A 57671-nucleotide genomic window follows, 5' to 3' on the forward strand; every position below is an offset into this window, starting at 1 on the left:
CGCGCGAAGGCGCCGGTGAGCGGCGTCACCGCGTGGACATAGATCACCAGCGACACGGCGACGCCAATTGGCACGGCGACGGCTCGCAGGATCTTCAACACCCGCGCCATCATACCCGATCGCGTCTCGATATCGGCGGCGACGAAGGCCGCCATCAGCACCAGCGCGGGAAACAGCGGCGCCGGCCAATTCGCCTGCACCCGGTTATGGAGGGAATGGAACAGCAGATAGGCGAAGAACGGCAGGCTGGTGAGAAGCGGCAGCGCCCAGCCGGCATCGCGCCGGCGCACCGTTCGCGCGACCGCGACGCCGATGCCGACAAGCGCGATGACCGCGATTGCCGGGTTGAGCAGCCCCAGTTCCGCGCCGATGAATTCGCCGATGAAGCGCGAGGTCCAGCCATGCGGCACGGCGCGGCCGAACTGCTTGACGAAGGAGGCCCATTCGTGGGCCGCGTTCCACTGGACGACCGGCACGGTGATGAGCAGCGCGAGGATGCCTCCGGCCCACAGTTGCCATGTCGCAAACGCCGCGCGCGCGCGCGGCATCGCGACGAGCCACACGATGATGCCCGCGCCCAGGAACAGCACCGAATATTTCGAGATCAGACCCAGACCGGCAAACAGCCCGACGGCGAGAAGCCAGTTGGCGCTGGCCGCCTTGCCGGGCTTCAGCCATTCGGCAAGCGCCCACAGCGTCAGCCCCCAGAACAGCACCGAGGGTGTGTCAGGGGTGGCAATCAGGCTGCCGATGCCGATGAGGATGGTGGCGTTGAAGAACAGGACGGCCCAGCCAGCGGCGCGGCGACCGTGCAGCAACAGGCATGTGCGCCACAGCGCCAGCGAGCCCAGCGCGGTGGCGAGGATCCCGACAAGCCGGACGGCGAGCGCGTTGTCGCCGACGAGCCATTGGCCTGCGGCGATCCACCAGCCGATCATCGGGGGATGGTCGTAATAGCCGGCGGCCGGGTGGAGGCCCCACAGCCGGTAATAGGCCTCGTCTTCCGACAGCCAGGCGTGACCGCCCGCCCACAGCCTTATCGCGGTAAGCACGACGACGAAGAGGATCAAAGCCGGCGGCCTCAGCCACCAACCAAGGCCCGCATCCGTTTCGCTTTCAGCCGTGACCGGGGCCGGCATCGCTCAGGTCTTCCGCCATGTCAGGACGGAGCTCGCGGCGTAGTTCCACACCGCGCCCATGGCGGCACCCGCCGTGCCCGCCAGCCACCAGGACGAATCCATGCCGTAGATCCAGTCCGCCACGCCGACATTGGCGATGACGCCCACGGAGCACACGATATAGAAGCTGATCAGTCCCTTCACCGCCGCAAAGCCCCTCAGCCGCCGGTCGCGATAGGTGAGGTGGTTGTTGAGGAAGAAGTTCCACGTCATGGCGACGAAGGTCGCGAGAAGCTGCGAATAGTCGAAAGGCATCGCGACGAGACCGGCGCGCAGGGAGGTTAGATGCACAACCACACCGGAGGCCCCGACAAGCCCGAACATCAGGAAGCGCACGGAAACGAGATCGCGGGTGAGCTTGGACACGAGCAGGCCGAGATATTCCATCGTCACCAGCGTATCGAGCTTGCTCTCGCCGTGAAGGCGCTCGCGGAAGACGAAGGGCAGCTCGCGCACCCGCAAGGCGCCTTTCGCGGAGGCCGCGATGTCGAGCATGATCTTGAAGCCCTGGCTGGAAAGCTTCGGCGCCACCTCGTCGACCTTTTCCCGGCGGATGGCGAAGAAGCCGCTCATCGGATCGGAAAGTTCCACGCCCAGAAGCGTGCGCGCCAGCCCGTTGGCGACGCCCGAGCCCCAGGCGCGGGTTGCCGAAAGCCCCTCGCCCACCGTGCCGCCTTCCACGAAACGGCTGGCGACGACGAGATCGGCCTCATCGGCGCGAAGCAGCCCCAGCATGCGCGGCAGCAGGCTCTCGTCGTGCTGGAGATCGGCGTCCATGACCGCGACGAAGGGCGCGGAGGAGGCCAGCATGCCTTCCACGCAGGCGCCTGACAGCCCGCGCCGGCCGACCCGCTTGATGCAGCGGACGCGCGGATCGCGCCGCGCGATTTCCTTGGCCACTTCCGCCGTGCCGTCGGGGGAGTTGTCGTCGACGAAGATCGCCTCCCAACGGATGCCGGCCAGAACGGCATCAAGCTTTTCCACGATCAGCGGAACGTTGGCGCTCTCGTTATAGGTCGGCAGCACGACGGTCAGCTCCGCCGGTTCGAAAGGACCCGGCTGGGTCTCGGCCTCGTTCAAGGCTGTCTCGGTCAATTGCATGAAACGTCCGTTGGTGACGGCGCGCGCCCGTTTGCGCGCCCCGACTTCGATACTGCTCGCCCAAGTCGCGCGGACCATAGCCAAACATCGGACATTTGCAAGGCGGGGAAGGCCGGACGGCCCCGCGCGCCCTCCCCCTGCCCCGCCCGGCGCCGGGACGCAACGTCGCACGCCGTAACGGCAGGTTTTCTGGCCAAGCCGGCCGCAAACGCCTATATGGGACGCAGAGGTCCCTGAACAGCGTTGCCGAAAGCCACCATGACGCAGCTCGACATCCGCCCCGCCGTATCGCGCGTTCCCGCGCATCCTTCCATCACCCGCGCGCAGATTTCCGAACTGGTCGATACCTTCTACGGCCGGGTGCAGGGCGATGAACGTCTCGGCCCGATCTTCGCCGGACGGATTGCGGACTGGGGTCCGCACCTTGCCAAGATGAAGCACTTCTGGGCCTCGGTGCTGCTCAAGACCGGCGAATACAAGGGCAAGCCGGTGCCGGCGCATTTCGTGATGAAGGAGGTGGAGGCGGAGGATTTCGGCATCTGGCTCGGCCATTTCCGCACCGTGGCGCACGAGATCTTCGAGCCTGAGGCCGCCCCTATCGTCATCGCCCAGGCGGAGCGCATCGCGACAAGCCTCTGGATGGCCATGTTCGCCACCCCCTTCGACAAGGCACCGGATTATTTGCGGAGCTGAGGGGAGCTTCGGACTGTGGCGGGAGATCCCGGGTCTGCGGAGCAGCGTTCCACGCTGCACTGCGCCCGGGATGACGCTAGAGAGTGTGGTGTGAGGTGGAAGTGTCATCCCGGACGCGATGCGGTACGAAGTGCCGCTTCGCAGATCCGGGATCCCCGCACGATGTCGATCGCACGCGCGCTCTTCCCGTACGATGCATGCAAACCCAAGCCTCTCCTTGCCCTTACCCCCGCTTTCGTCTAGGAAACCGCTGCCCGACACGCGCGCGGGCGTCCCCGATTTTGCCCGTGATTCAGAACGCGTTTTTCCGGAAAGTCCGCAGGCGATGGCCAAGACCAAGAAGCCCCAGAAACTCAAAGCCCGCCTGCCGCGCGGTTTCACCGACCGCTCACCCGCCGACATCCGCGCAACCGATGCGATGATGGCGCGGATCCGCGAGGTCTATGAGCGCTACGGGTTCGATCCGGTCGAAACGCCGATGTTCGAATACACCGATGCGCTGGGCAAGTTCCTGCCCGATCAGGACCGGCCGAACGAGGGCGTCTTCTCGCTGCAGGACGACGACGAGCAGTGGCTTAGCTTGCGCTACGACCTGACGGCGCCGCTGGCCCGTCACGTGGCCGAAAACATCAACGAGATCCAGCTTCCCTTCCGCAGCTATCGCGCGGGCTGGGTTTTTCGCAACGAAAAGCCGGGCCCGGGCCGCTTCCGCCAGTTCATGCAGTTCGACGCCGATACGGTCGGCGCGCCTTCCGTTCAGGCGGACGCGGAAATGTGCATGATGATGGCGGACGCGATGGAAGCCGTGGGCATCAAGCGCGGCGACTACGTCATCCGGGTCAACAACCGCAAGGTGCTGGATGGGGTGCTGGAGGCGATCGGGCTGGGTGGCGAGGAGAATGCAGGGCGTCGGCTCACCGTGCTGCGCGCTATGGATAAGCTCGATAAGTTTGGCCCGAAGGGCGTGCAAATGTTGTTGGGAAAAGGGCGCAAGGACGAAAGCGGGGACTTTACTCCCGGTGCAGGTTTAGACGACGAGAGCATCGGAAAAGTGCTTTTTTGTATCGATTTCAATCCTTTCCACTCTCCAAAACTGGCCGAAAAATTTGAAGAAGATGGATACTTTGAAAGAAAGGCACAGGCTGCTCTAGGGCCAGACTACGACCTCGAAATTTTCACACTTCTCGATCAATTTCGATCGGTGTTTGGTGATTTCGGCACTGCAGCATCTGGCTTCGAAGAACTAGCTGAAATAGCTATTCTTTGCGCAGCTGCCGGTTATGACGAAACCCGCATCAAGATCGACCCCTCGGTCGTCCGAGGCCTCGAATATTACACCGGCCCTGTCTACGAGGCCGAACTCCTCTTCGACGTGACCAACGAGAAGGGCGAGAAGGTGCAGTTCGGCTCGGTCGGCGGTGGTGGGCGCTATGACGGGCTCGTGAAGCGCTTCACGGGTCAGGACGTGCCGGCGACCGGCTTTTCCATCGGCGTCTCCCGTCTGATGACGGCACTGAAGAACCTCGGCAAGCTCGAGGCCGATACCGTGCTCGCCCCCGTGCTCGTCACCGTCATGGACGGCAACGATGCGGATGCGCAGGCGAAATACCAGAGTTTCGTCCAGCAGTTGCGTGATGCGAAGATCCGCGCCGAGCTCTATCAGGGCAACTGGAAGAAGTTCGGCAACCAGCTGAAATACGCCGACAAGCGCGGCTGTCCGCTCGCCATCATCCAGGGCTCGGAAGAGCGCGGCAACGGCGAGATACAGATCAAGGACCTGATCGAGGGCAAGCGCATGTCGCAGGAGATCTCGGACAACGCCGCCTGGCGCGAGGCGCGGCCCGCGCAGGTGACCGTGACGGAGGCCGATCTCGTCGCCACGGTGAAGAAGATGCTCGCCGACCAGAAGGCGGACCGCGAACGCGGCAACCCGTCCGGGCAAGACTAACGCGAATGAGGAAGATGATGGCCGATAACCGCTTCGACGCCCTGGCACCGCTGTTTCAGGCCGGCGGCTATCACCATATCGCTCCGCCGATCCTGCAGCCGGCGGACGTCTTCCTCGACCTCGCCGGCGAGGACATCCGCCGCCGGCTTTTTCTGACCTCCGGGCAGGACGGGCTCGATCTCTGCCTTCGTCCCGATTTCACCATTCCCGTGGCGCGCACCCACCTTTCAGGCGGCGCGGCGGCGCGGGCCGGGGCCTATTGCTATTCCGGCCTCGTCTTCCGCCAGCGTGCGGGCGAGCTTGGCGAAATCCCGCAAGTGGGCGCGGAGAACATCGGCCGCACCGACCGGCTGGCGGCGGATGCCGACATGCTGGCGCTGGCGGTGGAGGCGGTGGAGAAGCTCGGCGGCAAGGCACCCGCCATCCGCATCGGCGACGAGGCGCTGTTCACCGGCGTCGTCGAAGCCCTCGGCCTGCCCACCGCCTGGCGCCGCCGCTTACGCGATCTCTTCGGCGAGCGCGCCCGGCTCGATCAGGCGATCGCCCGCATGGCCGGCAGCCAGGGCGCGGAAAAGGATGCGCGCATCGGCTTTCTCGCAGCCCTTGAAGGCGCCGACCCCGAAGCCGCACATGCGGTGGTGGAGGATCTTCTCTCCATCGCTGGCATCGAGGCGGTCGGCGGGCGCACGGCGGGCGAGATCGCAGAACGCTTTCTGGAACAGGCGGCGCTCGCCTCTGGTGCCGGTATCGGCCCGGAAACGGCGGCGACGCTGACCCGCTTTCTCGACATTTCCGGCAACCCCGACGAGGCCGGCGATGCGCTGACGCTCTTCGCGCACGAGGCGGGGCTCGACCTTTCCCAGCCGATCGCCGATTTCCGCGAGCGCGCGCGGCTGATTTCCGAACGCGGCCTGCCGGCGGACGCCATTACCTTTGCCGCCGATTTCGGCCGTCGCCTCGACTACTACACCGGCTTCGTGTTCGAGCTGCACGAAACGCCGGGCGTTCGCGGCCGCCCGCCCATCGCCGGCGGCGGGCGCTACGACAAGCTGCTGGCGCTGCTGGGCGCGGGCGAGGACGTTCCCGCCGTCGGCTTTTCCATCTGGCTTGAACGCATCGCCGATCCTGAAGGCGCTTCAAAAGGAGCCGGCCAATGAGCGACACTCTCATCATCGCCATTCCCTCCAAGGGCCGGCTTCAGGAAAACACCCACGCCTTCTTCGCGCGTGCCGGCCTCACCATCCAGCGCCCGGGCGGCGACCGCAATTATCGCGGCCGCATCAAGGGGCTGGACGATGTCGAGATCGCGTTCCTGTCGGCGTCCGAAATCGCGCGCGAGATCGCGGCCGGCACCGTTCACATGGGCATCACCGGGCTAGACCTGGTGCACGAGAGCATCGACCGGCCGGCGGAGCTCACCCATCTCGTCGCCTCGCTCGGCTTTGGTGCGGCCGATGTGGTCGTCGCCGTGCCCAAGGCCTGGATCGACGTGGCCACCATGGCGGATCTCTCCGACGTCGCCTCCGATTTCCGGGGCCGGCATGGCCGCCGGCTGCGCATCGCGACCAAGTACGTGAACCTGACGCGCAGCTTCTTCGCAGCCCACGGCATCGTCGATTACCGCATCGTGGAATCTGCCGGCGCCACCGAGGGCGCGCCGGCTGCGGGCGCGGCGGAGTTCATCGTCGATATCACCACCACCGGATCAACGCTTGCCGCCAACGACCTGAAGATCCTCGATGACGGCGTCATCCTGAAGAGCACCGCGCACCTCGTCGCCTCCATGACGGCGCACTGGTCGGGCGAGGCGCTTGCCGCCGCCCGTGCCATTCTCGACCGCGTCGCGGCTGAGGAAAAGGCGCGCTCGATCAAGGAAATCCGCGCGCTCGTCGCCGATCCGGAAGAGGTTGCGGGCGTGGCCGCCGACAGCTACGGCGCAACCGCGCCCTTCGGCACGGCGGACGGCCAGCCGCTGGTGCTGCATTGCCCGGTCGCGGAAATCGCCGCATGTGCGGGCTACCTGCGCGATTCGGGCGCCGCCTCGGTCAGCGTCTCCACGCTCGATTACGTGTTCGAGACCACGAACCCGCTCTTTGACCCGCTTGCCGCCCGCATCGAAGGATAGTCGTCAATGGACATCGCCGCGCTCGGCGCACGGGACCTTTCCGCCCTCATTCATTCCCGGGAGATTTCCTGCGCCGAGGTGATGGAGGCGACGCTGTCGCGCATCGCGCGGCTCAATCCGGCGATCAACGCCATCGTCAGCCTGCGCGACGGCGATGCGCTGATGGCGGAAGCGCGGACATGCGACGAGGAACTCGCAGCCGGGCGCTCGCGCGGCTGGCTGCACGGCATCCCGCAGGCGGTGAAGGACCTCGCCGCCACAAAGGGCCTCACGACCACGCAGGGCTCGCCGATCTTCCGCGATTTCGTGCCGCTCGAAGACGCGATCCATGTGGCGCGCGTGCGCGCGGCCGGCGCGATCATCATCGGCAAGACCAACACACCCGAATTCGGTCTCGGCTCGCACAGCTACAACCCGGTCTTCGGCGTGACGCGCAATCCGTGGGACACCAGCCGGACGGCCGGCGGCTCGTCGGGCGGGGCGGGCGCGGCGCTCGCCATGCGGCTCGTCAGCGTTGCCGACGGGTCCGACATGATGGGCTCGCTGCGCAACCCGGCCGCCTTCAACAACATCGTTTCGCTGCGTCCGAGTTTCGGCGTCGTGCCGGCGGGCCCTGCCCCCAACGTCTTCACGCCCGGCCTTTCCACAGAAGGTCCGATGGGCCGTTCTATCGCCGATATCGCCGCTCTTCTGGCGACGCAGGCCGGCTACGATCCGCGCTGCCCGCAGTCGCTTCCCGGCGACGGCTCGCAATTCGCCGAGATCGCGCCGGCCGATCCCACCGGCATCCGCATCGGCTGGATGGGCGATCTCGGCGGCTATCTGCCGTTTGAGGCGGATATTCTCGATATCTGCCGCGATGCGCTCACGGTCTTTGACGACATGGGATGCGTCGTGGAGGATGCCGCGCCGGGTTTTGCCATGGAGCGCGTCTGGCACGCCTGGACCACGCAGCGCCACGCGGTCGTCGCCTCCAATCTCAAGGCGCTCTACGACGATCCGAAGAAGCGCGACCTGCTGAAGCCGGAGGCGATCTGGGAGATCGAGAACGGGCTGAAGCTGTCGGCGACCGATTTCTTCGCGGCGTCTGCCGAGCGCAGCGCCTGGCACCGGGCCGCGATGCGGCTGTTCGAGACGTACGATTATCTCGTGCTGCCGAGCGCGCAGGTCTTCCCCTTCCCGGCCGAATGGACCTGGCCGAAGGAGATCGCCGGCCAGGCGATGGACACCTATCACCGCTGGATGGAGGTGGTGGTGCCTGCCGGCCTTCTCGGCCTGCCCGTTCTGGCGCTTCCCGCAGGCTTCGGGCGCGAGGGCCTCCCCATGGGCTTCCAGCTCATCGGCCGCCCGCGTTCCGACCGCGAGCTCCTGGCTTTCGGCGCACTCTACGAAGAGGCGACAGGCTGGCTCGGGATGGCACCGGAAGTGGCGGAATAGGGCAAGGGCTGCTGCCTTCGCCGCGGTTTTTGCGAGGGGCACCCTTCAAAAAATGCGCTGACATTCGCCCCCGCACGCCCCTCGCCTAGCGCCGGGCCAGCGGCCGCGTCAGGTATCCCAGCGCGACCATCGGGATCGCCGCCAGCGCGATCAGGCTCCAGTCGAGAAGCGTCAGGGGCACGGTGGAGAACCAGTCGTTGAAGAGCGGCACGTGAACCACCGCGACCTGCAGCGACAAGGCCAGCGCGATTGCCACCAGCAGCCACGGGTTGCGCTTCAGGCCCGAAAACGGACCGTCATCGAGATGGCGGAAGTTGAAGGCGTTGGCCTTTTCCAGCACCACGAAGGCGGTAAAGGCGAGCGTCTGGGCGTGGAGCTCGCTGGCGCCGGTGGCAAGTGCCTCCCGGAACAGCGCCATCGCCATCAGCGCGATGTAGCCGCCGAGGATCGTCACCCGGAACCAGTCACCGCGCCCCAGCAGCCGGCTGCCTGGCTTTCTGGGCGGGCGCCGCATCACCGCCTCTTCCGCCGGCTCCGCTCCCAGTGCCAGCGCGGTCGGCCCGTCGGTGACGAGGTTCATCCAGATGATGTGGATCGGCAGCAGCAACAGCGGCCAGCCGAACAGCACCGCAAGGAAGATACCGATCACCTCGCCCGCGTTCGACGACAGCAGGTAGCCGACGAACTTGCGGATGTTGTCGTATTGCCGCCGCCCCTCCTCCACCGCGCCGATGATGGAGGCGAAATTGTCGTCGGTCAGCACCATGTCGGAGGCGCCGCGCGCAACGTCCGTCCCGCGAATACCCATCGCGATGCCGACATCGGCCTGTCTGAGCGCCGGCGCATCGTTGACCCCGTCGCCCGTCATCGCCGCCACATGACCGGAGCGCTGCAACGCCTCGACGATACGGATCTTGTCGGTCGGCTTTGCGCGGGCGAATACCGCGCCTTGCGCCAGTGCGTCCGCCAGCGCGGCGTCGTCCATCGTGTCGATCTCGCTGCCGGTCACCGTGCGCTCGGCCGCAAGCCCGATGGATCGCGCGATCGCGGCCGCCGTCGGTGCGGCGTCGCCGGTGATCATCACCACCGAAATTCGAGCCTCCGACGCAAGCCGCATCGCGTCACGCACCTCGGCGCGCGGCGGATCGATGATGCCGACGAGACCCAGAAGCGTCAGATCCGTCTCCACGCTTTCATCCAGCTTTGCCGGCACGCCATGCTCCAGCGTGCGCCGCGCCACCGCGAGAACCCGCATGCCGCCTTCGGCAAGCGCCGTGAACCGCGCCGTTATCGCCACGTGATCGTCATCGCCGATGGGACGCGCTCCACCCGCCTCCAGAGTGCTCGAACAAAGCCCCAGCACGATTTCCGGCGCGCCCTTCACATGGAGAGTGACGGACCCGTCCGCCTCGCGCACCAGCACGCTCATGCGTTTTCGGGCCGAGGTGAAGGAAACCTCGCCGCAGATGCGCGACCGATCGACAGCGAGCCCCGCCTTGCCGCCGGCCACCAGAAAGGCCGCCTCCGTCGCCTCGCCCAGCGGGCGCGGGCCGTTTTCACCCTCGATCATCTGGGTGGCGTTGCACCACAGCCCCGTTTCCAGAAGCGCGATCAGACGCGGCTCGTCGGCCGGGTCGAACGGCGAGCCATTCTTGAGGAACCGGCCTTTCGGCAGGTAGCCCGAACCCTCCACCTCCACCGAAAGCCCCGGCAACTCGATGCGCGTGATCGTCATCTCGTTGCGCGTCAGCGTACCGGTCTTGTCGGTGCAGATGACATTTGCCGCCCCCAGTGTTTCCGCCGCCACGAGCCGGCGCATCAGGGCGCGTTTGCGCGCCATGGCGGCCACGCCGATGGCCAGCGTCACAGTCACGACGGCCGGCAGGCCTTCCGGTACTGCGGCCACCGCCAGCGACACGCCGAACAGCAGCATTTCCTCAAACGGATAGCCGCGCAGCAGGCCCATGACGGCGACGAGCGCGGCGATGGCCAGCGCCAGTGCGCCAAGCGTGCGGCCCAACGTGCCCAGTTCACGCTGAAGCGGCGTCTCCTCGCGGTCGATCGATTGCGCAAGCGCGGCGATGCGGCCGAATTCGGTCCGCATGCCGGTGGCGACGACCAACCCGGTCGCATGGCCGTTTGTCACCACCGTTCCCATGAAGGCGCCGCAATTGCGCTCGGCGAGGATCGTTTCAGCCGGCACGGCCTCCGTACCCTTGGCAACAGCGGCGGATTCGCCGGTGAGCGCGGATTCATCGACCGACAGATCGACCGAAGAAACGAGCCGCAAGTCGGCGGGCACCGTATCGCCCGCGCCCAGCAACACCAGATCGCCCGGCACCAGTTCTTCCGCTGAAATCCGCAGCGCACGCCCCGCGCGCATCACGTGGGCCTTGGGCGCCAGCATGCGCGTCAGCGCTTCCAGCGCACGCTCCGCGCGCGCCTCCTGCAGGAAGCCCAGCGCGCCGTTGATGACGACGATGGCGAGGATCACCACCATGTCCGTCGTCTCGCCAACCACGGCCGACAACACGGCGGCGGCGACCAGCACGGCGATCAGTGCGGACTTGAACTGGCGCGCCAGCAACACCCAGTTGGAGGCGCGGCCGACCTCGGCCAACCTGTTGGGGCCGGCCTGCTCCAGCCGTCTCGACGCCTCCTCGTCGGAAAGCCCCGCGGTGGACGAGGTTTCAAGCCGTCTTGCCGCTTCGGCGCTTGAGAGCGCATGCCAGTCGTCAGCTTTCGGGGAAACGGTCTCGATCATGATACTCCCGGTGGATACAGCCGGATGCGCGTGAAACGGAGCTCGCCTCGCGTCATGACCCAGCCCACCTTGACGCTCGCAACGACACGCGCCGTTGCACCTGCCACCGTTCGCGGCTTCCACCCGGCGGCCATCCTATTCCAAAACTCCGATACGACCGCTTCATAAATGGTCGCGCCACGGTGCGACACACAAATGACCTCTCACGCGGCCTTCATCACCTTGTTATTTGACCCAAGGGAATTTCCGGTCAGATTGAACATGTCGGACGACAGGGACAAGTCCGAAACGTCGATATCGGGCGATTTGCCGCCGTTCAGGCATTCGCGCCCCCCGGGGTAAAGGCCACGCAATCCGACGCAAAGACCTTGTGGCGCTTTTGACAAGGCAGGAGAACACCATGACCGCCGCTCAGGCCCACGCGGGCGCGCGCGCCCTGTTTCCACCGCTTGTCGTTTCCACGCTGATAACCGCGATCATCGCCGGCATCGCCGCGGATATCGCGTGGGAGATCTGGGCACGCTTCCTCACGCCGTTCTGGGTGGGCGGCCCGCTGGAGCCGGCGGCGCTGGTTCAGGGCGTGTTCGGCCTTTCCAGCCGGTTTGCGGCGGAGCTGATCCATCTCGTCGTGGGCGTCGTGTTCTATCCGCTGGGATATATGTTCATCGCACGACCGCTCGCACGCGTGGCGACGCCGTTCCTGCCGTGGTGGATCGTCGGCCTCGGTTTCGGCGTCGGGCTTTGGGTCTTCGCGCTCTACATCATGGCGCATTTCTTCGCCGGCCAGCCGCCGTTCCTGGGCTTCATTCCACTCACCTGGGCCTCGCTCGTCGGCCACCTGATCTTCGGGCTGGTGTGCGCTGCGACAGTGCGGTGGCGGGAGAGGATGTAGGGACGGCTTGCGGAAAATGATTGCGGCGGGGTACGGATGGTTCTGTGCCTTCGGCCCATCAATTCCACTCCAGAACGAGGTCCTCACCACCTCGTCAGTGCCGGCTCCGATCCGAGATGCGGCATTGTCCGTGTCGGTCACCGGTCGGGATCACCCTGTTTTGTGCTGTTCTTGAAAACCCTTCCAGCGTCATCCCGGACGCGATGCGGCGCGAAGCGCCGCTTCGCAGAACCGGGACCTATCCTCGGTGTCTGCCACTCAAGGTCCCGGTTCTGCGCGGCAACGTTTCACGTTGCATCGCGTCCGGGATGACGCTGGTGAGACTGAATATCGGACCTGAAATCCAAACTGGACAGCAGTCCTCGGAGCCGGCATTGACGAGAATGTGGTGCCCGCTCCGCTCACTCCCGCCGGTCGGCATACCTCTGCTCTTCCTCGTAATAGGCATCGAAGCCGACGTGCCGCCGCAAGTCGGCAAACGGCAGCAGCATGTCATCCGGATGGCGGCCGGCCTTCATCGCCGTCAGCGCCTCGCTCATCGCGCGGGTCGCGGCGGAAAGCAGCGTCAGCGGATAGGCGACGATGCGGTAGCCGATCGCTTCCAGTTCCGCCGGCGGCAGGGCCGGTGTCTCGCCGCCTTCCACGATGTTGGCCATGTGCCAGCCCGGCACCTCGCGGCAGATCCGCTCCATCTCCTCGCGCGATTTCGGCGCCTCAACGAACAGGATGTCCGCACCTGCCGCCTTGAACGCGGCGGCCCGTTCCAGCGCCTCGTCGAGACCGTGCCCATGGCGGGCGTCGGTGCGCGCCATGATCAGGATATCGGCGCCTTCCTCGCGCGCGTCGGCAGCGGCGCGGATGCGCTCTACAGCCTGCGCACGATCCACCACCAGCTTGCCCTTGGTATGGCCGCAGCGCTTGGGCGCGACCTGATCCTCGATCATTACCGCCGCGAGCCCGGCTTGCGCGTACCCCTTGACCGTGCGCTTGACGTTGAGCGCGTTGCCGTAGCCGGTATCGCCGTCGCCGATCACCGGAACGGAGGTGGCGGCGGCGATGTTGCGGGCGCTATCGACCATCTCGCCATAGGAGATGAGGCCGGTGTCGGGCGCGCCGATGCGCGCGGCGGCGACGGCGAAGCCGGACATGAAGGTGAGATCGAAACCGGCCTCACCGATCAATCTCGCCGACAACCCGTCGAAACAGCACGGCATGACACGGATCTTCGGTTCGGCCAGCAGGGTACGCAGGCGCTGGGCGGGAGAAACTTGCATGTACGAATGACCTTTCGGACGGATGGCAGTTGATGGCACCGGGACACGCACGGCGCCTACATCTTGAACGGGATCCACAAGGCGATGTCGGGCCAGAGGAAGATGGCCAGCACGCTCACCAGCATCAATGCCAGGAACGGCAGGACGCCGAGCGAGATTTCGCCGAGGCCCGCCTTGCCGACCGCCTGGATGACATAAAGATTCAGGCCCACGGGCGGGGTGATCAGCGCGCATTCCACCATGATCACGAAGAACACGCCGAACCAGATCGGGTCGATGCCGAGAACGGCGAGCGAGCCCGCCAGCACCGGCACCATGATCAGCATCATGGAAAGCGTCTCCATGACGAGGCCCATCAGCAGCAACACGCCGGCGACAAGCAGCACGAAGACACCTTGCGAATCCACCGAGGAAGCAATCGTCATTGAGATCTCCTGCGGGATCCGGTAGAGCGTGATCGCCTTGCCGAAGACCTTGGCGCCGGCGACGATCAGCAGGATGGCAACCGATGTGGTCATCGCCTCCACGATCGCTTCCCACAGTTTCTTCCAGGTCAGCGTGCGCAGCACGATCGCGGTGACGATGAGCGCGCCGATAAGCCCGATGGCGGACGCCTCGGTCGGGGTGAAGGAACCGTCGTAGATGCCGGAGATGATGTAGAAGGCGAGAAATGCCGTGGGCAGCGCGCGCAGCGCTGTCCAGCCGCGCGTCGGCCAGTCGGCCTTCGGGCTCGGCCGGTAATCGGCGGAAAAGCGCGCATAGAGCATGGCGAAGGCGATGAAGAGGCCCATCAACAGAAGGCCCGGACCGACACCGGCCAGGAACAGGTTGATGACTGACTCTTCCGTTATCACACCGTAGACGATCATCGGGATCGAGGGCGGTATGAGGATGCCGAGCGTGCCGCCGGCCGCCAGCAGGCCCAACACGAACTTGCGCGGATAGCCGCGCGCGGTCATTTCCGGGATTGCGACCGTGCCGATGGTGGCGGCTGTTGCGACCGAGGAACCGGAGATGGCGGCGAAGATCCCGCACGAGACGATTGTCGCGACCGCGAGCCCGCCCGGCCAATGGCCGACCCAGGCCTGCACGGCGGCAAAGAGATCGCGCCCGACCCCGCCCTTCAGCAGCACGTTCGACATCAGGATGAACAGCGGCACGGCGATCAGCACGAAACTGTCGACCGACGAAAGCAGCCCCTGTGGCACCATCAGCGGCGAGAAACCGCCGGCGATCAGCAGCAGCAGGCCGAGCCCGCCAAGCGCGAAGGCGACGGGAACGCCGGCCAATAGCAGCGTGAAGAGGCAGACGAGGATGAGAACCGTGGTCACTGGATGCCCTCCGCCTCAGGCCCCGCGTGGCCAGGAACGGAAGGCCCGTGAAGCGCGGTGCGCAGCGCTTCGGCCAGCGCCTGAAGGCCCAGCAGCGCGCAGCCGAACGGCACCGCCAATTCCGACCAGACGATCGGGATGTCGAGCATCGAGCCGGTGGTGCGCCCGCGCGACCAGCTGTCATAGGCAAGCGGCGCGCCATACCACACGACGGCGGCGGCGAAGGCTGCGATGAGCAGCAGGACGACGACTTCCTGAAGCCGGCGCAAGGGCGGCGGCAGGTGGTCGGTCAGAAGGGTGATGCGGATGTGCTGGCGCCGGTGCAGCAGCCACGCCGCAGCGAGCCAGGTTCCCCACACCAGGCAGAGCTGCGACAGCTCCGCCGCCCAGATGGTGGGCGCGATGAAGACGTAGCGCATGAAGACTTCGTAGGCGAGCATCAGGCCGGTCGCGAAATAGGCCAGTGCCGCCACCCGGCCTAGGCCTGCCGAAAGTCGGTCGATCATGGAAAGCATGGGGATCCTGACAGTCGCCAAGAGTGGAGCGGGAACGCGGCAGACGGCGGGCTTTTCATGAGGAGCGGGAGCGGGCTTGGGAGCGGGGCCCAGCCTTCGAGACGGACCTTGCGGGCCTCCTCGGAATGACGTCGTGCAAGTGATATTTTCTTTGAGAGAACAGCACGATAACGTCATACTGAGGAGCCGTTGCAGACGGCGTCTCGAAGGATGGGCACCCGCACCGGGAAGCGATCCAGTCCCCGGCCGGAGGCCGTCGGCCGGTTTACTGGTGCAGCGCCAGCGCGGCGTCGTAGACCTGCTTGCCGAGATCGCCGGAGCCGGCGAGATAGTCATCGAACACCGGCTGCGCGGCGGCCTTCCAGGCCTCCAGGTCTTCCGGCGTCGGATTGTAGACGGTCATGCCGTTCCTGGTCGCCTCGGCGAAGGCTGCCCGCTCGATTTCGGACATGGCATCGCGCACGTCCTTTTCGGCAAAGAGCGCCGCCTGGCGGATCCATTCGCGGTGCTGTTCGGGCAGTCCCTGCCAGAACTTCTCGTTGATCACCACGATGAATTCGATATCGGCATTGTTGGTCGCGGTGATGGTGTCCATCACCTCCCAGAGCCGGCGCGACTTGACGCCGGAGATGCCGGTCATGCCGATATCGACCGTGCCGCGCTGGTAGGCAAGATATTGTTCCGAACCGGAAATCAGCGTCGGCGCACCACCGGCAGCCTTGATCCAGCGCCCCAGCGTCTTGCCGAAGACGCGGACCTTCTTGTCCTTCAGGTCGGCCGGGGTCGCGATCGGCGCGCCCTTCGACAGCAGCACGCAGCCGCCATAGGCCTGCCACCACAGGACGCGCGAGCCGGTCTTGAGAATCGCGTCGTCGAGCGGTTGGCGCACGGGGCTTCCCGGGGCGGTGGCTTTATGCACCAACTCCTCGGAATTGAAGGTGAAGGGCGTGTAGAAGATATCCACGGCCGGCACGTCGCCGACATAGCGGGTGAGCGAGGCCACGCCCATTTCGATGGCGCCCGAGCCGACGGCCTGGGGAACCTCGTTGTCCTTGTAGAGCTGGGCAGAATCGTAGATCTCGACGGCGATATCCCCGCCGGAGATCTTCTCCACCTCGTCCTTGAACACCAGCAGGTTCTGGCCGAGATGGGCCTTGAGCGGAAGCTGCAGGGTAACGCGCAGCGTGGTTTTCTGCGCAAATGCGCTCGTGGCGACGAGCGGCAGCGAGAGCGCAAGCGCGGTGGCGCCGGCAAGCGCCAGGCGTGCAAAGGTCATCGATTTCTCCTCCCAAGGATACCCGAGCCGTTTTCCGGCCCTGTCGCGACAGCCGCCCTCCCAAGGCGGTGCGCGCGTGTCCCCAGTAAAACCTCAGGTTAAGTGATTTGACAATCATTTATCCCCGAAGCGCTGCGAAACCGCCGTTTTCGCCGTCACGCAGGATATCCCCGCCGTATCACGCCGGCCGCGTGAAGGCGGCGCGCGCGGCCTCCACCTCTTCGCGGCAACAGCAGCCCTCCAGATGGTCGTTGACCAGCCCCATGGCCTGCATGAAGGCATAGACGGTGGTCGGGCCGACGAAGCTCCAACCGCGTTTCTTCAAGTCCTTTGAAAGCCTTACGGAAACCGGCGTGGTCGGATTGGCGACGAGCGCGGCCTTGGTCACACGCTCGGGGCGCATCGCGGCGTCGGGCTCGAACGACCAGAAATAGGCGGCGAGCGAACCGAATTCCTCCACCATTTCAAGGGCGCGGGCGGCATTGTTGATGGTGGAGACGATCTTGCCGCGATGGCGGATGATACCGGCGTCCCTGACCAGCCGCTCCACGTCATCGTCGGTGAAACGGGCTACCTCTGCGAACTCGAAGTTATTGAAACCCTTGCGGAAATTTTCGCGCTTGCGCAGGATCGTCAGCCACGACAGGCCGGCCTGAAACCCCTCCAGGCAGATCTTTTCGAAAAGCCGGCGATCATCGGCGACGGGTCGCCCCCATTCAGCATCGTGATAGGCCTGATAGTCGGGCAGACCGTCGTGCCACCAGCAACGGCGGCGCCCGTCCGTGCCTTCCATCAGCCCTTCGGCAAGCGTTCCGTTATCCCCGCGCGGCTCGGTCATCGCGTTATCCCCGTACGCATGAAAATGTTTCTGTTTTGTTCCTAGCAGTTTCGCAGCGCACTGGCCAGAGGAAGAGAGGAAAGGAGCCCAAAAATGGCGGATATGCGCGGAAACCGACCGACTTCCGGCAGGTCTGCCGCGGCTCGCGCGAGCGCGGACCGCACGTTTTGAGACGTGTTAATCGATTCATCGAAGATCGTTCGAATTTCATCGAATCCGCCTCGTATTTCTCGAAAATGCGAAAAGAGGCGGCGCCGGGCACCCGCAGACGGGGACAAGTCAGGATACGGCCGAGCGCACACGGGCACGGGCGGGGATAAGTTGCCGCGTGGACGGCGCCATGCTCACGCCCTCGTGCCGCGCGGATGAAACACGGGACGGATTGCCGGTCGGAGCCGGTAACGACGAAGAAACAGAGGACGTATCCAGGCTCCGGATGATCGCTGATGCCGCCGGCGTCAAGGGGCAGTCATCCCGCCCCCACGACGCACCCATGCCACACCGCCGCCGGCGCGACGCGCCCGTTACGAGAAAAGCGCGTCGATATCGTCCTGGGAGGCGACGTCGTTGTCGATGTCGAGCGCCGGGCCGTTGAGGAGCGTGGCATCGCCCTCACGGACTTCGCGCTCCTCAACCTCGATATTCTTGAAGGTGTCCACTCCGCCCCAGATCTCCATCATCCGGATAATGCGCTCTTCGATGAAGGAGAGCGTGCGCACCACCTTGGTGATGCGCTGGCCGGTCAGATCCTGGAAGTTGCAGGCCTCGAAGATCGCGAGAACCCGCTCCTGAATCTCCTGGGCGTGGGTTTCGTCGTCGCCGGTCAGATGACGCGCCAGCGTGGAAGCCGTCTCGTCGATGAACTCGGCCGCCGACAGGATCTGTTCCGTCGCCCCTTCCGTACCGAGCACCACCGCGTCGAGCTCGTTGGTGACGCGCTTCATCTCCTCACCCTCGAAGCCGGAATGATGCAGCGTCGCGATCTCGTGCTTGGTGCGGTTGATGGCTTCGTACATTTCGTCAAGCTCGTGCTTGAGCTTCAGCGCGGCGGCGTGTTCACGCTTGTACTCTTCCACAACGGTTTCGCTGACCTGCTGCGTCGGCTGGATCAGCACGCGTAGCGAAGCCAGTTGGTCGAGCAACTCCTTGTGACGCTCTTTCGCCATGAAGTCGTCGCGCACACCACTGCTCACGTCGTTGCTCTTGAAGGTGGTCTCGACGCGGAACGGCTTTCTCACTCTACTCATAAATCGATCCGGGCTGGTTTAACGTCACAATTGTCGGCAACTTACCGGTTGGCGATTAAGGAATTGTTCCTCAACTTGTCCAAAGCGAAACGAAAAAGAGATAAAATCCACAGCCTTGCCGCCCCTTGCGGGGTGAGGCTGGCGCCTCGGCGAACAGCGGGTCGGTAATTCATACAAGGGATGCGTCAGTGCCTATTCGAACCATCTGGGCTCATCTGTGCGGGACTTCGAAGCGCTCCGCAAAGCAACGGGAAAACGGGCGCAGGCGCGCCGGCGGACGCCCCCCGGCAATGCGCGTCTTGCACGCCGCGCTGCCGGCGGCGCTCTGGCTCGCGCTGGCCGCCCCCGCACTCGCGACCCCGGCCGCCGCTGCCTCCTCCACGAGCCGTTTCACCGATCGCGAACTGACGAACGGTTTTCTGTGGACCGTGTTCGGCCTCGAGTACCGCTCCTGGTCGTGGAAACCGTATCAGGTCAAGAAATACGAAGAACCGGTGCGCTTTTTCGTGATCAATCTCGGCCGGCGCGACCGCACGCGCGATGCGCGCCGCTTCATCGCCAGCTTGCCGGAAAACGTGCGTGGCCTGAATGTCCGTTTCGCCGCCGACGCGAAGAGCTCGAACTTTCAGGTCTACATCGTCGACCGTGCTCAATACGCGCAGACGGTGCGCGAACATGTCTATCGCAGCGCAAGGGCCGACGCACCGGGACGCTGCCTCGTGCGGGTTGAATCGGGTAGCGACGGCATCACGAATTCCACCGCCGTCATCGTGTCGGACGAGGGCGAACACCTGTTCAGGCGCTGTCTGGTGGAAGAGACGCTGCAAGGTCTCGGACCGATGAACGACGACGACCGGCTCGTTCATTCGGTCTTCAACGACAAGTCCGATCACGACACCTTCACGCCGTTCGACCGGATGATCATGAACATGCTCTACGATCCGCGCATCAAGCCTGGCATGAACGCGCGAAAGGTGGAACCGCTTCTGCCGATGGTGATCCACGACGCGCGACGCCGGATACGGTAGCCGGTGAACTTTCTCGCGCGCGGCACGTTTGTTGACGAACCGGCACGACCACGACACGGGACATGACCACCGCCCATGCAGCGCCTCAGCGATTTCGCCAAGACCATCCGGCAGGACCGGCAATCTCTTCTGGCGGTCGTGCTGGTCGCGGTTCTGGCTTTCTCCGGCTGGGTGTTCCTGAACATCGCCGACGAGATGAGCGAGGGCGAGCTCGACCACATCGATCACGTGCTGTTCCTGTCTTTAAGGGAACCCGGCAACCCGCAGCAGCTTCTCGGCCCGCCCTGGCTGGAAGAGACGGCTGTGGAAATCACCGCGCTCGGCGGATTTCCGGTCATCATCCTGCTGACCGTGATGGTGTCCGGCGGGCTGCTGGCGGCCCGGATGCCGGGAACCTCCGCCTTCGTGGTGCTGTCGATCGCCAGCGGGGCGGCGCTTTCGACCGGGCTGAAGATGCTCTACGAGCGCCCCAGACCCGACATCGTCAAGCATCTCGACGTCATCCACACAGCGAGCTTTCCCTCCGGCCACGCAACCATTTCCACCCTCACCTATCTGACACTTGCCGCGCTCATCGCGCGGGTCGTCACGCGCCGGCGCCTCAGGGTCTATCTCATGGCCTGCGCGCTTTCGCTCGCCGTCATCATCGGGCTCAGCCGGATCTATCTGGGCGTTCACTGGCCAAGCGACGTGGCGGCCGGCTGGGCGCTGGGCACGGCGTGGGCGGCGCTGTCGTTCATCGTGCTGACGGGCCTGCGCCTGGTGCGGCGGCGGCGCGAGGGGCGGTGGCCGCATGCCGGCTCCCCCCGCCCGGACGAGCCGGGCTGATGCGCACGCCCGATCCCTTGATGCTGCGTCATCTGGCCCGGCTGGGATACGCCGCACGCGGGCTCGTCTATGCGGTGATCGGCAGTTTCGCGCTGTTGGCGGCGACGGGATACGGACAGAGCAAGGACACCAACGGCGCGCTCGAGGCGATCCTGTCCGCTCCCTTCGGTGCGCTCGCGGCCATGGCGCTGATCGCGGGCTTCATCTGCTATGCGGGCTGGCGGGCGATCCAGGCGGTTTTCGATCCCGACGGCCACGGACTAACGCCCGCAGGCATTGCCATCCGCCTCGGCCTGCTCGCCAGCGGCGCGGGCTACGCCACACTGACGGTCTACACGTGGTCGGTCCTCGACGGTGTCGTCGAACAGGAAGAGCGCAAGGGAAGTGCCGCGCAATGGCTTGCCGGCGTCATCGGCAGCCAGTGGGCGGCAAGCCTTGTCGCGGCGGTCTTCATCGGCGTCGGCATCGCGCATGCCTGGAAGGCGATCTCCATGCGTTATGACGATCACTTCATGGCTGGCGGAAAGGTGATGAGCATCGTTCATCCGGTGGCAATCACCGGGCTGCTCGCGCGCTGCGTGACCTTCTTCATCATCGCCGCGCTGCTGTTCTACCGCGGCCTCAACGCAGGCAAGGACGGGGGCAGTCCCGGCCTGAAGGAGGCGCTTGAGTTCATTCGCGAACTGCCTGCGGGCGGTTGGCTGCTAGGGGGCATGGGAGCGGGCCTGCTCGCCTTCGCGCTCTATTCGTTCACCGAAGCCGCCTTCCGGCGGATCAACGTGCGCGATGCATTTCAGGTCGAGGCCCCACAGAGCTTTCGTTAACCGGTTTCGCGAACCGGACGCTAACCAGTTTTTTCATTTTGCACTCCGCATTGCTGCGGATTCACCATTTCCCGAGGCATTTTCGGCAAGTTCGATGAAAATGATCCGCAAAGGACATCGGGACTGCCGTCCAGACTGATCCGCCGGAACACCGCGCGGGCAGACACGTCGCCGGTAACGGCGCGGGACGCGAGCTGTTGTCATCTGACGAAGGGCAGTGAGGAATGTCGACAAACCGTTTTCTCGTTCACATCGCGGCCACGGCGGGCCTGATCGCCGCGGCTATCGTTCCCGCAAGCGCGGGCTCCCGGGTGCCGCCGCCGCCGATCGCGACCAGCCCCGATCTACCCGACGGCTGGGGGTACAACAGCTTCCAGCGGTCTCGCGCGGTCGCGCAGACATCGAGCCGACAGCCGATCTGGCGTGATCGCGGACTGTTCTCCTCCTCCAGGGCGCAGCCCGAGGCAGATCCCTATCGACGCTGGGACCAGCCGGCGGCACCGCGCCGTTCGAGCGCGCACCCACCCTCGACACGCCGGGCCTATGCACCGCCCGCGCGGCAGCGCCAGAAGGCAAGCCGCGCGCGACGGGAGTTCGATCCCGCCTTCCTGCCGACCGTCGTCGACTATGACGGACCGGAGGCACCGGGAACCATCATCATCGATACGCCGTCGCGCTATCTCTATCTTGTCGAGGCGAACGGCACCGCGCGGCGCTACGGCGTGGGCGTCGGCCGGCCGGGCTTCGCGTGGGCGGGCGAACACAAGGTGACCCGCAAGGCGGAATGGCCGGAATGGCGTCCGCCCGCGGAAATGCGCCAGCGCCAGCCGGGTCTGCCGACTTTCATGCCGGGCGGACCGCGCAACCCGCTGGGCGCCCGCGCCCTCTATCTCGGTTCAACGCTCTACCGGATTCACGGGTCCAACGAACCCTGGACCATCGGGCACGCGGTCTCCTCGGGCTGCATCCGCATGCGTAACGAGGATGTGAAGGACCTCTATGCCCGAGTCGACGTGGGAACCAAGGTGGTTGTCAACTGAACCAATCCACACTCTAGGCATATGCTCGACGAGAGGAAGGTGCGGCGGACCCGCGCCTTCTTTTTTGTCTCTGTCGCCGGAAATGCCGCCTTTTGATGCACCCCGCAGCACGGCGGCGCTTGACGGTTTCATCGCGTCCCGTCAGCCTGTCCACAATCGTCGGCTTTACGCCCGAACCGATTGTCGCGCCATGGATTTGCGGCATCCGACTTTCGGTCTGACGGGGAAGGCCTTGGAAAGATTGACAAGGCATTCCAATCCTATTACCTCAATTTGTACGGCCAAGTGGATGTATTCGTATTGCGCAATGCAATCGCGTTCCGCAACCGCCGGAATTCCGACGGTTGCGAAGCGGCCGCTACCACGGTGCCAGGATGGCCCCGTTGGCTGGAGCGATTAAGCGATGACAGAACGTCGAGAAACCGGACCTGAACTCGACGAAGACACGATACGCTCCACCCTGGACAGAATCCTTTCATCGGAAACCTTTTCCCGTTCACCGAAAGTCAGCCGTCTGCTTGGATATCTGGTGGAACGCCGGCTGGCGGGCGATGAGGACGGGTTGAAGGAAGCCCGGATCGCGCAGGACGTGTTCGGACAACCTGACGAATTCAATCCCCGGTCCAATCCGATCGTGCGGGTGAACGCGTCGCGGCTGCGAAACCTACTGCGGCAATATTATGCGGGGGCCGGTGCGGATGACGACCGGCGCATCCTCCTGCCCGATGTGGGCTACAGGCCGGAATTCAGCGACCGCAAGGCGACACGTGGACGGACGCCGCGCGAAGAGCGGGCACAGCCGGCGCGCGCTGAGGCGGCCGAGCGCGATCGCCCGGCAAGCCGAAGCGCGCAGAAACGCGCCGCAAAGACCGGCGAGGACGCCGTCAGGCAGGACGTGCCGCAAGACAGCCCCGCCCAGGCGGCCGATGCCCCCCTTGAAGCCGATGCCGCCGGCCCGGCTTCAAAGGCACCTCCGGCCGGCATGCGAGAAGCGGCGCGGCGGCGTGTTTCCGCATTCGGCCGGTCGAGCGTGATGATGCTGGTGATCGCCAATCTGGTGCTGGCGAGCGCGTTCGCCATTCTGGCCGGGCACACCCGCGCCGACGACGTGCGCCATATTCTGGCGCTGCCCGCGCATGCCGCCGATGCCGCATACGATACCCACACGGCTCCGCTCTTCATGTTGTGCGACCGCCCCCGGCGGACCGATGCCACGCCCCTGAACGCCTATCCCGTCGCCATCGGTGCGGAGAAATTCGTGTGCTGGCCCGTTCAGTTGCGTCAGACCGATATCGACGCGGACCCCATCTGACGCCCGGCACCGCCCCTGTTCACACCCGGCGGGCGCCTTGCTTTCTCCCTTTCTTCCAGGCCTCTCCCGGCGCGTCTTCCACGATGTCGTGGATAACGGCACTTGACCTTCCAGTGACTGGAAGCGGGAAGAGAAAACGACTTCAGGCAAAAACGACCTGAAGACCGTCCGATTCTGGAAGACCATTCATGCGTGCAATCATCATCGCCGGGGCGGGCCTCGTGCTGGGCGGCGTCGCGGTGTGGAGCGCCCTTGGCGACAGGGGCGCACCGCAGGATGCGATCACCGATCCCGTGATCCCCCGGCTCACCGCCTACCAGAGTGCCGGCGAGACGCTGTTCAACGACAACTGCGCCGCCTGCCATGGCGAGAACGCCACCGGCACCGACCAGGGGCCGCCGTTCCTGAACCCGATCTACAAGCCCTCCCACCATGGCGACATGTCGTTCTACATGGCGGCGATGCGCGGGGTGCGGGCGCACCACTGGCCGTATGGCGACATGCCGGCCCAGACGCAGATAACACAGGAAGAGGTGCGGCCGATCATCGCCTATGTGCGCGCGCTGCAACGCGCCAACGGCATCGACTGAGGAACCGGGGATCAGCCGCGCGCGCGGGCGCGGACCTCATCGAGCCGCCCGGCGAGTTCCTCCGTCGCGGCCTGCGGATCGTTCGCCATGCAGATGGCGGAAACGACCGCGACCCCGTCCGCGCCCGCCGCGATCAGCTCGCCCACGTGTTCCGCCTTGATGCCGCCGATGGCGACCGCCGGCAGGGCGATCTTCTCGCGCACCGTCTTGAAGCCGGACAGGCCGATGGCGTTGCCCGCATCCTGCTTGGTGGCGGTGCCGCGATAGGGGCCGATGCCGACATAGTCGACGGGGCCGAGATCGGAGGCGGCCAGTTCCTCCAGCGAGCCGACGGAGAGGCCGAGGAACACGTCCGGCCCCAGCAGGGCGCGGGCATCGCCGGGCGCCATGTCCTTCTGCCCGATATGAACGCCTGGTGCGTTCGATGCGAGCGCCACGTCGATGCGGTCGTTGATGACGAGCGGCACGCAAAAGGGGTCGAGCGCCGCCTTCAGCGCGCGGGCGAGGTCCACCAGTTCGCGCGTCTTGGCATGGGGATCGCGAAGCTGAACGAGCGTCGCCCCGCCGCGCGCCGCCGCCGCCGCCGTTTCCACCACCCCGCGCGCCCCGCACTGGGTGGTGTCGGTGACGAGATAGAGCGAAAGATCGAAGGCGGGACGCGGCATGGCGGTTACCCTTTCGGCCGGAACGCGGAGACGGGAGGAAGCCGGGCGACGGCCCGGCCCCGCGAAACCCGCTTTGAAAAAACTCAGGCGAGGCGGATCGTGGCGTTGGAGCGCAGGCCCTCGGCATCCAGCCGATAGAGCGCGTTGCACAGCCGTGCCGGGATATCGCCCGGCCCGCCGGCCCCGCGCGCGGCGATGCTGCCGGCGGCGGCATAGACCGCGAGAGCCGCAACGGCGGCGGCGAAGGGATCTGGCGAGATCGCGGCATAGGCGGCGGTCAGCCCGCTCAGCGCACAGCCGACGCCGGTGGAAACCGGCATCAGTTCATCGCCCCCCTCGATGGCGGCAATGCGGGTGGCATCGACCACAAAATCGACCTCGCCGGTGATGGCGACGACCGCTCCCGTTTCCCGCGACAGCAACCGGGCGGGCCCGACCGCGGCATCAGCCGATGTCGCGCTGTCCACGCCCTTGGGTGCGGCCCCCGATGCGCCGGCGAGCGCGATGATCTCGGAGGCGTTGCCACGGATGATGGTGGGTTTCAGGGCGGCCAGCCGGCGCGCCGTCTCGGTGCGATAGGGGGTGGCGCCGCAGCCCACCGGATCGAGCACCCAGGGCTTGCCGGCCTTGCCCGCCGCCTCGGCCGCCATGACCATGGCCGAGACCCAGGAGGGCGACAGCGTGCCTATATTGACGACGAGGGCGGAGGCGATGGCCACGAAATCGGTCACCTCCTCCTCCGCGTGTACCATGGCGGGCGAGGCGCCGGCCGCCAGCAGCACGTTGGCCGACAGCGTCATGGCGACGTAGTTGGTGATGTTCTGGACGAGCGGGCCCTGGCTGCGCACCGCTTCGCGCAGGACACCGGCCTCATCGAGCGTGGGCAGAGCGGCGTCTGTCATCTCGTGTTACTCCAAAGACTTGTCTTTGCGGGTGGAGGAGCACGCGGCCGGACCCACGCCGCGTTTTCGCGTGGCCACGGCCTCAATCCCTCCGCCGGCATGATCCGGATCAGGTTCTACGGGTTGGCGAATGCCTCTCAGCCGTCCTTGAGCACCTTTTTCCGCCGTACAGACCGGAAATACGGCCCGTGAGCGGACAGGTTGTACGCGCCCGACGCCCCACGCATCCCCATCCCGCGCAACGCGGACCCGGAACACGGGCGCACAACCGGGACGAAAACGCATGCGGGACCAGGACGGCACCCCGTTGAGTCTTGCGGGAGTTTAGGCAAACGGCGGGCGAGAGCAAGGGGCATTCGCTCTGGCCTGAAGCCGGCGGCTGGCCTAAACAGACAGACAGAAGACGATTTCCGGTGACCGGACCAGCCACCGACCATGACCCCAGTCCCATGATGACCTCCGATCTTTCCCCGCTCTTCGACCGGCTTTCCCGCTCCGCCTTCCGCTCCCGCTTCACATTGAACGCGAAGGACCGTGCCTATGCGAAGGCCCGAGGCCGCGAGACAATCGCGCGCCACGCGGCCGATTTCGTCGAGGCGCGCCTTGCCCCGGCCGAGCCCGCCAACGACGGCAGGCAGACGCCGATGCGCGGACACCCGGTGTTCGTCGCCCAGCACGCCACGGCCACCTGCTGCCGGGGCTGCCTTCTCAAGTGGCACGGCATCGAGAAAGGCCGGGCGCTGACGCCGGCAGAGCAGACCTACGCGGCCAAGGTCGTGATGGCGTGGATCGTCAGGGATATGAACCGGGACATGAACGACACCACGAACAGGAAGACGAACCGTTGAGCACCGGCACCCCCGCGACCCAGATGCTGAAAAAGGCGAAGGTCGCCTTCCGCACGCACGAATACGATTTTGTGGCCGGTCAGCACCAGATCGGCCTGCACGCGGCCGAAGCCGTCGGCCTTCCGCCCGAGCGCGTTCTGAAGACGCTGATGATCGAGGTGGACGGCAAGCCTGCCTGCGCGGTCATCCCGTCGGATGCCAGCCTGTCGATGAAGCGGGTTGCGGCGGCGCTGGGCGGCAAGTCGGCCGCGATGATGGACACGGCCAAGGCGGAACGGCTGACCGGATACCACAAGGGCGGCATCAGCCCCTTCGGCCAGCGCAAACGGTGCCCGACGGTGATCGAACAGGCGGCACTGGCGCACGAGGAAGTCGTCATCAACGGCGGCAAACGCGGGCTGATGGTGATGCTGTCGCCGAAGGATGCGGTGGAGGTGATAGGGGCGACGGTGGCGGGGGTGTGCGCGGAGGAGTGAGGGGGGCTTTTAAGAGGTTTTAAGTCGCCATAGGATCTATCGAACTAACGTTTTCAGACCAGAAACCCACTGGTAGCAAAATAGCACAAAAACACTCAACACTAACTGTGCTCTTCATTAAACAGAACCATTTTATATTTTACAGTCATCGTTCCTTAGAAGACATATGCGTTCTAACTTAATTTTTGTGACTATAATAGCTAACGAATCATTCGCGAGCGCGCAATTATACTCCCCAGTTCGCCTGTCCCTTGCATTTCGGGCGCAAAACCATTGAGGAGCGCCACTGACTTTCCACTCTGACGCAGAGCGCGCGCGTAAGTTTCGGCAAGGGAGCCAATATAGGAAGGCCAGATAGCATCGTACGCTTGGTTATTTCGCGCGTTGTTCAGCTCTTCTACGACCATTGCAGAAAGATCGTTTCTTCCGGTTTCGACCATCAGGCGCCAACGTGCGTCGCGTAATTGAAACCGATCCGGTGCCATTCTAACCGCTTGATTCATATGATCCAGAGCGGAATCGAAATCACCGCTAAACTTCGCTTCCTCCGCATAGAGCTCAAATGGTGCGGCCCCCGCGCCGGTATGATCTTCGAGGTTGCAAAGCGCATCGCGATATAAGTCATCGATGTTTGTCGGGACCTCTCGTTTTGCCTTTGGCCCTAGATACTTCCACTCTAAATAAACCCGAGCGAGAGAGAACAAACTGAATACTGTTCGTTTGAGATCAACATAATCTTTTGCAATTCGCGCCGCCCGCTCAAAATCGGGATTATTGCTTTTCAAAATGCATCGGATTAATGGACGATAGATGAATTCTCGGCGACGATCCTTCCCTGAATTTAGCCTGAGGGCTTCCTCGTATTTCTGGATCGCTTCAGGAAACTGTCTCTTGTATTCAAGCAGATCAGCCCTTAGGAACGCTGCAATTGGCTTGTTCCGATAGTCAGAGCTCAGACGCTGGATGCAACTCTCCGCCAACAGGTACTTTCTCATCCGAGTAGCAGCTAGACAGAAGTAACGGTCAATTTCCATGCGCGATGCATCACGGAAGTGGTCGCGCTTCTCATGCGCCTTTTTCAGAAGCGAAAATGCAGGTTTGAATTTACGCGCGTGATATAGACGGATGCCCGCCTGAAACCAGTGTGCTGCGGAAACAAAACCATACGCAATATCAGGAAGGTCTACGCTTCCAGACAGGAGCCCTGCCTGAATCTTTGATTCCAGCCGAATGTACTCGTGCTCGCCGCGTTCATTCGATGAGATCGCTTCAAACGGCGTACTGGCAAAGCTTCGCTGGGCTTCCTCGACCCATTTTATGAGTTCAGGTCGGATGAGCGTTGTACTTAACCGACGAGCAAGAAGTGGTGTCAAACGATACAAATCATCAGTTTCACGTTCGACGAGACCTAAGCCGATCAAGCGGCTCAAAACCCGAAGCATGGACTCCGCCGGCTGTACAATGGCTTCCAGATCGGCTATGTGGCAAGGTGATACATCATTCAGGAAGATCAGTGTCTTCTGCTCTTCCGCATTCCCTTTCAATTGGCTGAACGCCCAGTCCAGATAGACGGTTATCGACTCAGCCATACGCTCGTCTTCTTGCGCCAGCATAACCTCAATGTCATCAAAGCTCTCGATCCGCGAAGCCGAGCGAACGAGAGAAACCAAAAACCCGACCGTTCCACCCGCAGCACGTACAATCCGCAGTACGTCGTCCTCCCGCCAACGATGTGGATTATTGTCAAAATGGCCGATTAGTTGATAACAAAATTCGACCATCTGGTTTTCATCAACAGTTGATACTCGGAACGGAACTACAAAGTCTCGGCACTTGACGAGGCGTTGGCCCATAAGAGGCAATTGGGATATTATGAACAACTTTGAGCGGGTTTCGGGCCGTAATTTGGCAGCGACATCATCGATCCACTCTGGCAACTCGACAGACTCCTGCACAAGCCGTGTGTGCCTCAAGATCAGGAAATTGCCATTTGCGGAAATTCGGTCAACCGCATCCGCAATGAGCTGAAGGTCATTATCGTCGGAGGCCTCGCTAAGATGCTTCAGCCGTGCGACGTCGGCGCCGAATGCTTCGCTTTCGATCCGTAGATAAAGTTGGCGCGGAAGCATTGCCTCGTTCACTTCGAGAACGAACCCCAGTCCATTCGGAAGCAGGTCACGGTTCATGCTACGCACGAGCGCCTCTCTACCAACACCGTTGAAACCGGAGACCCAGCATGTAGGAACTAATGAAAATCGATCCTTCTCAAGCACCTTACGTAGGGCTTTCACCATATCGTGGCGTGGCATTCGAGGGTGTTCAGATTCCAGCAAAGGCTCTGCAACTTGAGATATCAGAGCTTTTGCTTTTTCCACCGATACGTCCGGGTCGCTTGCCCGATAATCTGCGAGCGGTTTCAAAGCCTCAAAAACGGGCTTTTGGTCCTCGCAAATGCCATCTCGCCATGACAGTGGATAGTCATCAAGGCGGAGTATCAATGGAATATGAGATCCCAGCCGATAAAGCGACACTGCTTGCTTGATTTCACGAATACAACCAGTACTTTCTGGGAAATTTCTTGACCAAAATATTACCATGACCTTAGCATTTGGCAGTTCAGTAAGGGCTATCTCATCCCACATATGGACGCCGTGTCGGCCGGTCTTTGAATATAGGTACACCCAATCATCTGGAAATTTCTGCCAAGTCGCCTCGGCGAACTCAATATCTTTGCTAGAAACCGAGAAAAATATTGGGTACATTCTTTGCCTATTGAATTTCAATTGGGATGGTCGTGTAGCTTAAGGCTTTGTGACGATATTTCAAAGTACAAGAGCTTTAGCAGATTCGTCGAGGTTGAAAAGCTTGCTTCCTTGGCGTTTCTGCTGTTTGATTTCAATCTGTAGGATTCTGGCTTTCCGCCATTGCGGGCCTTCTTTCCAAACGCGACGAACGATTATTTTAAATATTTTCGAGACACGGCGTGTATCCATGTTGAGAAGCGCAAAGCCGACTTTATTTGTGTAACAAATCTCGCAGATCCTGCACCACAAGGTCTTTTGTAGTCGTTTTTTATCGCACAAAAACGTTGTGTCAGAAATTCATGTGTTTTTGTATCACAAGGCGCTTTGTGATGCACCGATGCGTCACATGCGGGTTTGTGGAACAGAAGCGCGAAATTTTGCACCACAAAATTAGGGGCCCTCATTTTGCCCCCTCACCCCACCGCCATCACCTCCCCCGTATCGTGCCGCTTGATGTAGTCCACCCGCGCGCCGTTCCAGTGATAGGAAAAATGCGCGCCTTGCACCGGGATCGGCACCACGTCCGGCCAGAAGAGGCCGATGCAGGCGCCGGTGGCATGGCGCACGCTTTGCCAGGTCAGGCCGTCGCTGCCCGCTTCGCGAAGTGCTGCCCCCTCGGACTGCGCGGCCGTATAGTCGGCCGGATCGAGCGCGCCGGGGACGGCGTTCACGTCGTGCAGGGCGCGGTCGATGGAACCGACCAGCGCGCGGAAATCGGAGGTCCAGCCGGGCTCCTCAGCCGTGGCGGCCATGAATTTTCCGTGGTGGTGGATGGTCTCGAAAAGCGCCGTCTCCTCGCTGTCGGCGGCATACCAGACGCCGTAGCTGCCATCGGAAAAGCGGCTGGGGCGGAGCTTGGAACAATGCACGAAGGGCGCCATGACGAGGCTCGCGCCGGGGCCTGAGACACGGCGCGCCGGCGGCACCTTGCCGAGATCGCCGATCTCGTTGCGCACGCGCGGGTTGGTCTTGGCCTCCACCGCGGCCAGCGCCTCCCAGTCGCGCGGGTCGGCGATGTCCTCGAAAAGGTCTATGGGCGGAAAGATGGAGCGGATGATGCGGTAGGTTTTCGGCCAGGCGACGCGGCGCAAGCGCGCCCCGCTCACCACGCGCCGCGCTCCGCATCCAGCCATTCGCGCATCAGCGCGAGATCCGAAATCTCGCCGCGCAGCATCACATCGAGCGCTGAGTGCCCGCCGAAGGCGGCGTTCGGCTTGCGGATCCAGGCATAGCCGCGCGCCGGCTCGCGGAAAAGATAGCGCAAGCCCTTGTGGATGCCCATCAAATGGGCCATGCGCATGCGCAGATCCCGGTCGATGCGGCCGATATCGCCTTCCTTCCACCTGGCCCAGGTGCGCGCCGCCATGTCACCCAGAAGCGTGCGCGCCTCGCCGTCGCTCAAGCCCCACGCGCGGAAGAGATTGACCACCGTACGCGCCAGAGCGCGCGCCTCCTCGTCCGAAATGCGCGGATTTTCCGTGTGGCCGGTGATGTCGACGGGCTGAAGCTGCATCGGCTTACTCCATTTGGCATGAATATATGATTTTTACGCCAAATGGCAAGCCTGGGATGGTGACCGGCGGCGGGCCGCCCCAACGATGGGAGCGTTTGTGCGCACAGGCGTTCGCGCCCCACCCCCTTCAAGAGGCGAGACGGGCGCACGTTGCGAACGTGTCGGCCGCCCTTCGGCCCGCCTTGAACCGCGCCTTCAGAAATCGGCGCCGGAGCGGATCAGGCGGAGCTTGAACTTGTTGTCGCGACTGTCGTCGTTGCCCGGATCGTCATAGGACATGATGACGACATCGAGCGAGCCGTCGCCGTCCACATCCGCCACGCCGAGGCCGGCGCCGTCGGAGCTGTTGGAATGGCCGTGGAACTTCTGGATCAGGCTCTCGCCGGAGGAGACGCCGCGGGTGTTGACGTCGATCAGCGTCAGCGACTTGAAGAGATCGGTGCCGCTGGCGTCATCCAGCATGGAGAACATGATCTCCGGCCGGCCGCCGCCGCCCTGGCGGAAGACGGCGACGCCCAGCCCGTCGCCCCGATGGCCGGTGCCGGGCTCGCGGAACGGCCCGTCCCAGCGCACGGTGCCGAGCCCGTCGCCCGACGTGCCGACGATGTACTTGATCGTGTTCTGGCCTTCGGCATCGTCATAGACGGCGATCACCACCTCATCGCCGGGATTGCCGTCGATATCGGCGACGGCGACGCCCAGCCCGTCGGCCCGCCTGCCGGTGGAAATCGTGGCGGCGCGGCTGTCGGAGCACTGGTTGATGCCGCGGATCGCGAAATCCCAGCACACGCGGTACTTGATCGTGTTGTCGGTGTCGTAGGCGACCAGGATCAGGTCGTCCACCGCGCGGTTCTGGCCGAGATCGCCGAGCGCGATGCCCGCCCCCTCGCCGCGATGGCCCAGGCCGTCGACGGTGAAATCGCCGGTGCAGTCGAGATCCGTGCCATCACGGCTGAACGCGCACTGGCGGACGCGGAATTTGTTCTGACCTTGCTCATCGTCATAGGCCATCAGCAGGGCATCCATCCGTCCGTCATTGTCGAGATCGGAGAGTGCCAGACCGGCGCCATCGCCCCGGCGCCCGACGCCCGGCCGCTCTATGACGTTGGGACAGAAATGCTGCAGGGCGGCGAGGTCGCCGGTGGAGAGGCCCGCCCGCTGGCCGATGGCCGCGCTGTCATCGAGCGGAATGACCGTCTCCATGCCCGGCCGCGCGAAACTGGTGCGCGCGTAGTGCATGATCGAGCCATAGTCGTAGGGGCCGATTTCGAGCGAATTCCCGCCCCGCTTTGCGAAATTGCCCTCCAGTCCGGGCAGGATCGCGGCACGATTGATGCGGACGAAGTCGTCCCGGTCGGCGCGGCTCTGCTCATGCGACAGGCCGACGGCATGGCCCATCTCGTGGATGAAGACACCGCTATCCAGTGCGGCGAGGCTGCCCGTCGGCAGCGTGTAGACGATTTGCTGCCTGCCGCCGCTGCGCCCCAGAGCCGAGCGGCCGCACCGGATCTCGTTGCCGTTCTCATCGGCGCAGAGCCCGGGCACGGCAACGAAATCGACCCAGTCGCGATCCGCCGGCGTCCTCTGCCGCCAGGTGAACGGGCCGGCGGCATTGAAGGCGGTGACCGCGGCATTGATGTTGGCGACCACGGCCGTCCGGTTCGCGCTCGCCTGCGTCGGGTTCGCCTCCCCCGGCACGGTCACGAGGCTTGGCATGTTGATGTTGAAGGGAACGACGCAATCGGGCCAGAACTTGCCCTTGTCTGCGACCGCGAGCGCAAACGCCACGCCTTCAGGCACGTCGGGAACCCTGCCGACAAGGATGTCGCCCTCCACGGTGGCGTAGCCGTTTTCAATCAAAGTCTCGTAGTCCTGCGGCGTGCGGTCGCCCATCAGGCTCATCCGCTGCTTGCGGCGCATCGGGTGGGCAAGGACCGACCGCAGAAAGCGGAAATCCGACTTGCCGCTCATCCGGCCGTCATCGAGAAAGCCGAGATTGAAGATGCCGGACACGCGGCGCGTGCCCTTCGGCACGGCGATCAGCGGGCCGGTGGCGAAGACGCGGCCGTTCCCCGTCCATCGCCCCCAGAAGACGAAGGCCGCCGTCGGGCGTTCGCCGCGCGCAAACCGGCTTTCGACGAAGAAGACGACGTTGTCGCCGACGGTGCGGACATAGTAGCGCCGGCCCAGCCGGTCCTCGAAGCCGCCATCGTGATCGGCGACCGATTGCGCGTGGAAGGCGGGCGAGCCTTGCATGGGAAGCTGGTTACGCACATCGGCCATCGCCACCGGCTCCATCCGGTTGAACGGGATGGCGGACGACGTCCCGACACGGCGCAGGACGCCGCCGGGATCGACATGAAAGCGGGCGCGGCCGGTCCTGGTGGAGGCGTATTTCGGCACGGAAATGAAGCGGCCGGAAATATCGGCGCCGTTGCGGGTGCCGCGAAAGACGTGGGAATAGCCGCGGCCGGGATGCTCGGCGAACCAGAACACCTTGTCGCCCTGCTGGCTGACATAGGCAATGCCGTCATCCGAGGTCCTGAACACGGGCGCCAGATCGCCGCTCGCGGGATTGGCGAGGCCACCGGCGGCGGAATTCTGCGCGTGGCCGAGGGGAACGGCCAGCAGCAGAAGCGACAAGGCAATCAAAAGGCGATCAATCAACATGACGACACCCCATTCATGGCAATGGGGGAAGGGTAGCATCGGTGCATTACGTTACGTAATCATTTATGTTGGTTTAAAGTGTGTGGATGAAATCGGGTGGATAAAGGCAGTTTTTGGGCTAGTCGGGAAGGTGGGTAACATGCGCTCAGGCGGCAGGAATTTGGCCGGGAGGGGACTGGCGGGTTTCAAGCAACATATCGCCGGAGCGGACATTTATGCAGATCCGGACGGTGGTAGGTTTCGGCCCCAAGCAGACAATTGTCCTATTCGCAGTTGCTGCGATATAGCGTACCGAAAAGAGATATTCGAAAAATACTTAAGTTATTTCCTCGCCCTAAGTGGCCACCCGCCATCTCAATCAGGTTTATTCTTGCTTGGAGACCTTCATATGCAAAACATTGTGTAGATCGCATCAATAGCCGAAATCACAGCTGCAGCCATTGCGAATACCGCAACCCATTCCATGCGCCGCTGAGCCGCGATGCTTTCTTTGGTACCCATAGCTGAAGAAAGTTGGTTTAGGAATTCACGGGTGTCCCGATCTTCTTCAAGAAGCTTTCGCGAGAGCCGACCAAGAAAAGATTTTAAGACTTCCTTGATTTCATGTGGCTTTTCTTCATCCCGATGACTTTGCTGGGTAAAACCAGTGGCGTTCCACCGGAAGGATGCATCGTTCTCGGAGAGTGCCAGAACCTCGCGCGCGATAGATGGCACGCCGACGGATCGTCTGAAGAACGCACTAATCTTCTCGACCTCACTTGTCGAACGACGCGCTTTCGAACGCACCGACAAGGACTGACGAGTTTCCTTTAGGCTCCGAAGTAACTCACGAAGATAGCTCGCAAGCGCATATCTGGCGATGATGCCTTCCAGCCGTTCACTGGCAAAATACGTCTGGCTACCCAAGGAGTCGTCGCCGTAGCACTTCAAATCCTCATCGCTTAATGTATCCCAGCGAAGTGCTACGGTCATATGATTGGGGGTCTTGTCGCGCCGCGCTGAATCAAAAGAAAACTTCAAAGACGGCACTGATGAACACGTCCAACTACCGAAGTCATGTTCGATATTGATGAAGCACGACCAATGTTCCCAATCTCGGTCTCTGGGAGCCTCTTTGTCGAATGGCGTAAATCCTTCCAAAGAAAGAAATTCTGCCGTTGGGAACTGGCTATTTTCGCAATACTCGCTGAAGAATCCCGGGAAATTCTTCGACAACCAGTCGATACCAATGTTTCGGTATTTCTGCCTTACGCGCCGGACACGATCTTCTTTCACGTGTTCTACGCCCATGATTGAGTACGCCCTAGAGCGCCGGATAGGAACACGGGTGGTCTTTGCAGGCTCGTTAATCGCATTTGCATATTCGAGCGCAGCCTCGTCAGTGAGAACAAATCCGACACTTAAGCAGGTAGTTGCAGGCGTTAACTGCGAAATAGTGACCAGAAGAGATGAGAACTGCTTCGGAAATTCCGCCGTGTATCGGACGCCGATATATCTCTTGGCTTCTTCCGGCCGGTGTATCCAGCCGAGCGGCATGCGACCTTCACTGCCGTAGAGGCGCTGCTTTTTGAGCCAATCGATATTTGAGTCATCGCGAACCGGCGTTATTGCTCTGTCCCAGCCGATCTTCTCAAGGCCGTCGTATAAAGTATCGATCTCATTCGGACCGAATATCTCACTGACCATGATACAGCCGAGCCGGAGCGACACTCCCTCATCGAGGGCTGACTTTGCGTTGGTTTCCGCATCAAGCTCGCGGTAGTAGGCCTTTTCTTCACCATAAGGGTTGGGGATGAAATTGGGGTAGCGGGCATGAAGCGGCCAAACCAGCTTGCGCGCCCTTTGTTTCCACTTAGGCACGCTTTTTTTCTCGGTGGCGGTCACGTCCTCCGCCTTACCGGGGTCAAGATTTTGCAGCTTCTCATCGTTCATCGTACATATATAGCAATTAGGCGCTGTGTTTGAACACTGCTCAGCTTAAATATCGAACAAGAATGCTGTAGTTTAATGCCCGCTTTCGATGGTTCGATCGCTTGTTTCATATCCTGCAGCGAAAGCTCGCTTTCCGCCGAGTCCGGACCGTGGCGCAGGGCCCAGCGAATTGCCGGTTATGGAAGCTGGGGGCACAATCGTGAATGACAGACATGGGGGCGCAAAGCAGCCCCCTGCTTGCCGGAGTCACCTGCCTCACCTCGTCGCCATCCCCTCCCGTATCGCACCGCCTGACTTTGCCCCCCTCGCCCCGTTCCCGTGACAGGAAAAATGCGCGCCGCGTCCGGGGCGTTTCTTGGGTTGGCGGAAGGGGATCGCGGGTGTTTCCGCTGCGGCCCATCCTTCGAGACGGCCCTTTCGGGCCTCCTCAGAGCCTGGCCCGAAATTAGTAGCTGGTTCTTCGCCTCGGGTTTTATGCGCCTTCATACCCCTCCATCGTCATCACCCGGCTCCACCGTCATCACCCGGCGAAGTCCGGGTGATCCAGCGCGCACCCCGAATGCTGCGGCTGGCGATGGATTGCCCGGACTTCGCCGGGCAATGACGACGGAGGGGCATGAGGGAGAATAGCCGAAAACGCATAACCCGATACCATTTACGGGCCAACCTCCTCAGAATGACGTTGAGTGTGTTGCTCATTCTGTGGAAGCATCAACAAACACAATGTCATCCTGCGCGGCTTGCTCCTGAGTGTCATCCCCGCGCAGGCGGGGATCCAGCACCCCGTGAGGGCCGCGGTTCAATTCCATAAGAAAATCTTGTGGTTACTGGATCCCCGCCTGCGCGGGGATGACAATCGTGCCTGTGGTTCTCTACAGAGATAAACCCCTGTATTGCAGAACTTGCGTATTATAATACCATTTTCGGGCCTCATCAGGATGGGCCGCAGCGAGGCTCGCTCCCCTGACGCTCGACCCTTGAAGCGCGGCCCGCCCCTCTTGCCCCCTCCCGCTCCCGGCACGGGCGGCACCTTCCCGCCGCCAATTGCCCTACCGCCCCTCCAGCGCCGCCGGTTTCGGGCCGCCGTGGGCCCAGTCCAGCAATTCGGCGGTGTGGACGACCGGGATGTCCGTGCCGCTGGCAAGCTGGGTCATGCAACCGATGTTGCCGGTGGCGATGAGGTCGGGCCGCAGCTTTTCGATGTTGGAAAGCTTGCGGTCGCGAAGACGGGTGGCGAGCTCCGGCTGGAGGATGTTGTAGGTGCCGGCCGACCCGCAGCACAGATGGCCTTCGGGCACGTCGCGCACCTGGAAGCCGGCCATGGCGAGCAGGGTCTTCGGCTCCTCGCGGATGCCCTGGCCGTGCTGCATCGAGCAGGCCGAATGATAGGCGACGACAAGCGGCGCGGCGGCGGGCTTGTGCGGGGCGGCGGCGGGCTTGTGGGGGGCGGAAGCTGGGGGCCCGAGTTCCAGTTTCATCACGTATTCGGTGATGTCGCGCGCGAGGCCGGAGACGGTTTCGGCCTTTTCCGCATAGGCCGGATCGCCCCGCAGCATGTGGCCGTAATCCTTGATCGTCGTGCCGCAGCCCGACGCGGTGACGAGGATGGCATCGAGCCCCTCGCCCCTGATCTCCGCCCACCAGGCATCGACATTGGCGCGCGCGGCGGCGAGCGCATCCGCCTCGCGGCCCATGTGGTGGACGAGCGCGCCGCAGCAGCCCTCGCCCGCCGGCAGCACCACCGTCACGCCCGCACGGTTCAGCAGACGGATGGTCGCCTCGTTGATGGAGGGCGCCAGCACCGATTGCGCGCAGCCGGAAAGAAGCGCCACGCGGCCCTTTCGCCCGGCGGGGGGCGAGGCTTCCTGCGGTGCGAAGCTCGCGGGGCCGGACATGCGGCCGCGCGGCGCGGCGCGGGCAGGCGCCAGCGACAGAAGCGCCGCCAGCCGGCGCCCGGTCGCCCCCAGATGCCGCAACACCGGCGCCAGCGGCTTTGCCCAGAAGGCGGCGGCCACGGCTGCGCGGAAGCGACCCGGATGGGGCAGCACGAAGGCCAGCACGCGCCGCAGCGCCCGGTCGGCCGCCGGGCGGCGGTAGGTTTCCTCGATATAGCCGCGGGCGTGATCGACCAGGTGCATGTAGTTCACGCCCGATGGGCACGTCGTCATGCAGGACAGGCACGAGAGGCAGCGGTCGATGTGCTTGACCGTGCGGGCATCGGCCGGACGGTCGTTTTCCAGCATGTCCTTGATCAGGTAGATGCGGCCGCGCGGGCTGTCCAGTTCGTCGCCCAGGAGCTGGAAGGTCGGGCACGTCGCCGTGCAGAAACCGCAATGGACGCACTTGCGCAGGATCTGTTCCGATTCCGCGATGCCCGCGTCGGCGAGCTGGGCGAGGGAGAAGTTGGTCTGCATGGGCCTGGCGCTTGTGGTGTTGGAATGCGTGGTCGTTTGATCATCTGTCCGGTTTGAGAAACGTCGCATCAACGCATGCGGATGGGCGCTTCTTCCGCCTGCGGCCGAAACTGTGTCATCCCGGCCGCAGCGAACCGGAGAGCCGGACCCAGTAACCGGGATGCCTGCGATGCAACGCGATGACGGAGAGCGGCGCCTCTCCTTCCCGACAAAAGGCTGGAGCCGCAACGGTTACTGGGTCCCCGCTTTCGCGGGGATGACAATCGTGCATGGAGCAAACCCCGCGTCCGACCGACATCTGCCCCTGCCCTCACACCAGCCACGTTTCGGGATCGGCGATCGGCTCGCGGCGGCTGGCGGCCTGAAGGCCCTTGATGCAGCGCACGATCACCCACACCGCCACCAGGAACATCAGCAGGAAGCCGATGGCGATGAAGGCCAGCACCACGCAGATCACGGAATAAAGCAGGCCGAGCCAGAAGGTGCGGATCTGATAGGTGTAGTGGGTATCGGCCCAGGCGGCGCCCTTGCCGCGATTGAGATAGGCGAAGACCACGCCGACGATGCTGGCGAGCCCGCCGGTGATGAACGACACCAGATAGAGGATGTAGACCAGCATGATGTTGTTGCCGCCAGGCTGGATGTAGCTCTCGGCGCCGCCGTTTTCCTGCATGCTCATGTGCGAAACTCCCTCTCTCTGATCTTCATCGTTCCGGCCGGCCCGCGTCACGCGCCCGCAAGCATGCGGCCGGGATTGAGAATGCCCACCGGATCGAACTGCGCCTTGAGCCTGTGGCCAAGGGCGGCGAGCGCCGCACCCTGAGGCTCGAAGACGGCAAGATTGGCGCGCGTCGCCGCATCGGCACGCACCAGCGTGGCGTGGCCGCCGCCGACCTGGCTCACCGCGAACCGCACCTCCGCCGCATGCGCGTCGCCATCGGGCATCGAGAGCCAGACAAGGCCGCCCGACCAGTCATAAAACGCGTCGGCCTCGCAATTCTCGCGCAGCGTCGCGACGAAATCGGAGCCGGAGGCCGGCGCCACCGACACGCGCCAGACCGGCGCCGCATCGCTACAGAAGGGGCGCACGTCGCGCACCGCGCGCCACAGCGCACGCGATGGCTCCGCCTCCAGCCGCGTGACGGGGCCGAGCGGCTTCATGAGGTGCGCGAGCGCCTCGAAACGGTAGTCGACCGAGGGCGCGAAGCCTTCCAGTCGGATGAGCGTTGCCGGACGATCGAGCGACAGCCCGTCGACGGCAAGCCGCGATCCGATGCCTTGCGGCAGGTGCGCGGCGGAGGAGGCTTCGGCCGAGGTGCCCATCGCGCGGCACAGCGCGTCCGCCGCCTCATCGTCCTCCAGCCCCTCAATGAGCACGCTCGCCTCCGTCTGCGGCGCCGGCAGCACCTTCAGCGACAGCGACGTGGTGACGGCCAGCGTGCCCCAGGAGCCGGCGAGCCCGCGCGACAGATCGTAACCGGTGACGTTCTTCACCACCGTGCCGCCGGACTTGAAGATCTCCCCCCGGCCGGAAACGGCGTGGATGCCGAGCACATGGTCGCGTGCGGCGCCATGCTTCAGCCGCTTGGGGCCGGAAAGGTTCGTGGCCAGCATGCCGCCCAGCGTACCGCGCCCCGGCTCGAGCCCCAGCAGCGGGCCGTAATCCATCGGTTCGAAGGCGAATTCCTGATCCGCCCCGGCCAGCAGCGCCTCGACCTCGGCAAGCGGTGTCGCCGCCTTGGCGGTGATGACGAGCTCGGCCGGCTCGTAGGCCTCAACGCCGGAGATGGCGGAGAGATCGAGCACATGGGCGGCCTGCACGGGCCTGCCGAGCGCGCGTTTGGAGCCGGTGCCGATCACTTCCAGCGGCTGGCCCTCGGCGGCCGCCCAGGCAACGACCTCGCGCACGCCGTCGGCGTCAAGCGGGCGGAAATGGCGGTCGGGAGCGGGGCCGGGGCCCGGAGCGGTCATGACGGGACCTCCACACGTGAAAAAGCTGGCACGGGAGACGGTACGGGCAAGGGCAGACGCATGGGATCGGAGGGGCACGGGCCCGCTCCGCGCTCCATTGTCATCCCCGCGCAGGCGGGGATCCAGCACTCCGTGTTGCCAGACCGGAGGCAAGAACCGCGCGACCCTGTGGTTGCTGGATCCCCGCCTGCGCGGGGATGACAGGCCGGAGGAGGTAGCGCCTTGCGTGGGTGAGCTGCACGATCGGCGCAAGCGGCGTTCCCCCCCTCTGTCACGCGAAGAGCGTGACATCTCCCCCGCAAGGGGGGAGAGGGGAGCAAGGGGGGAGAGGGGAGCAAGGGGACGGGCCCTGGATGACGACTTCGGTGGAGTGGTGCGCGAGACGATGCGGGCGGCCCCTGCCGGCATTCACGGGTTGCGAGACGGGCTCGCGTCATGCGTCTGCCCATCTCAAAACCTCGGAATATCGGGAAACGGCAGGGCGCCGGCGTGAACGTGCATGCGGCCAAGCTCCGCGCAGCGGTGCAGCTCGGGGAACACCTTGCCGGGGTTCAGCAATTGGCGGTCGTCGAAGGCGCATTTCACGCGCATCTGGTGGGCGAGATCGATTTCATTGAACATCTCGCCCATCAGGTCGCGCTTTTCCACGCCCACGCCGTGTTCGCCGGTCAGCACCCCGCCGACATGCACGCAAAGCCTCAGGATATCGGCGCCGAAGGCCTCCGCGGCGTCCAGCTCGCCGAGCTTGTTGGCGTCATAGAGAATGAGCGGGTGCAGGTTGCCGTCGCCGGCGTGGAAGACGTTGGCGACCCTGAGGCCGTGCTTTTTCGACAGATCCTGCATGCGGGAAAGCACCTCCGGCAGCGCCTTTCGCGGGATGGTTCCGTCCATGCAGAGGTAATCCGGCGAGATGCGGCCGACGGCGGGAAAGGCCGCCTTGCGGCCGGCCCAGAAGGTGGCACGTTCGGCCTCCGAGGTGGAGGTGCGCGAGGAGGTGCAGCCGTTGCGCCGGGCAATTGCCGCGACTTCGCCCAGAAGGTGATCGACCTCGGCCTCCGGGCCGTCGAGCTCCACGATCAGCAGCGCTTCCGCATCGAGCGGATAGCCCGCATGGACGAAATCCTCGGCCGCGTGGATAGCGGGCCTGTCCATCATCTCCATGCCGGCGGGGATGATGCCGGCGCCGATGATCTCGGCCACGCAGCGGCCGGCGCTTTCCGAGGTGGCGAAGCCGACGAGCACGGCACGTGCCGTCTCCGGCTTCTGCAGGATGCGCACGGTCACCTCGGTGACGACGGCCAGAAGCCCCTCCGAACCCGTCATCAGGGCGAGCATGTCGTAGCCCTCGGCATCCAGATGCTTGCCGCCGAGGCGGATCACCTCGCCGGTGATCAGCACCATCTCAAGGCCCAGCACGTTGTTTGTGGTGAGCCCGTATTTCAGCGAATGAACGCCGCCGGAATTCTCCGCGATGTTGCCGCCGATGGAACACGCGATCTGCGAGGAAGGATCGGGGGCATAATAGAAGCCCTCGTGCTCCACCGCGCGGGTGATGCCGAGATTGGTGACGCCGGGCTGGGTGACGACGGCGCGGTTTGAATAATCGATGTCGAGGACGCGGTTGAATTTCATCATCGACAGGAGAACGCCGTCTTCCAGCGGCAGCGCACCGCCCGACAGCGAGGTGCCCGCCCCGCGCGGCACGACCTTGATGCCGTTGTCGAAGCAGTAGCGCAGCACGCGCGAGACCTGCTCCACCGTTTCCGGCAGCACGACGACGAGCGGCATCTGGCGATAGGCGGTGAGCGCGTCGGTCTCGTAGGCGCGCATTTCCGTTCGCGCGTCGATGACACCCTCGCCGGGCACGATCGCGCGCAGCGCCGACACGATTTCCGCCCGGCGCGACAGCACGTCCCGATTCGCCTCAGGCATTTTCAGCCCCGACATGGCATCCTCCCTTGCCCCGTCAACGCCGGTTTCCCGGGACCGACCTTCGAACGGGGCTCTTCAATACCGCTTCTTCAATACAGGTTCGGCCCAGACATGTGTACCGTTGCGGCAGCGCCGATGCGCATTTTCATATATTCCCTGTCGTTGAAAGTTGGCCGAACCGCCGCCGCCCCCTCCTTCCGTCATTGCCCGGCTTTGTCCGGGCAATGACGGAAGGAGGGGGCGGCATGAACGGCGAGCGCCGGATCACCCGGACGAAACCGGGTGATGACGGTGGAGGGATCAGTCTCCGGTTTTTCCGCAGTTTCGCAAACCGCGGGCGAGGACGGGGCGAGGACGCAAAGATCGCGCGAAAGACCGGAGACAAGAGGCGCGCCGTGCGCTTATTCTTTCCCGAGAATTGAAAATGAGGCCGATTGGAAACGCGAACGGCCTTGCGAAGCGCGGGCGGAGGGGCATGAACGATTTCGCGGATATGGAAATCTTCGCGCGGGTGGTGACGGCGGGCAGCATGTCTGCGGCCGGGCGCGAGATGGGGCTTTCGCCGGCCGTCGTCTCCAAGCGGCTGAGACGGCTTGAAGACCGGCTCGGCACGCGGCTTTTGCAGCGCACGACCCGGCAGATCGCGCTGACGGAAGCCGGGCGGGGCTATTTCGAGCGGGTGACCGCGATCCTGGCGCAGGTCGAGGAGGCGGACGCCTTCGTCACGCGGCGCTCCGGCTTGGCGCGCGGCCGGCTGAAGGTGGCGGCTCCCACGTCGTTCGGGCGCAAGCACATCGCGCCGCATCTGCTCGCCTTTCTCGATGCCAACCCGGATCTTTCCCTCGATCTGGAGCTTTCCGACGACTTCGTCGACATCGTCGGCGAGGGCTACGATCTGGCCGTTCGGATCGCGGAGCTTTCGGATTCGAGCCTCGTTGCCCGCCGGCTCGCGCGAAATCACCGGGTGCTGTGCGCGGCGCCCGCCTATCTGGAACGCCACGGCGAACCGATGGCCATCGCCGATCTGGCCCGCCACACCTGCCTGGCGGCCGCGAACCAGGACCCGTGGCGGCTGGACGGGCCTCAGGGCCCGGTCACGGTGCGCGCGCAAGGGCGGTTGCACACCAATTCATCGGAGGTGGTGCTGCAGGCGGTGCGCGCCGGGGTGGGCGTGGCGCTGCGCTCCACCTGGGACGTGGGCGAGGACCTGCGCTCGGGTCGGCTGAAGGTGGTGCTGCCCGCCTTTCGCGCCTCCAGGCATGTGGCGATCTATGCCGTCTATCCCTCGCGCCGCTTCCTGCCGGCCAAGGTGCGCGTCTTCATCGACTATCTGGCCGGGCTCTACGGGCCGGAGCCCTACTGGGACAAGGGGCTTCGCGATCTGATCTCCCAGTCTCCCGCCACGGCGACCGCCGCGGAATAGACGCCGCGCAAGGAGGCAAAGTCTTATGATCCCGCAGTCATGACCACGTGCCTCGGGTGCCGGCAGTTCTTTCCGGTTTCATTTCAAAACCCGTTCGAATATTCATTCGAGCCACACAGAGATGACCTGGAGGAATGGAACATTATCGACGGCAAGCCGTTCTTCAGTACCATTGCCCGGGCACACTTCGTCTGTTCTGATTTGGCCGTCTTTTCCGATTTGACTGATGACGGCGGCAATGTGCCGCAGGGTCGCGAGACATGCGGAATACTGGTGTCAGGTCCGATCGGGAGGGCGGCTCTCAATCACATAGACGTTTTGGAATAGATCCAAACTCTTGACGCTCATCAAGTCATCCGGGAAAAGTATGTGCTAACCGGCCGTCACACGGCTCCAGAGGGAGTGCGACGGGCAAGCAAAGAAACGGGAGAATGCGATATGAAACGTATGATTGTCATCGCTGGCGCGGCGCTGCTGGCCACGGCTACGGCTACGGCGGCGCTCGCTGACGGCGATCCGGCAAAGGGAGAAAAGGTCTTCAGGAAGTGCAAGGCCTGCCACATGATCGGCCCCGATGCGAAGAACCGGGTCGGTCCGGAGCTGAACGGCATCATCGGACGCAAGATCGCCACCGCGCCCGATTACAAGTACTCCAAGGGCATGACGGAATTCGGCGAGACCCACGACGTGTGGTCGGCCGAGCTGTTGCACGAGTACCTGCCCAAGCCGCGCGATCTCGTGAAGGGCACCAAGATGGCCTTCGCCGGACTGAAGAAGGACGACGACATCTCCGACATCGTCGCGTATCTCTCCCAGTTCAACGAGGACGGCTCGAAAAAGTAGGCCGTCGCCCGCCAACCGCCATTTGGAAAGCCGGGCTTCAGGCCATGTCCTGGGCTCGGCTTCTTTCGTCTAGCGCGCCGTCGGTGAACCCTTGAGCATATTCTTGTCGATCAAACGGGTCCGTTTGATCGGAAAGCGCTCTAACCGCTTTCGCCGGGCGCTCGCATGGCCGGGCCGGTGTAGCGGCGCAGCCTTGCCGCAAGCTCCGGGGCATCCGCCTCCAGCCGGCGGGTGGTGCGTTCGATGGCGGCAAGGGTCGCCGGCGAACGCCCGGCATCGCGGGCAAGGCGGGTGAGAGCGACGTCTCCGGCGCGCTTCGTGCCGTCGGCCACGGCCGTCGTGTGGCGCAGGCCGCGCAGCAGATAGATCGCCTGACCAAGCCCGAGGACGGCAAAACCCTCCTCCTGCACCGCATCGCGGGCCGAGGCTGTCTTGCCGCTCCAGCCGATCATCTTCAAGAGCCGCGTGCAGAACCGCGCCCGCCACAAGACCGCGTTGCCCACCACCGTGCGCGCCGAGGCCATGGCCCGCAATTCGCCGCGCATCACCTGAGCGAGCCCCTTCATCCGCCGTTGCGCGTTGGTCGGGAATATGACCAGAAAGGCGCAATAGGCGATCACCGGGCCCGCGACGACAGCGATGGCTTGCTCCAGCGTGGGTATGAACCCGGCCACGAACGGATAACGCGGCTGCGAGATCAGCAACAGAACCATGGCGTAATCCATGGAGCCGACGCCAGTCCGCTTGTGGCTCATCAGCGGCACCACCACCAGCAGCACAGGCATGATCAGCAGCACCGTTTGCAACTCCGAGCCCGCCAGCGGCCAGAGCACGAATTTCAGGACCAGCGATGCGGCGGCGCCCCAGACCTGCCAGAACAGCAGCCGGGCCATGATCCAGGCGGGATCGTCGAAGGTGGAGAAGATCGAGATCATCACCGAGCCGCCGAGCATCATATAGGGGCCCGCCTGCCAGCCGGTGCCCGCCCATAGCGACCCGAGGCCGAGCAGCACGCAGAAGGCGCGGATTGCGGCATGACGGGCGCCGACCCAGTCCCAGTGCTGCTCCACGACCGCTTCGGTGGCCACCGCAGCGCCCGGTTCTGTGGCGCCCGGCTCTTTGGCGACCGCATTGGCCAGCACGGTCAGCGCCTCACGCAGGACCGGATCCACCGCACCATCGGCCGCCGCGCGCACATCGTCGGGCAGTCCGGACGGATTGGCCTGCCGGTGAAGACGTTCGGAAATCGCCGTCAGGCGGCCGGCAGTCGCCGGATCGGGTTCACTCACCCCGGAGGCGCAAAGCAACAGCGTGTCGGTGAGCGCGATCAGACGGCGGTGCAGCACACCCGCATGACGGCGCGCGCGCAGCGAGCCGGCGGCATAGGCCGACAGGGTATCGTCGATCTGGGCGGCGGCCGCCAGCAGGAAGCCGGTATCGGCCGCCTCGCCGCGCAACCTCGCCGCGGCCGCGCCCAGCATGTCGGCCCCCAGCCGCCTGAGACGGCCGACCGTGTCGCCTTCCGACACCGAGGGCGTCGCGAGATAGCCCAGCACCGAGGCCGCAAGCACCCCGACAAGCACCGTCAGCACGCGGTCGAGACCGAGCGCGAAAGGCGTATAGACATGAGCCTGGGCGAGCAGCACCACCATTGCGGCGGAGAAGCCCGCCAGGATCGCGCCGTAGGAGAGATAGCCGCGAAAGAGATTGCCGGCGGCCACGCTCAGCGCGATCCACAGGCTGAGGCCGACGACGAGGACCCAGGCATTGCCGCCGGCGCCGAAGAGCAGCGCCAGCCCCGCCAATGCGCCGACGAGCGTGCCGAGAAAGCGGAAGACGCTCTTCTCCAGGATCTGGCCGCGGGTCGGCTGGGCGGCGGCGAAAACCGTCATTGCCGACCATTGCGGATGCTCAAGCCCGACAAGAAAGGCGATGAGCAGCGCCAGACATGCGGCGATGGCGGTGCGCAGCGTGAAGCGCAGCTTCGGCACGTCGAAGCCCCAGCCGATCAGACGGCCGGCAAGCGCCGATGTTTCAATTTTCATTCGTGGAGCCGTGTTCGTTTTTCTCGAGCGTGGTGATGCGCTGCGAAAGGCGGTCGAAGCCGTCGAGCAGCGCGGCAAGCTCGTCGTCAGTGAAATCGGCGAGCAGTTCGAACTCCGCCGAAGTGAGTTTCTCGCGGATGGCCCGCGTGGCCTGACGGCCGGCCTCTGTCAGATGGATGCGGCGCAGCCGCCGGTCGCCCGGGTCGAGCCGGCGCTCGATGAGCCCCTGCCCCGCGAGCCGATCGAGCGTGCGCACGAGCGAGGAGCCGTCGAGCCCGATTCGTTCGGCCAGTTCTGTCTGGGTGATGCCGTCGCCGGCGACCGCCAGATGGACAAGCGGCGTCCAGCTCGCGTCGGAGAGGCCGCGCGCGGCGAGGCGCTGGTCGACAATGCGCCGCCAACGGCGTGCAACAAGCACCAGCTCGAGGCCGAACCGCAAGCGGGAAGAAAGAGCGGGATCTGTCATGATGTCGCGCATCATGCAGATAATTTGGATACAAGCAATTTGAATTCCAACGATTGTGAAAAGTGCCTGGCTCGGAGCCTGCGGGATGCGGGGAGAACCGGGGATGAGCGGGTTTGAGAAGGGCCTGGGGCCCGGGAAACCGGGAAAATTGGCAAAGCGAACGGCACCTTGGCGGCCGATGGAGAGCCGGCCGCGCGCGGGAGAGAGACGGGATCTGGAGAAGAACGCGGCGGGAGACGGTGCGACCAGCGGGACGGAGACGATGCCCCGGGCGCGAGCGGCCACCCGCCTGCCTTGCCGGGAGAATGGCGCAAACGGCCGCAAGCCCGCCTGTGCGCCCGCTACTCCAGATCGGAATGGTGTGCCCGGATGCGGCGCACGAGATACCAGATCATCAGCACCACCACGGGCACGGAGATCGCCTGGGCGAGCCCGGTCGACAGCGGCACCCCCGCCTTCTCCGCCCCCTCGAACAGGTGGCCGAGCAGGCCGACGACGTAATAGCTGATGGCGGCGACCGACAGCCCCTCCACCGTCTGTTGCAGACGCAGCTGCAAGCGGGCGCGGCGGTTCATGGCTTCCAGCAGGTTGCGGTTCTGGCTTTCCAGTTCGACATCGACCCGGGTGCGCAGCAGCGTGGCGGCGCGCGCCAGCTTGCGCGACAGGTTCGCCTGGCGCTCCTCCGTCGTCTCGCAGGTGCGCATGGCCGGACGCAGGCGGCGCGCGAGAAAGCTCGCCCAGGTGGAGCGGCCGGCAAGCGCGCGCTCGCCAAGGGCGGCAAGGCGCTGGGTGATGATCTCGTCATAGGCGCGGCTGGCGCCGAAGCGATAGGCGGACGCAGCGGCCCCCGCCTCCAGATCGGCCGCCAACTGTGTGAGACGCTGCAACAGCGCCTCGTTGGCATCGAGCCCGGCGCTGGTGCGGATTTCGTCGGCGATCTCGGAGAGCCCGGTCTCGATACGGCGGATCTGCGGCGCCTGCCGCTGCGCCTCCGGCAGCCCCATGAGCGCCAGCAGACGATAGGTTTCCACCTCCAGCAACCGCTGGCACGCTGCGCCCACCGCTTGCGGCGCCTCGCCCCGGTTGATCACCAGAATGCGCGTCAGACCATGGCCGTCGGGGCGGAAGTCAGTCGCCGCGATCAGTCCGCCGCCGACGATCTCGGAAGCCGCGAGGCTGGCCGGATCGAACAGCGCGTCGAAGTTGCATCCCTGATCCGCGTCGATCAGATCGAGGCGCGTGGCGACGATGAGCGGCCCGGGGGCACGAAAATCGCGACCAAACGGCGATCCATCGGGTTCGTCCGCGAACGGGGTTCCCGTGCGCGCCGACGCCGTTCCGTCCCAAGTATAGGTGGTGAATTCCGCATGGCTTTCCCAGCGCAGCGCGCCGCCGCCAAAGGCCAGCACGTGGTGGCGCGTTTCGGCATTCGGGCCGGCCGAACCATGCGCGCGACAGAACTCGGCAAACCACGCCCGGTCGACCGCGGCGGCCTCGTCGTCGGTTGTGAAACCGTAATGCAGGAAGGTGCGGGGCGTTTCCACGGGCAGGAAGGGCCGCGCATGCAATTCGCCCAGAAGCGCCCGGCGAAGGGGATGCGGCGCGAAGCCCGCAGTATCGTCGTTCTCGGCCACCACCAGCCCTTTATTTGCAAGTGCGATAAAAAAAGAGCCGGGATAATGGGCGTTCGGGAACCAACTGTCACCCGGTACGTTCTACGAATACAACGCGTTGCGGATATCGGCCATGCCCCTCCTTCACCGTGCCCCTTGCACGACAAGCCTTTATCGCCGCGAAGTCATTCTCCAAAATCCACCTTAGAACAAAAATAATTTTGAAAACCAGGCTGGATGTGCGGTAAGACGTCACATGCCGGCGTCAAATTGTCACGCAGTGAACATCCCGCCACCTACGGAACCCCCGCTCTTCCCCACTGGTATTCGGCCTGTTTGTTACTGCGAATGGACGCCCCTTCAAACGGCGTTTCATAGCTGAAAGGAACATGCCCATGGTAGATCTTCCCGGACGCCCATCCCGTCGAAGCTTTCTGAAGGCGACTGTCGCGAGTGCGGCGGTTACTTCCATTCCGATCGGCCTGCCACACGCTAAGGCAGCCGAACTTCCAAGTCTGGAAGACTACAAGCCCGTCTACTTCGACGCTGCGGAATGGAGCTTCATCCTGGCGGCCTGCGCGCGACTCATTCCCTCCGACGGCACCGGCCCCGGAGCGATCGAAACGCGCGTACCCGTCTTCATCGACCTGCAGATGGCGGGAGATTTCGGCAAGGCGGCCGACTGGTACATGGAAGGCCCCTACAAGGCCGACGCCAATCCGTTGCTCGGTTTCCAGAGCCCTCTCGCACCCGCCGAGATCTATCGCAAGGCGATCCCCGTCTTCCAGGACTGGTGCAAGCAGACCCACGGCGACGCCTTCGAGAAGCTCGACGCGGAAACCCAGGACGCGGCGCTGACATCGCTTGAGAAGGGCGGGGTCAAGCTCGATCCGGAGCTGCGCGACTTCTTCTCGTTCCTGTTGCAGAACACCAAGGAAGGCTACTTCGCCGACCCGATGTACGGCGGCAACCAGGGCATGCAGGCCTGGGTGCATATCGGCTTTCCGGGCGCGCGCGGCAGCTACGCGGAATGGGTCAACAACTACAATGCCGAGTATCCGCTCGGCCCCGTTTCCATTTCCGGCGAGAGGGCCTGAGCCATGGCGAGACAAGATCCCAGGAAAGACGTCGTCGTCATCGGGCTCGGCTGGACCGGCGCGATCATGTCGATGGAACTGGCGCAGGAGGGACTGGAGGTTCTGGCCCTTGAGCGCGGCGACGACCGCGACACGGTGCCGGACTTCCAGTATCCCAACATCATCGACGAGCTGAAATACGGCATCCGCTACGGGCTGATGCAGAAGCCGCGCAAGTCGACGCTGACCATTCGTCACGGCCTCGACGACACGGCGCTGCCCTATCGCCATCTCGGCTCGTTCCTGCCGGGCGACGGCGTGGGCGGTGCAGGCGCGCACTGGAACGGCCAGAACTGGCGGCCGCAGGAGCCGGAATACCGGCTGCGCTCCTATGTCGAGGAGACGTTCGGCGCCGACATCATTCCCGAGGGCATGACGATCCAGGACTGGGGCGTCACCTACGAGGAGCTGGAGCCCTATTTCGACCAGTTCGAGAAGGTCGCCGGCATTTCCGGCAAGGCGGGCAATCTCAACGGCGAGATCGTCGAAGGCGGCAACCCGTTCGAGGCGCCGCGTTCCTCGGACTATCCGATGCCGCCGCTGCCGCACACCTATGACGCGGATCTCTTCTCCAAGGCCGCCAAGGCCAAGGGGCTGCATCCCTTCCCCAGACCGTCGGCCAACGCGTCTGAGGCCTACACCAACCCCTATGGCATGCAGCTCGGGCCCTGCAACTTCTGCGGTTTCTGCGAGCGCTTCGGCTGCCTGAACTACTCCAAGTCCTCGCCGCAGGTTTGCATTCTGGACGCGCTGAAGCGCAAGCCGAACTTCTCCTACAAGACCAATTCGGAAGTCCTGAAAATCGAGAAGGCCGAGGACGGCAAGACCGTCACCGGCGTCACCTATTTCGACGAGAAGGCGAACGAGGAGGTTTTTCAGCCGGCGGATCTGGTGCTCCTGTGCGCCTACTCGCTGCACAACGTGCATCTGCTGCTTCTCTCCGGCATCGGCCAGCCCTACGACCCGGCGACGGGCGAAGGCGTGGTGGGCAAGAACTACGCCTACCAGATGACCGGCGGCACCCGGCTCTATTTCAAGGACAAGCAGTTCAACCCGTTCATCGGAACGGGATCGAACGGCATCTCGATCGACGACTACTCGATCAGCCAGATCGATTTCGCCAAGGAAGGCTTCATCGGCGGCTCCTACATCACCGCCGGGCAGACCAACGGCCGGCCGATCCAGTCGATGCCGTTGCCCCCGGGAACGCCCAAATGGGGCAAGGCGTGGAAGGAAGCGGCCGGCGAATGGTACGGCCGCTCCATGGCCATCGGCTCGCACGGCTCCAACATGTCCTACCGCGACTGCTACCTGGACCTCGACCCGACCTACACCGACCGCCACGGCCGGCCGCTCATGCGCATGACCTTCAACTGGAAGGAAAACGACATCCGCATGACGCAGTTCATGAAGGCACGCATCGAGGAGATCGCCGAGACCATGAACCCGGACATGATCGCGTCCGGCTACAAGAAGGACGGTTCGCAGTACGACGTCCGCCCCTACCAGTCGACCCACAACGTGGGCGGCGCGATCATGGGAGCGGAGCGCAAGACCTCGGTCCTGAACAAGTATCTTCAGCACTGGGACTGCCACAACCTGTTCGTGATGGGCGCTTCCGCCTATCCGCAGAACATCCAGTACAACCCGACAGGCGCGCTCGGCGGCCTCGCCTACTGGTCGGCGGCGGCGATCCGCAAGGATTACCTCGCCAATCCGCGGCCGCTGGTCTGATCGGGAGGCAGGAAAATGAAAACACTTGTTCGTATCGTGGCCGTTCTCATCGTGATCGGCCTGGCGGCGCTCGCCGCCATCATCTTCGTGCCGGTGCAGCGCACGGGGCCTACCGAAAAACTCGCGGCCGACTGGCAAGCGCCGGCCGGCCTCGGCAAGTACGATGCCCGCATGGCCGACTGCGCGGCCTGCCACACCGAGCCCGGCGGCAAGCCGTTCGCCGGCGGGCGCACCATCGCAAGCCCGATGGGCGACATCTACACGCCCAACATCACACCCGACAAGGAAACCGGCATCGGCACCTGGTCGCTCGCCGACTTCCGCGCAGCCCTGGTGGACGGTGTCGACGACGAGGACCATCACCTCTATCCGGCGATGCCCTACGAGAACTACCGCCACATGTCGGAGACCGACATCCGCGCCATGTACGACTACTTCATGCATGACGTTGAGCCGGTGAAGAATCAGGTGGCGGAGACCGAGCTGCCCTTCCCGTTCAACCAGCGCTGGGGCATCCGGCTGTGGAACTGGGTGACGCTTGGCAATCCGGGCTTCAAGCCGGCATCGACCAAGGTTGCCAACGACGAGCAGCTGTCGCGCGGCGCCTATCTGGTGCAGGTGCTGGGCCATTGCGGCTCGTGCCACACACCGCGCAACCTGACGATGGCGCAGGCCGGCACCAACGAAACGGACGCGAAGTTCCTCACAGGCGGCGAGATCGGCGGCTGGTCGGCCCCGGATCTCAGGGGCCCGAAGTCGGCGCCGCAGCAGTGGTCGGCGGACGAGCTGAAGATGTACCTGACCGCCGGGCGCAACGCCCATTCGGCGGTAGCGGGCGAAATGAAGCTCGCGGTGGAGGAATCGCTTCAATACATGAGTGACGAGGATGCCAATGCGATGGTCGCCTATCTGCGCGCCATCGGCACCAACGGCCCTGCCCCGGCCGAAGCGCCGATGAAGCGTGATGAGACCCCCGCCGGCACGGTCGCCCGGATCGACGCGGCCGACGACCCCACCACGACCAAGCTGAAAAAGGCCGTGGACCTCACCGACGGCGAGCGGCTCTATGTCGACAATTGCGGCGCCTGCCACTTTGCCGACGGGCGCGGCGCACCGGAGGTGTTCCCCTCGCTGAAGGGCAACGCGGCTGTCGTCGCCAAGGAGACCGGCGGGCTCATTCACACCATTCTGTATGGTGCGGAAATGCCGTCCACTTCCAAGCGTCCGATGAAGCTGCGCATGCCGGGCTTCGCCCAGCGGCTTTCCGATGACGATGTCGCCAAGCTCGCCACGTTCCTGCGCGGTGCGTGGGGCAACGGGGCCGGCCCGGTGACCGCCGACCAGGTCGCCAAGGAACGCAAGACGCCGACCGAAGCCTCGCACTGAGGCCAGGGCCTGAGAACAGCCATTTCCGGCGACAACCGGGAGTGAGAGGAGAAACCGGGCCGGTCCGCAAGGATCGGCCCGGTTTTGTTTTGAGGAGGAGCACCTACTCGCGAAACAGCTCCGCGTGTGTTCCGATGCGCACGAAAACGATGAGGTTCTCGCGTTCCTCAAGCGTGTAGATCAGCAGGAAATCGCCACCGATATGGCATTCGCGATGATCGTTCCATTCACCGGCGAGCGGATGGTCTTTCCATTCGGGCGGAAGGGGAGCGTCGTTGGCGACGAGCAGGCTCATCGCGTGTTTCAGCCGGGACATGTCATGGCGCCCGGCCCCGTTGAGGCGTTTCCAGTCCTTTACGAACTGCTTGGTGTGGGTCGCACAGCGCGGCAATGGCGCACGCTTTGTTGCGCTGCCTGGGCCGCCTTTTCCCTTGCGCGCCACTTCAAGCCTTTTCGATCGTCGCGATCATATCGTCGATATTCTCGTAGTGCGGCCCATGCCCCTTCTTGAGCCCTCGTGCTTCCTCGATCGCGGCGAGTGTCTCGTCATTCGGCCGGGTCAGTTCGACCGGCAGCGCCTTGTCGCGCGCAATGCGCGTCAACGTCATGCGCATGACGTCGGAAATCGTCAGGCCGAGACTTTCGAGCACAGCGGCGGCATCCGCCTTCAATTCAGGGTCGATGCGAGCGCGAATGTAGTCGTTGGCTGCCATGACCGGATCTCCGTCGTTGTTGACCCATATGTAGCTCAATTGAGCAACAACGGCAAGAAATCGTCGATCCGCCATTTGCGCGGGACAGGAGAGCCGGGGGCTATCCTGTCCCGGAAATCCCCGCAGCGCGGCGTCGGTTCCTCCCCTCGGGCTCCAGGTTCCGGGCTTTTGCTTGCGCCTCCCGCTCATGCCTTCCCCGTCATCACCCGGACGAAGCCGGGTGATGACAATGGAGGGAGCGGGGCAGGACGCGGGAGAGATCGACGCAAGTCGGGAGCTCCCTCACCCGTACACCAGCCGTGGAAGCCAGATGATGATCTGCGGGAACATCATGCACATCACCAGCGCGACGATCTGGATCATCAGGAACGGGATCGCCGCCCTGAAGATGCGGGCCATCGGGATTTCCGGCGGAGCGACGCCGCGCAGGTAGAAGAGCGCGTAGCCGAACGGCGGCGACAGGAAGCTCATCTGCATGTTCACCAGATAGAGCACGCCGAACCACAGCACGAGATCGTCGGGATCGGCGAAGCCGAAGGCCTGCGCGCCGAGCCCCTTGATGATCGGCACGAAGATCGGCACGCACAGCAGGAGAATGCCGACCCAGTCGAGGAACATGCCGAGGAAGATCAGGATGATCTGCATCAGGATCAGGATGCCCCAGGGCCCGAGCCCCAGCCCCTGCATCAGATCGGAGACGAATTCCTGCCCGCCGTGCAGCACGTAGAGCCCGACGAAGATGGTCGCGCCGAACATGATCCAGATGACCATGGCGGACGCCTTCAGCGTGGTGACGCAGGCCCCCTGCACCGTCGCCCAGTCGAGCTTTCGGTGAATGGCGGCGACGATGAAGGCGCCGAAGGTGCCGATGCCGGCGGCCTCCACCGGGGTCGCGACACCGGAGAAGATGACGCCCAGCACCACGACGATGAGCGAGATGGGCGCCGACATGCGTGACAGGACGCGGATCTTTTCGACAAAGGAGATCCGCTCCTCCAAGGGGGCAGCGGGGCCGAGCGCGGGGTTGATGGTGCAGCGCACGACCACATAGAGCACGTAGAGGCCCGACAGCAGCAGCCCCGGAAAGACCGCACCGATGAACAGTTCGCCCACCGACTGCTCCGCCACCACGGCGTAGATGATGGCGAGAATGGAGGGCGGGATCAGGATGCCGAGCGTGCCGCCGGCCATGATCGAGCCCATGGCGATTTCCGGATCGTAGTTGCGCTTCAGCATGGCGGGCAGCGCGATGATGCCCATGGTGACGACCGCAGCCCCGATAACGCCGACCATCGCCGCCAGAATGGTGGAGGCGATGATGGTCGCCGCCGCCAGCCCGCCGCGCACGCCGCCCAGCACCTTGTAGATGACGTCGAACATGTCGTTGATGATGCCGGCCCGCTCCAGCATCGCCGCCATGAAGATGAACAGCGGAATGGCCGATAGCTGGTAGTTGGTCATCAACGGGAAGATGCGCGACGGCACGATGTTGAGCGCCTGCCAGCTGTCGCCAAGGATAAAGAGGAAGACGCAGGCCAGCCCGCCGGTGACGAAGGCGAGCGGCAGGCCTGCCATCAGCAGCACGATCAGGCTGCCGAACATGATGAGCGTCAGCCACTCGATGGAAATTTCCAGCCCCATGGATCAGGCCCCCCCGGCCGGATTGGCGACGGCACGCACGTCCTGCGCCAATTTCGATATTCCCTGCAGAACCAGCAGGAGGCCGCCGATCACCATCGCCCACTTCATCGGCCAGTAGGCGATGCGCCATTCGTTGAAGGAGACCTCGTCGACCACCGTCGCATCCCAGGCGAAGATGAGGCTGGTGAACAGCAGCGTGCCGGCGAAGATGTAGAAAAAGACGGACGTCGCCAGATCGACAATGGCCTTCCGGCGCGGGCTCAGGGGCGCGTAGAAGACATCGACCCGCACGTGGCTCTCCGTCAGCATCGCGTAGGCGCCGCAGATCAGGTACTGCATGCCGAACATCAGATACATCGCCTCGTGGACCCAGATGGTGGGCGAGTTGAAGACATAGCGGGCGATGACCTCGTAATAATAGGCGAAGACCGCGATCACCGCCCAGTAGGAGACGAGTTCGCCGGCATAGAAGGACATGCGGTCGATGACGCCGGTCCAGCCGGTGGTGAGGTGCTTCTGGTCGCCGCCCTGCTCGACATCCTCCACCGCGTGCAGGATCTCATCGGCCTCGCTTTCCGCCCGGCGTTCCGCGTCGTCCGCAGCCACCTTCGCCTCCGCCCGGCGCTTCAGCCAGGGCATCAGCACGGCATCGAGCGCCATCATCGCGACAAGCAGATAGAAGGCGTAGGCCGCCATGTCGCGCCAGAAGGCGCGTCCGGCGGCAGCCGTTTCGGCGGCGGGCCGCGCCGTTTCCAGATCCGTCTTCGCGCGGGCCAGCCGCTCCTTCGACGAGGCGATGCGGCCCTCGGCGCGCTTCACTCCGCGCTCGGCGAGGCGGAAACCGATGGAGCCTTCCGGCGCCTGCGCCAGCTTTTCGCGCAGATCGGGCAGCTGGCCTTCCATCTCCGCGATCCGCGGCCCCTCGCGCGTGATCGCGCCTTGCGCGCTTTCGACGAGCGCGGCCGCATCGGAATAGGACGCACGGTATTCGCGCTGCTCGCCATTGGCGACGAGGATGAAGATGAAGACCGGGATGAAGAGCAGACCGAGAAGGCTCTTCAGGTAGAACCGGTGAAGGCCGAGCATGCCGCCGGCGATCAGGATCATGTAGGCGAGCGGCAACGAATAGCCGCGCCAGTCCCCGTGAACCCTGGCCCGCGCCTTCGTTCGGCGCGCCATCACCATGGCGAAGACGGGGAAGACGATAAGACCGGCCCAGTAAAGCCAGTGCGGAAGGACGAAGGTCAGGCTCGGCATGGTTCCCCCAAAGCGATGAGCCGGAAATGGACGGCGGAGCGACGGTTCCCCTCGGGATCCGCACCGCCGCAAGATGACGTCGGGCCCGTTCTTGACGGCCCGACATTTCGACGCCCGCCTCGGGCCGGAGCCTTGAAGCGGGCGCGCCGCGTGCGGGAAAGCGGTTTCGAAGGCCGGAGGCGGGCGCTCCCTTGGAGACCCCCACCCCTGAAGGAGCCCCCCACCGCGATCTGTCGAGGTGGGGGCTCGAACAACGGATGCAGAGCGTCCCCGCCCCCTCGCCGATCAGAGATCGAGCGTCAGGCCCTCGATCATGTCCGGCGTGACGTAGCCCAGCGAACCCGACATCATGTAGTCGAGCTGGGTCTTGAAGACGCGGGCCGCGTTCTTGTCCTTGTTGGCGTACTTGAACCAGATCGGCACCGCGATCTCGGTCATGATCGCGACGTCGTCCTGGGAAAGACGCGTGACTTCGGTGCCGTCGGCCTCGAACTTCTTCCAGGCTTCCTGGTTCGCCTTCTGGATCTTGGCATGATGCTCGATGGAGTAGGACTTGGTCTCCATCTCCACGAACTGCTTCATCTCGTCGGAAAGCGCGTTCCAGGCATCCATGCCAACGGTGATGTCCATGATGTCGACCGGCTGGTAGAGCGACATGAAGCCCGGGGGGCCCATGGAGATGTATTTGGTGACCTGGGAGAAGCCGAGGGCATAGTTGACCGCGGGGCCGGTGTAGTCGGCCACGTCGATCGTGCCCTTTTCAAGCGCGGGGAAGATTTCCGAGCCCGGCAGAACGGTGGTCTTGGCGCCCAGCCCCTGGAAGACCTCGGCCACCATGCCGCCGGGAAGGCGCATCTTGCGGCCACGGAAATCCTCCACCGAGCGGATCGGCACCTTGGAGTGGATGATGTTGGCATCGTGATGGACCGGACCGACCCAGTACATGCCTTGCGCGGCGTAGAGTTCGCGCGTCATCTCCAGCCCGCCGAGGCCGTAGTAGAAGGTGTCGTATTCGCTGGGATGACGAAGACCCAGCGGATAGGACG

Annotated in this window: 47 protein-coding genes (2 of these 47 running past the window's edge); 19 read left to right on the top strand and 28 right to left on the bottom strand. The window is 64.2% G+C overall.

Annotation, left to right across the window (positions count from 1 at the left end):
• Window positions 1-1139 carry the 5' portion of an ArnT family glycosyltransferase gene (locus tag C8N35_RS01810; RefSeq protein WP_107987915.1) on the bottom strand. It extends 415 nt beyond the left edge of the window, so 1139 of the gene's 1554 nt are visible here — the first part of the coding sequence; its start codon is at window positions 1137-1139; its stop codon lies off the left edge, out of view.
• 3 nt (window positions 1140-1142) lie between these two features.
• Window positions 1143-2279, bottom strand: coding sequence for a glycosyltransferase (locus tag C8N35_RS01815; protein WP_107989010.1), 1137 nt, complete (start codon window positions 2277-2279; stop codon window positions 1143-1145).
• 258 nt (window positions 2280-2537) lie between these two features.
• On the opposite strand from C8N35_RS01815, the gene C8N35_RS01820 reads away from it, so the two are divergent.
• From C8N35_RS01820 to C8N35_RS01840, 5 genes are all read left to right on the top strand, one after another.
• Window positions 2538-2972: a group III truncated hemoglobin gene (locus C8N35_RS01820; protein ID WP_107987916.1), complete on the top strand. Its 435-nt coding sequence runs from the start codon at window positions 2538-2540 to the stop codon at window positions 2970-2972.
• A 325-nt stretch (window positions 2973-3297) separates the two neighbouring features.
• Entirely contained in the window at window positions 3298-4920 is a 1623-nt protein-coding gene (gene hisS, locus C8N35_RS01825) for a histidine--tRNA ligase (protein WP_245926620.1), read from the top strand.
• Between the two features lie 5 nt (window positions 4921-4925).
• Window positions 4926-6077, top strand: coding sequence for an ATP phosphoribosyltransferase regulatory subunit (locus C8N35_RS01830; RefSeq protein WP_245926621.1), 1152 nt, complete (start codon window positions 4926-4928; stop codon window positions 6075-6077).
• Window positions 6074-7045 (top strand): ATP phosphoribosyltransferase, encoded by a 972-nt coding sequence (hisG, locus tag C8N35_RS01835; RefSeq protein ID WP_107987919.1) that lies wholly within the window; start codon window positions 6074-6076, stop codon window positions 7043-7045. The genes C8N35_RS01830 and hisG overlap by 4 nt, the downstream gene beginning before the upstream one ends.
• Window positions 7046-7051: 6 nt before the next feature.
• A complete protein-coding gene (locus tag C8N35_RS01840; RefSeq protein ID WP_107987920.1) occupies window positions 7052-8482 on the top strand; it encodes an amidase in 1431 nt (476 codons plus the stop codon).
• Window positions 8483-8567: 85 nt separating this feature from the next.
• Here C8N35_RS01840 and C8N35_RS01845 read toward each other — a convergent pair whose 3' ends face one another.
• Window positions 8568-11246, bottom strand: coding sequence for a cation-translocating P-type ATPase (locus C8N35_RS01845; RefSeq protein WP_107987921.1), 2679 nt, complete (start codon window positions 11244-11246; stop codon window positions 8568-8570).
• Window positions 11247-11646: 400 nt separating this feature from the next.
• Here C8N35_RS01845 and C8N35_RS01850 point away from each other — a divergent pair, with 400 nt between their 5' ends.
• Complete coding sequence (locus C8N35_RS01850) at window positions 11647-12138, top strand: hypothetical protein (protein ID WP_210203362.1); 492 nt, start codon at window positions 11647-11649, stop codon at window positions 12136-12138.
• Window positions 12139-12539: 401 nt separating this feature from the next.
• On the opposite strand, the gene C8N35_RS01855 is transcribed toward C8N35_RS01850, so the two are convergent.
• From C8N35_RS01855 to C8N35_RS01880, 6 genes are all read right to left on the bottom strand, one after another.
• A complete protein-coding gene (locus C8N35_RS01855; protein WP_107987922.1) occupies window positions 12540-13412 on the bottom strand; it encodes an isocitrate lyase/PEP mutase family protein in 873 nt (290 codons plus the stop codon).
• Between the two features lie 56 nt (window positions 13413-13468).
• Window positions 13469-14743, bottom strand: a complete 1275-nt coding sequence (locus C8N35_RS01860) for a TRAP transporter large permease (protein ID WP_107987923.1) — start codon at window positions 14741-14743, stop codon at window positions 13469-13471.
• Window positions 14740-15249, bottom strand: a complete 510-nt coding sequence (locus C8N35_RS01865) for a TRAP transporter small permease (protein ID WP_107989012.1) — start codon at window positions 15247-15249, stop codon at window positions 14740-14742. The genes C8N35_RS01860 and C8N35_RS01865 overlap by 4 nt, the downstream gene beginning before the upstream one ends.
• A gap of 274 nt (window positions 15250-15523) precedes the next feature.
• A complete protein-coding gene (locus tag C8N35_RS01870) occupies window positions 15524-16534 on the bottom strand; it encodes a TRAP transporter substrate-binding protein (protein ID WP_107987924.1) in 1011 nt (336 codons plus the stop codon).
• Window positions 16535-16712: 178 nt separating this feature from the next.
• A complete protein-coding gene (locus C8N35_RS01875; RefSeq protein WP_107987925.1) occupies window positions 16713-17372 on the bottom strand; it encodes a DNA-3-methyladenine glycosylase I in 660 nt (219 codons plus the stop codon).
• A 524-nt stretch (window positions 17373-17896) separates the two neighbouring features.
• A complete protein-coding gene (locus C8N35_RS01880; protein WP_107987926.1) occupies window positions 17897-18619 on the bottom strand; it encodes a protein phosphatase CheZ in 723 nt (240 codons plus the stop codon).
• A gap of 290 nt (window positions 18620-18909) precedes the next feature.
• Between C8N35_RS01880 and C8N35_RS01885 the strand changes: the two genes are divergently transcribed.
• From C8N35_RS01885 to C8N35_RS01910, 6 genes are all read left to right on the top strand, one after another.
• The gene (locus C8N35_RS01885) at window positions 18910-19647 is read left to right on the top strand and encodes a DUF2927 domain-containing protein (protein WP_107987927.1); all 738 of its coding nucleotides are present in this window, start codon (window positions 18910-18912) and stop codon (window positions 19645-19647) included.
• A gap of 75 nt (window positions 19648-19722) precedes the next feature.
• Complete coding sequence (locus tag C8N35_RS01890; RefSeq protein ID WP_107987928.1) at window positions 19723-20475, top strand: phosphatase PAP2 family protein; 753 nt, start codon at window positions 19723-19725, stop codon at window positions 20473-20475.
• A complete protein-coding gene (locus C8N35_RS01895; RefSeq protein WP_107987929.1) occupies window positions 20475-21299 on the top strand; it encodes a DUF1206 domain-containing protein in 825 nt (274 codons plus the stop codon). The genes C8N35_RS01890 and C8N35_RS01895 overlap by 1 nt, the downstream gene beginning before the upstream one ends.
• A gap of 224 nt (window positions 21300-21523) precedes the next feature.
• Window positions 21524-22339, top strand: coding sequence for a L,D-transpeptidase (locus C8N35_RS01900; protein ID WP_107987930.1), 816 nt, complete (start codon window positions 21524-21526; stop codon window positions 22337-22339).
• A gap of 403 nt (window positions 22340-22742) precedes the next feature.
• Window positions 22743-23651: a flagellar biosynthesis protein FlhF gene (locus C8N35_RS01905; RefSeq protein ID WP_107987931.1), complete on the top strand. Its 909-nt coding sequence runs from the start codon at window positions 22743-22745 to the stop codon at window positions 23649-23651.
• Between the two features lie 188 nt (window positions 23652-23839).
• Complete coding sequence (locus C8N35_RS01910) at window positions 23840-24241, top strand: c-type cytochrome (protein WP_107987932.1); 402 nt, start codon at window positions 23840-23842, stop codon at window positions 24239-24241.
• Between the two features lie 11 nt (window positions 24242-24252).
• Here C8N35_RS01910 and thiE read toward each other — a convergent pair whose 3' ends face one another.
• Together thiE and thiM are read right to left on the bottom strand one after the other, a co-directional pair.
• Window positions 24253-24906, bottom strand: coding sequence for a thiamine phosphate synthase (gene thiE / locus C8N35_RS01915; RefSeq protein WP_107987933.1), 654 nt, complete (start codon window positions 24904-24906; stop codon window positions 24253-24255).
• Window positions 24907-24989: 83 nt separating this feature from the next.
• Entirely contained in the window at window positions 24990-25793 is an 804-nt protein-coding gene (thiM, locus tag C8N35_RS01920) for a hydroxyethylthiazole kinase (RefSeq protein ID WP_428977096.1), read from the bottom strand.
• Window positions 25794-26257: 464 nt separating this feature from the next.
• Between thiM and C8N35_RS01925 the strand changes: the two genes are divergently transcribed.
• Window positions 26258-26656 (top strand): DUF4186 domain-containing protein, encoded by a 399-nt coding sequence (locus C8N35_RS01925; protein ID WP_210203363.1) that lies wholly within the window; start codon window positions 26258-26260, stop codon window positions 26654-26656.
• Window positions 26653-27132: a Cys-tRNA(Pro) deacylase gene (gene ybaK / locus C8N35_RS01930; RefSeq protein WP_107987935.1), complete on the top strand. Its 480-nt coding sequence runs from the start codon at window positions 26653-26655 to the stop codon at window positions 27130-27132. The genes C8N35_RS01925 and ybaK overlap by 4 nt, the downstream gene beginning before the upstream one ends.
• A gap of 200 nt (window positions 27133-27332) precedes the next feature.
• On the opposite strand, the gene C8N35_RS01935 is transcribed toward ybaK, so the two are convergent.
• The 9 genes from C8N35_RS01935 to C8N35_RS01975 form a co-directional block, all read right to left on the bottom strand.
• Window positions 27333-29894, bottom strand: a complete 2562-nt coding sequence (locus tag C8N35_RS01935) for a tetratricopeptide repeat protein (protein ID WP_146177329.1) — start codon at window positions 29892-29894, stop codon at window positions 27333-27335.
• A gap of 455 nt (window positions 29895-30349) precedes the next feature.
• Complete coding sequence (locus tag C8N35_RS01940) at window positions 30350-31069, bottom strand: RES family NAD+ phosphorylase (RefSeq protein WP_170121990.1); 720 nt, start codon at window positions 31067-31069, stop codon at window positions 30350-30352.
• Entirely contained in the window at window positions 31039-31449 is a 411-nt protein-coding gene (locus C8N35_RS01945; protein ID WP_107987938.1) for an MbcA/ParS/Xre antitoxin family protein, read from the bottom strand. The genes C8N35_RS01940 and C8N35_RS01945 overlap by 31 nt, the downstream gene beginning before the upstream one ends.
• Window positions 31450-31644: 195 nt before the next feature.
• Window positions 31645-34119, bottom strand: coding sequence for a M12 family metallopeptidase (locus C8N35_RS01950; protein ID WP_170121991.1), 2475 nt, complete (start codon window positions 34117-34119; stop codon window positions 31645-31647).
• 384 nt (window positions 34120-34503) lie between these two features.
• Entirely contained in the window at window positions 34504-36051 is a 1548-nt protein-coding gene (locus tag C8N35_RS01955; protein ID WP_107987940.1) for a hypothetical protein, read from the bottom strand.
• Window positions 36052-37100: 1049 nt separating this feature from the next.
• A complete protein-coding gene (glcF, locus tag C8N35_RS01960; protein WP_107987941.1) occupies window positions 37101-38465 on the bottom strand; it encodes a glycolate oxidase subunit GlcF in 1365 nt (454 codons plus the stop codon).
• A 310-nt stretch (window positions 38466-38775) separates the two neighbouring features.
• Window positions 38776-39144, bottom strand: coding sequence for a DUF4870 family protein (locus C8N35_RS01965; RefSeq protein ID WP_107987942.1), 369 nt, complete (start codon window positions 39142-39144; stop codon window positions 38776-38778).
• A 47-nt stretch (window positions 39145-39191) separates the two neighbouring features.
• Window positions 39192-40436, bottom strand: coding sequence for a glycolate oxidase subunit GlcE (gene glcE / locus C8N35_RS01970; RefSeq protein ID WP_107987943.1), 1245 nt, complete (start codon window positions 40434-40436; stop codon window positions 39192-39194).
• Between the two features lie 450 nt (window positions 40437-40886).
• Window positions 40887-42383, bottom strand: a complete 1497-nt coding sequence (locus C8N35_RS01975) for an FAD-linked oxidase C-terminal domain-containing protein (RefSeq protein WP_107987944.1) — start codon at window positions 42381-42383, stop codon at window positions 40887-40889.
• A gap of 460 nt (window positions 42384-42843) precedes the next feature.
• Between C8N35_RS01975 and C8N35_RS01980 the strand changes: the two genes are divergently transcribed.
• Window positions 42844-43791 carry a LysR family transcriptional regulator gene (locus tag C8N35_RS01980; RefSeq protein WP_107989014.1) on the top strand — a complete coding sequence of 316 codons (948 nt, stop codon included), beginning with the start codon at window positions 42844-42846 and terminating at the stop codon, window positions 43789-43791.
• 438 nt (window positions 43792-44229) lie between these two features.
• Complete coding sequence (locus tag C8N35_RS01990) at window positions 44230-44634, top strand: c-type cytochrome (RefSeq protein ID WP_107987946.1); 405 nt, start codon at window positions 44230-44232, stop codon at window positions 44632-44634.
• A gap of 140 nt (window positions 44635-44774) precedes the next feature.
• Here C8N35_RS01990 and C8N35_RS01995 read toward each other — a convergent pair whose 3' ends face one another.
• The 3 genes from C8N35_RS01995 to C8N35_RS02005 form a co-directional block, all read right to left on the bottom strand.
• Window positions 44775-46679 (bottom strand): FUSC family protein, encoded by a 1905-nt coding sequence (locus C8N35_RS01995; protein ID WP_107987947.1) that lies wholly within the window; start codon window positions 46677-46679, stop codon window positions 44775-44777.
• Window positions 46669-47145: a MarR family winged helix-turn-helix transcriptional regulator gene (locus C8N35_RS02000; RefSeq protein ID WP_107989015.1), complete on the bottom strand. Its 477-nt coding sequence runs from the start codon at window positions 47143-47145 to the stop codon at window positions 46669-46671. Before C8N35_RS02000 ends, C8N35_RS01995 begins: the two co-directional genes overlap by 11 nt.
• 341 nt (window positions 47146-47486) lie before the next feature.
• The gene (locus C8N35_RS02005) at window positions 47487-48779 is read right to left on the bottom strand and encodes a DUF3422 family protein (RefSeq protein ID WP_245926622.1); all 1293 of its coding nucleotides are present in this window, start codon (window positions 48777-48779) and stop codon (window positions 47487-47489) included.
• Window positions 48780-49153: 374 nt separating this feature from the next.
• Between C8N35_RS02005 and C8N35_RS02010 the strand changes: the two genes are divergently transcribed.
• Genes C8N35_RS02010 through C8N35_RS02020 form a run of 3 tightly spaced genes read left to right on the top strand, consistent with a single transcriptional unit; the run spans window position 49154 to window position 53014 of the window.
• The gene (locus C8N35_RS02010; protein ID WP_107987949.1) at window positions 49154-49855 is read left to right on the top strand and encodes a gluconate 2-dehydrogenase subunit 3 family protein; all 702 of its coding nucleotides are present in this window, start codon (window positions 49154-49156) and stop codon (window positions 49853-49855) included.
• Window positions 49856-49858: 3 nt separating this feature from the next.
• Entirely contained in the window at window positions 49859-51628 is a 1770-nt protein-coding gene (locus C8N35_RS02015; protein WP_107987950.1) for a GMC family oxidoreductase, read from the top strand.
• A 15-nt stretch (window positions 51629-51643) separates the two neighbouring features.
• Complete coding sequence (locus C8N35_RS02020) at window positions 51644-53014, top strand: cytochrome c (protein WP_107987951.1); 1371 nt, start codon at window positions 51644-51646, stop codon at window positions 53012-53014.
• A gap of 103 nt (window positions 53015-53117) precedes the next feature.
• On the opposite strand, the gene C8N35_RS24345 is transcribed toward C8N35_RS02020, so the two are convergent.
• The 5 genes from C8N35_RS24345 to dctP form a co-directional block, all read right to left on the bottom strand.
• On the bottom strand, window positions 53118-53456 hold the full coding sequence (locus C8N35_RS24345; protein WP_107987952.1) for a type II toxin-antitoxin system YafQ family toxin: 339 nt from the start codon (window positions 53454-53456) through the stop codon (window positions 53118-53120).
• Between the two features lies 1 nt (window position 53457).
• Window positions 53458-53727 (bottom strand): type II toxin-antitoxin system RelB/DinJ family antitoxin, encoded by a 270-nt coding sequence (locus C8N35_RS02030; RefSeq protein ID WP_107989016.1) that lies wholly within the window; start codon window positions 53725-53727, stop codon window positions 53458-53460.
• Window positions 53728-54009: 282 nt separating this feature from the next.
• On the bottom strand, window positions 54010-55368 hold the full coding sequence (locus tag C8N35_RS02035) for a TRAP transporter large permease (RefSeq protein WP_210203364.1): 1359 nt from the start codon (window positions 55366-55368) through the stop codon (window positions 54010-54012).
• 3 nt (window positions 55369-55371) lie between these two features.
• Complete coding sequence (locus tag C8N35_RS24010; RefSeq protein ID WP_210203365.1) at window positions 55372-56625, bottom strand: TRAP transporter small permease subunit; 1254 nt, start codon at window positions 56623-56625, stop codon at window positions 55372-55374.
• A 285-nt stretch (window positions 56626-56910) separates the two neighbouring features.
• Window positions 56911-57671: the 3' portion of a TRAP transporter substrate-binding protein DctP gene (dctP, locus tag C8N35_RS02040; RefSeq protein WP_107987953.1), read on the bottom strand. The gene runs 457 nt beyond the window's last position; only the last 761 of its 1218 coding nucleotides appear in the window; the start codon falls outside the window, past its right edge — the gene reads right to left on this strand; the stop codon is at window positions 56911-56913.

It is taken from the genome of Breoghania corrubedonensis, from assembly GCF_003053845.1.
In the GTDB taxonomy this organism is placed as follows: Bacteria; Pseudomonadota; Alphaproteobacteria; order Rhizobiales; family Stappiaceae; genus Breoghania; species Breoghania corrubedonensis.

What these genes read in the sequence shown, in the direction of transcription:
- C8N35_RS02020 (WP_107987951.1), top strand. Translation starts at nt 51,644, where the DNA reads ATGAAAACACTTGTTCGTATCGTGGCCGTTCTCATCGTGATCGGCCTG.
- C8N35_RS01865 (WP_107989012.1), bottom strand. Translation starts at nt 15,249, where the DNA reads ATGATCGACCGACTTTCGGCAGGCCTAGGCCGGGTGGCGGCACTGGCC.
- C8N35_RS01885 (WP_107987927.1), top strand. Translation starts at nt 18,910, where the DNA reads ATGCGCGTCTTGCACGCCGCGCTGCCGGCGGCGCTCTGGCTCGCGCTG.
- C8N35_RS01820 (WP_107987916.1), top strand. Translation starts at nt 2,538, where the DNA reads ATGACGCAGCTCGACATCCGCCCCGCCGTATCGCGCGTTCCCGCGCAT.
- C8N35_RS01975 (WP_107987944.1), bottom strand. Translation starts at nt 42,383, where the DNA reads ATGTCGGGGCTGAAAATGCCTGAGGCGAATCGGGACGTGCTGTCGCGC.
- glcF (WP_107987941.1), bottom strand. Translation starts at nt 38,465, where the DNA reads ATGCAGACCAACTTCTCCCTCGCCCAGCTCGCCGACGCGGGCATCGCG.
- C8N35_RS01980 (WP_107989014.1), top strand. Translation starts at nt 42,844, where the DNA reads ATGAACGATTTCGCGGATATGGAAATCTTCGCGCGGGTGGTGACGGCG.
- C8N35_RS01850 (WP_210203362.1), top strand. Translation starts at nt 11,647, where the DNA reads ATGACCGCCGCTCAGGCCCACGCGGGCGCGCGCGCCCTGTTTCCACCG.
- C8N35_RS01895 (WP_107987929.1), top strand. Translation starts at nt 20,475, where the DNA reads ATGCGCACGCCCGATCCCTTGATGCTGCGTCATCTGGCCCGGCTGGGA.
- hisS (WP_245926620.1), top strand. Translation starts at nt 3,298, where the DNA reads ATGGCCAAGACCAAGAAGCCCCAGAAACTCAAAGCCCGCCTGCCGCGC.
- C8N35_RS01950 (WP_170121991.1), bottom strand. Translation starts at nt 34,119, where the DNA reads ATGTTGATTGATCGCCTTTTGATTGCCTTGTCGCTTCTGCTGCTGGCC.
- C8N35_RS01940 (WP_170121990.1), bottom strand. Translation starts at nt 31,069, where the DNA reads ATGGCTGGATGCGGAGCGCGGCGCGTGGTGAGCGGGGCGCGCTTGCGC.
- C8N35_RS01990 (WP_107987946.1), top strand. Translation starts at nt 44,230, where the DNA reads ATGAAACGTATGATTGTCATCGCTGGCGCGGCGCTGCTGGCCACGGCT.
- hisG (WP_107987919.1), top strand. Translation starts at nt 6,074, where the DNA reads ATGAGCGACACTCTCATCATCGCCATTCCCTCCAAGGGCCGGCTTCAG.
- thiE (WP_107987933.1), bottom strand. Translation starts at nt 24,906, where the DNA reads ATGCCGCGTCCCGCCTTCGATCTTTCGCTCTATCTCGTCACCGACACC.
- C8N35_RS01910 (WP_107987932.1), top strand. Translation starts at nt 23,840, where the DNA reads ATGCGTGCAATCATCATCGCCGGGGCGGGCCTCGTGCTGGGCGGCGTC.
- C8N35_RS01855 (WP_107987922.1), bottom strand. Translation starts at nt 13,412, where the DNA reads ATGCAAGTTTCTCCCGCCCAGCGCCTGCGTACCCTGCTGGCCGAACCG.
- C8N35_RS01935 (WP_146177329.1), bottom strand. Translation starts at nt 29,894, where the DNA reads ATGTACCCAATATTTTTCTCGGTTTCTAGCAAAGATATTGAGTTCGCC.
- C8N35_RS01890 (WP_107987928.1), top strand. Translation starts at nt 19,723, where the DNA reads ATGCAGCGCCTCAGCGATTTCGCCAAGACCATCCGGCAGGACCGGCAA.
- C8N35_RS24010 (WP_210203365.1), bottom strand. Translation starts at nt 56,625, where the DNA reads ATGCCGAGCCTGACCTTCGTCCTTCCGCACTGGCTTTACTGGGCCGGT.
- C8N35_RS01925 (WP_210203363.1), top strand. Translation starts at nt 26,258, where the DNA reads ATGATGACCTCCGATCTTTCCCCGCTCTTCGACCGGCTTTCCCGCTCC.
- C8N35_RS02030 (WP_107989016.1), bottom strand. Translation starts at nt 53,727, where the DNA reads ATGGCAGCCAACGACTACATTCGCGCTCGCATCGACCCTGAATTGAAG.
- C8N35_RS01815 (WP_107989010.1), bottom strand. Translation starts at nt 2,279, where the DNA reads ATGCAATTGACCGAGACAGCCTTGAACGAGGCCGAGACCCAGCCGGGT.
- C8N35_RS02015 (WP_107987950.1), top strand. Translation starts at nt 49,859, where the DNA reads ATGGCGAGACAAGATCCCAGGAAAGACGTCGTCGTCATCGGGCTCGGC.
- C8N35_RS01870 (WP_107987924.1), bottom strand. Translation starts at nt 16,534, where the DNA reads ATGACCTTTGCACGCCTGGCGCTTGCCGGCGCCACCGCGCTTGCGCTC.
- C8N35_RS01955 (WP_107987940.1), bottom strand. Translation starts at nt 36,051, where the DNA reads ATGAACGATGAGAAGCTGCAAAATCTTGACCCCGGTAAGGCGGAGGAC.
- glcE (WP_107987943.1), bottom strand. Translation starts at nt 40,436, where the DNA reads ATGACCGCTCCGGGCCCCGGCCCCGCTCCCGACCGCCATTTCCGCCCG.
- C8N35_RS02035 (WP_210203364.1), bottom strand. Translation starts at nt 55,368, where the DNA reads ATGGGGCTGGAAATTTCCATCGAGTGGCTGACGCTCATCATGTTCGGC.
- C8N35_RS01995 (WP_107987947.1), bottom strand. Translation starts at nt 46,679, where the DNA reads ATGAAAATTGAAACATCGGCGCTTGCCGGCCGTCTGATCGGCTGGGGC.
- C8N35_RS01840 (WP_107987920.1), top strand. Translation starts at nt 7,052, where the DNA reads ATGGACATCGCCGCGCTCGGCGCACGGGACCTTTCCGCCCTCATTCAT.
- C8N35_RS01905 (WP_107987931.1), top strand. Translation starts at nt 22,743, where the DNA reads ATGACAGAACGTCGAGAAACCGGACCTGAACTCGACGAAGACACGATA.
- C8N35_RS01875 (WP_107987925.1), bottom strand. Translation starts at nt 17,372, where the DNA reads ATGACCGAGCCGCGCGGGGATAACGGAACGCTTGCCGAAGGGCTGATG.
- C8N35_RS01945 (WP_107987938.1), bottom strand. Translation starts at nt 31,449, where the DNA reads ATGCAGCTTCAGCCCGTCGACATCACCGGCCACACGGAAAATCCGCGC.
- C8N35_RS01880 (WP_107987926.1), bottom strand. Translation starts at nt 18,619, where the DNA reads ATGAGTAGAGTGAGAAAGCCGTTCCGCGTCGAGACCACCTTCAAGAGC.
- C8N35_RS02000 (WP_107989015.1), bottom strand. Translation starts at nt 47,145, where the DNA reads ATGACAGATCCCGCTCTTTCTTCCCGCTTGCGGTTCGGCCTCGAGCTG.
- C8N35_RS02010 (WP_107987949.1), top strand. Translation starts at nt 49,154, where the DNA reads ATGGTAGATCTTCCCGGACGCCCATCCCGTCGAAGCTTTCTGAAGGCG.
- C8N35_RS01900 (WP_107987930.1), top strand. Translation starts at nt 21,524, where the DNA reads ATGTCGACAAACCGTTTTCTCGTTCACATCGCGGCCACGGCGGGCCTG.
- C8N35_RS01845 (WP_107987921.1), bottom strand. Translation starts at nt 11,246, where the DNA reads ATGATCGAGACCGTTTCCCCGAAAGCTGACGACTGGCATGCGCTCTCA.
- C8N35_RS01965 (WP_107987942.1), bottom strand. Translation starts at nt 39,144, where the DNA reads ATGAGCATGCAGGAAAACGGCGGCGCCGAGAGCTACATCCAGCCTGGC.
- C8N35_RS01830 (WP_245926621.1), top strand. Translation starts at nt 4,926, where the DNA reads ATGAGGAAGATGATGGCCGATAACCGCTTCGACGCCCTGGCACCGCTG.